Below are 57,671 nucleotides of genomic sequence, written 5' to 3'. Positions count from 1 at the left end.
GCCTTAATATCATTAATGGGTGAATTACTTGCTTTTAACTGTGCTTTAAATGCCATAAACGCTTTCCTGCGTTGCTGCAAAGCTTTGCTGAAGAGCTCTTTTTTGCCTCCCTTAAAAGTATTGTAAAAGCTACCACTTCCCATATCCATCGCTTTCAACAGGTCATCGAGCGACGTGGCTGCATATCCTTTCTGCCAAAATACCTGCTGGGCTTTCTCTACAACATTTTCCTGGTTAAAGGTGGATGGTCTGCCTTTCATATTTTTGTAATAATCATTACAAATGTATGAAAAATAACATTTCGGTGGTAAAAATCTAATGTGCTTACTTGCTACAACCTGGCGGAGTAAACTATTTTCAAAAAATCTGATCAAAGGGCCTGATCCCGCCAACACGGACCTTACATTTATAGAACCACTATCGCAAAAGAAGTATAGCCTGGATCCGGATGCATTTGATATCATACAAAAACCACCGTTTACAATAAGTTCGCTTCCACAAACTGTTCAATTGGTAATGACTTCCCTGCGATCTTTAGGATTACCAGATGGAACCTGTTACCGTGACATTTTTACTGCCGCCCAAAACGCCGGCTTGCATCTCTGCCCGCCAGAGATAGGACTTCAGCTACAACTGCATTATATGGACCAGCCTTTTGAAGAAACATTGGTGATCGGTATGCAGCCGCTGGAAGACAATGACGGCCTTCCCAGCGTCTTCACGGTTCATCATTGGGATTGGGCAGTGGCACTGGGTGCAGCATGTTGCGGTATGAGCAATGTTGAAGACGAATGGCATGCAGATAGTAACTGGGTTTTCATGATCGGATAAAAACATTATAATACACGATTTCAGCCTGTATTACTCTCTCCAGAAAACTGTTGAAGAAAAATCGCTTTTATCTATAAATCCTTTATACCTTGAGTCTAAGGCATTGTGCCTATTATCCCCCAACACAAAAAATGCATTCTCAGGCACTTTAACCGGTCCAAAATTATCGGAGTTCCAATCGTTATTGAAAATACTACTTATAGCTGAATCCTTATATGATTGCAAAATAACTTTTCGTTTTCCCTGTAAGTTGTGTTCTCTTGCGAAATCATCCGACAGGGGGATGCACAAAGAATCTGCTGACAATGTTATCACAAAATCTTTTGGCACGGTAACTAAAGTCTTTATATGTTCAAACTCTTTTTTTGTAAGAATGTAGTTGTGACTCAGTTTTAAATCCTTATCAAGGTTTTGGTTATTAACGAATAATATACCATTTCTTATTTCTACAATGTCACCGGGCAACCCACACAATCTATAAATATTAGGCTGTCTGCCGAAAGGCGATTCTCCCATAAACCAGATAAAATCCAATCTCTTTGGCGTGATAAACCTTGATCCCAGCATACCACCGTTTATTTTTATAGAAGGTTCATTTGCTATAGTCGGGGCTTTGTAGTATTGAAAAACATTGACCCATTTAACTGTTGTCCAAAGTCCGAAGACAATACATACAAATACTAAGATAAATTTTCTTTTGTTTTTCATTTAGCGATGTCTTTTAATTTGCATCCGGTTTAGATGCTATGTTTGTGAGGGATTATACGGACGAGATCAAATATATAGTAAAATATTATACAATTTAAAGGTATTCGCCGTATTTTTAGACGCTATGAAATGTAATTAGAATAGATTTGAAAAACAAAGTATGAATAACAAAATCTAACAAAGAGTTTGAAATACGTTTTCCCTAATATATTTACTCAGTTCTCACTATTTAGATACCGGCCATGAATGAAGCACGTAAACAATTTCAGGAAGTACTCGATGAACTCTATACACTTACAACACAAAAGAAAGTAAAGTTTCTGGAAGCCCTGATATTCTATTTTACAATTACCGCTCGTGGAATATGGTCGGATGATAAATCATCCGATGCTGAAAAGGTAGGAGCATTCAAATGGTTGAACGAGTTATCACATAGAATCTGGAATTTACGGTTTGAGCTCCAACGAGGTGAAGATAACGATAGTATCGTCCGACTGTATGAAAACATACAATTTTACGGCGAACAGTCTGGCCTATTGAGCAATCATTTGTTACCAGCAATTTTGGCTGCCTTCGAAAATTTTAAAGCCAATTCGTCTTTATGATCAATATTACCTCGTTCGAGATGCTTGACAATGCCATCAGGCTGGCTGGCGGAAAACCTGTTGTACTGGAAGCTTTGTGGGATGGAGATACCGCTGGATGGTATTTGTATTTGAACTTACATGTAAAAGTAAAAAAACTCTTTTCTACCAAAAAGGAAGTTAAGTATATAGGTACAATCCGCCTGGGGCAAGATATCAGGTTATTCAATGGCACAGTACCACCCTGGCCTGAGGCAGAGTTGGCAAAAGAATGGGGTAAGATAGCCAGTGAAAAATATGGATTGATTTTTTACTTTCCATCAGATAAAGAACCGGATAGTGATTGCCCGGGTTGGGATTCAAGGCATTTGGCCATTCAATGTGCTGATTGCGCGAAGATGATCATCCCTACCGACAGCCCTTACCTGCCAAAGGATATTTGTTATAGTTGTCATCTAAAGCGGGAGTTCAGGAATAACATAAAAAATGCCGAACCTTACGACGATGGCATCATTTTGTACATGGTAAAAGATAAAGCCTATCATCATTTAGGCTATAGTAGTTTTTTAGATGAATTTGCCATCGCCCCGTTCATTGCCGATACTGTGCAAGCCCGCCGTAAGGGAAAACAGGTAGATATCGTTACCCTTAACGAGCTGGATATCTCAATTATAAAAGGAAAAATTGAGCAGGTGCTTGATGAAAAAGTGGCAGTTTATAAATCGGCAGAATTTCCACCTAATTTCCCTGAAAATTTTAAAAGTAGGATCAAAAGATATACGGTCCAATACAAGGGAAATACATACGAATTGATAGAGCAGTTTGACAAAGAGCATGCGAAAATTGGCGGTTTAGTGCAGGCGCTCAAAATGGTTGATAAAGCCATTTCCGGGAATTACTGTTTCAAGATCTATTTCAGGAATGGGTTTACTTACCGGGATGATGCTGTATTACGGTTTGTGAACTTTGTTAGTAATGGCTCAACCTCCCTGGCGGCTATTGAGCAACAGTACAGCGGCACATTAACGAAAACGGAGGTGCAGGATACGGTTAAAAAGATGGAGAAGGCTGGTTGTTTGAAAATAGAGGGAGAAATTGTACAGGCTACAGATCTAACCGGGAAACTATTGTAGATTGATAAGATCTACGATGCAAGCGTTTACACCTAAGTTTAAGAGATAGCCATAAATCTGATTAATTCAATTATAATAGGCAATAAAACTACAACGCATGGAATCTGTATGGTTATTTAATGGAGAAACAGGACGATTTGCCTCCGCAGTTTTTACAGAATTAACTTTTGCTGAAGATTGGGTTAAAGCAAACCGATTGACAGGAACCCTGACAAGGTACCCAGTCAATATTGGGGTTTATGACTGGGCATTGAATGAAGGAATATTTAACATAAAAAAAGAAGAACATACAAGTCCGGTATTTATCGGCAATTTCACTTCTGCCGGTCAGGAGCACTATCATTATGAAAATGGAGATAGATCTTAATGGTAATCCGTTCGAATAGCTAAAATCTCATTGAAAAATGAACTATTCCACATTAATGCCATTGCAATAACGCATGCCCCCATAAATGCACCTTCTGGCATTCCAAAAAATATCGTCTGGTAATGAACTAAGCTTTATTTAACGCCCCCTTTTCAATCAATATTGCCACACATGTGATCTGGCAAAAGTGATTCAGGGATTACACCAATCGCAATACATAGGTGATTCACAGGTTTTTTGATGCGGATACCTGCGTTCCTCAGTATAATTGCATTTTTGACAACCAAAAACATGTGATAGTGTACTTTTCGTAGGCAATGAGCACAGTTCACACGGCAATCCTGCTACGACCTCAATTACATCGAAACCTGGTGTTTTACACTGAGGACATAAGCAGCGAATAGAACTAAGGAGCTTTAATGTAACTTCCTCAATGACCTTCATTCGTGTAGGATTAAACATAGCTCTCATATCTGTCTCAAGGAAGAATTGTTCCTGCGTATGTAGATACGTCAAAGCGACCTCTCTCAATTTCTCCCACGTATGTATTCCCTTTACGATACCATCTAGCGCATTTTTCTCCTTTCTCGCAATTATTGCGTGGGACGGGAAAAGCGCCGCATTCGCAAATTGCTCTACATCTTGCCACGATTTCATGACGGCCCCATAAAAATTAGTGTTAGTCGTTACAATCCTGGCTTTGAACTCGAGGCCGTTCTGCAAGTCTGATAGAACAACGATCTCATCGTCGGCAGACGCGAATAAAATACCTGGATGAGGCCCAAAAGAGCCCTCGCTGCTTATTGCGAGCGAACAGTCGTATTGTTCGCTCGCAGCTTTACATTTCAACCTGGCTGTCTGGAGTGGGTCGTTTAATCTTTCAATTTCTCCACTGAATGTGCCAAAGCGGTCTGTATCGAAATACTTCGGAATAACTGGGATCAACCCCAATTGTTTAAGCACCGGTACAATAACTTCTTCTTTTTTGTGCATAGTAGCAATCACTACTTTTCGCCCAGCAAAAAACTCCATTATCATGCATTTTGATAGTCAGGACAGAACTCAAGCGTAAGACTTGCACGAAGCGCAACATGCTTGTAGCTACCATTCTTCAGAAGCTGATTGATCCTCCTGTGCTCGCTTTCTAATTCTTTTATTCTTTTCTCACTATGCTTAATGTTCTCCTCAGACGAATTCACAGTATCAATTCTGGCAAGGTGAAAATCAATCTTAACCTTTAAAAGCCTGGACAAAAGCGTCTCTGCTTCAGCAGCAGTGTATCTGCCATCTACTAACAATGTATCCATATTATTTATTTCTGGTTTGACGATTACTGTCCCTGCGCTGCCGTGAACGCTGGCTTTCCGTCCATTAAATAGAGGTTTTCTGTTTTAATGACCGCTAGTTTGCAATGATGTACTTTTTGTAGCAGGTCTATTACCACCTGGTAACTCACTCCTTGTTGCGAGTCGCGGGTAAAGCGGCAACGCCAGTGATCCGTGCAGAATGTTTCCGGAAAACCGTTGGGCCAAACCTTAGTACCTCTGTTGGTGATCATTTTCAATTCCATACCACCTGACTCCAGTCCTTTTAGAATTTCTGCAAGATGCTCAGGGTTTCTATCCTTGTGGTGAAGGAAAATGTCCACGCCTACCAGTTCTTTCACTGCTTCATGTGTTGGTGACAATTGAATATCGAAATGTTTGTCGCCATTTGCGTAGCTCACTGTCGCGAATTTCAGGGGAAAGCTCCCCAACCGATCGACAACAGCATCCGCAAATTCCTGTGTCCCTACTTTTTTCCTAGAAATTGTCTCCTTGTAAATATCAGCAGTGTGAATACCGTCCTCTATCGTTCTAAGCCAGGCATTGTGTATTCTTTCAGCAACATCCGATTGTTTGATATGGACCAGCATCTGAACGGCCGCAAGGATCAGGCCGGATGGGTTAGCTGTATTCAAACCGGCAATCCCTGGTGCCGAACCGTGAATGGCTTCAAACATTGCAAATCCATCGCCGATGTTTGCACTTCCTGCTAGTCCGACCGATCCTGTAATTTGCGCAGCTACATCACTTAGAATATCTCCGTATAAGTTCGGCATTACAATGACATCGAATGCCTCAGGGGTTTCTGCAAGCCTGGCGGCACCTATATCTACTATCCAGTGTTCTTTTTCCAGGTCGGGGTACTCCTCTCCTATTTGATTGAAGGTCTTATGGAAAAGACCATCTGTCATTTTCATAATATTATCCTTGGTAAAGCAGGTCACCTTTTTTCGACCATAAGCGCGCGCATATTCAAAGGCATACCTGATGATCTTCTCTGTACCCGGCTTGGAGATCAGCTTCAGGCATTGTATCACTTCATCCGTTTGTTGATGTTCAATACCAGCATACAGGTCTTCCTCATTCTCTCTTACTATCACCACATCCATTATGGGGTGTTTAGTGTGTATGTAGGGGTGATAGGACACGCACGGACGAATATTTGCATAGAGTCCCAGGACTTTCCTTGTAGTTACATTAAGGCTTTTGAAGCCACCACCCTGGGGTGTTGTTATAGGGGCTTTAAGAAACACTTTTGTTTTCCTCAGGGAATTCCAGGCATCGTTACCTATTCCGGACGAATTTCCGTTGAGGTAGACTTTTTCGCCAATTTCTATTTCTTCGATTCGTATGCGGGCCCCTGCCGCTTTTAGTATTTTCAAACAGGCCTTCATTATTTCAGGGCCAATTCCATCCCCGTGTGCCACGGTAATAGACGTAAGATTTTGTGTCTGTTCAGTCACTACTGTTGATTGATCGTTGAGCGTGTTGGTCATAATATATTTGTCGATTAAAGTTTTGCCTGGTTCTACTTTTTCTGGTTGGAACTTTAAGTCCGTTAAGTCCCGCCGCCTATAATCCCGATTTTCAAGTCATCAAACATCATTGGCTTTTTTTGTTCTGTTCACAAGGCAAATGTCTATCTAATGTTCCATTAATTTCTATTTAACTTTAGTATGTATTTCATAAATAATATTTATGGATCACCTCCATCATTTCATTTATCTTTATTTAACTTTGAAACAGGAACCATAAGTATCATTTATGAATTACACGCTCAATCAGCTGAAAATTTTCCTTAAGGTTACGCAAACTGGTAGCATCACCAAGGCTGCAGAAGAGTTAAACCTCACGCAGCCAGCAGTTTCTATACAACTAAAAAATTTTCAGGATCAATTTGAAATTCCTCTCACAGAGGTCGTAGGCAGGCAATTATATGTCACGGATTTCGGTAAAGAGATAGCGGTTACAGCTGAGCAAATACTGGAAGGAGTCAACACGCTAAACTATAAAACGCACGCTCATAAAGGACAACTTACAGGCAGGTTAAAACTTTCAATAGTCTCTACAGGAAAGTATGTAATGCCATATTTTCTTTCGGACTTTTTAAAACTACACCCCGGAATTGAGCTTGCAATGGATGTTACTAATAAAGCCAAAGTCATAGAAAGTTTAGAAAATAACGAAGTTGACTTTTCCCTGGTTTCGGTTTTACCTGAATCACTTGCCATAGACTATGTAAAGCTTATGCAGAACAAGTTATTTTTAGTAACAAATCGTGCCATGGAGTTAAATAAAGGTAGTTATAACAATACTGTTTTTGAAAAATTAGCCATTATATACCGGGAACAGGGCTCTGCTACAAGGCTTGTTATGGAGCGTTTTATACAGGAAAACAAAATCCCCGTTCTCAAAAAAATGGAACTAACTTCAAATGAAGCGGTAAAGCAGGCAGTAATTGCAGGTTTAGGATCATCCATTATGCCCCTTATTGGTATTAAGAATGAATTAGAGACAGGAGAACTACAGATAATTCCGGTAAAAAAATTCCCAATCAAAACACATTGGCATTTGATCTGGCTAAAAAATAAAAAATTTTCTTCCGCGGCTAGTTCTTATTTAAATTATATCAGGCAGGAAAAGGACAATATTATACACAATAAGTTTCATTGGTTTGAAAATTACTAATTGAAGCTATTAGAATAATTTCCTCGGAAATAAACTGGCCAAAAATTTTTACGTTCGCATTTTTAAACTGAAGATGCAACGTCTACTCGATTTACCGATTGTTTATTTGCTTTTATTGTTATACATTTAACCACCTAAATGACCTCGTTAATTCCTATGACAAGCCCGAAAGCTGAATTTTTCTCCTGTGAAAATCTCTCTCAATCAGATGCCTGCGCAAAAGAGTATCTTTTCCGTGTATTGGACAATGGACATATTTATCCGGTTACCTCAAGAAGCAATGAAGGACCTACTTTCACTGATGAGCGTGATGTATGGGGCTTATTAAAGCCTGACGTGGCTACTTTGTTAATCAGAGAACAGCTGGTAAATATCCCAGGGGAGCCATCTTTTGTACTTTCCATTTGAGTATGCGTAATTCATACCAATAGGAACACCTCCTTTTAATTCAAAAATGCATCTATTGATACATTACTGCCTGGAGTATGTTAACTAATACGGATTCGCATTCAGGAAATCAGCATCAGGCATCCAATACTCTTTCAAAAAAGCATATACATTTATCATTACTTCTACTAGACGTCTATGACAAATAAAGAAAAAATAAAGGTTTTAAGACGGAAATTTGTATCAGCCACTGTTAATCTGGAACATGTCAATAATGCAATCAGATCGAAACAACCCATTCCATTGGAGCTGGTAGATGAAACCATTGCGGATGTAAATACAATGGGCGCTTTGTTTCCCATGCAGTTCGAAGACAGGTATGGAGATAAAGAGGAACCGACAGTATTTATCAATATGCGTGATCCGGAAGATGAGCCAACCCAGGCGACTGGCAGAATAAGGGGGTTGACAGCTTCTTATGCGCGTATTGTTATTGAAGACATTAAGTTCGATGTGCTGAATATTGTAATGGTATACGAACCGGAAGAAAACACAGTGGAAAAATACAAACCACTGTTTATGCAGCAAGCCACCTGGTGTTTTAACCATTTGCTGGAAAAGTCAACATTAAGTGCATGGGAAAAGGACAAGCTGATAATATATGCCAATCAGCTGGGATATTATATGTCCAGAGATGTACAGGATGTCGGTAAGCTGCAGCAGGCACTGGAAGTATTACAGGTAGGGTATCGTTACTCCGAATGGCACCAGCATGGTTACATAAAACATACTTTTGTGGATGTATTACTGAAACTGGGCCGTACAGAGGAGGCATATGCTATTATCATAGAAGGACTCGAATACAATGAAAACTTCGAGTATTTCAAGGAATATAAGAATGATGAAAAGTTCATACAGTGGCAACAGGAGTCGGACAACGAAAAGGCGGTCGCCATGAGGCACAACCGACAGGCGAAGCAGGAATTGTTGAACGCGATCATTGCAGAAGAACAGGATATCCGTCATTCATTTAAGCATCCCCATCATCCGCTGGTTGTACAACATACCGAGGCATTGATCGCGATAAAGCAATATATGTTAACGCTCCGCAAGCGCGCACTAGCAAAGATGAGTCTAAATAAACTGGAAAAATACAAAAAGAACTATATCCTGTCTACTGCCACAGTGCAGGAACTGGAAGCATTCGAAGCTACCCACGAGGTGTCATTACCAGGTGATTACAAAGCCTACCTGCTGGAGATCGGTACCGGTGGCGCTTACTTTATGGAAGGCGACGTGCCTGCTATTCAGGAATTAGGCGCAAATGAGATCGACAGACTTAAAAAGCCTTTCCCTATAACGAACGATAAAATACATGATGTACGAAATTTTTATGGTGTGAAGGCATGGGTATATTCAGATAGTAATGACTGGATAGAAAATGGTGTTTTGCCCGAAGGGACAGATATGGAAGCCATGTTTGGCCTACCAGAAAATGCCAGACTGGATGATGGATGTATTTCCCTCGGCTACTCCGGCGGAAGAAACCAATTATTGCTGGTAGCGAATGGAGAATTTGTAGGACAGGTATGGTCCGACAGACTGGGATACGGGGCAGAAGCGTTTGGTTGCTTTGGCGCCGCTTCTACTGAAAGGCTTACATTATTGCCATTCATTGCAGCTAGTTTGCGCGCGCAGGTAGAGAATGATGAGGATGAGAGCGGTGATTGGTTGTAAAAAGAGCAGCGTAGAATAGCTGGTACCAAATCCAAAGGTACAGCTGCTTCTAAGTAATTTTTACGCTAATAAGCTATTGAGGGAGGGACGCAGGTCTTTCCCTCTTTTTTTATATTGGCCACCTGTAATCTTAAACCTGTAATACTAATTCCATTGCTCTCTTGCAATCCCCCAAAAGATGAGGTACGGGCATACTAACAAGTTACCCTTCCAACTACGGCAGAATCAATGTTGTAAATATCAACGGGATAAAGGAAGAAGTATCCTGAATGCTTATTGTCTTAGTGGCTTATTCATCCTCCTTTGGGGTACCACCTGATTACCTTGAAATATTTTTCCTAAATTTATATCCAAAATTTCTATTTATCATTCGCGACGGGGACTAACGAACCCAGGATACCACCACAGCCCCAGGCCCTGATCGCAAACTATAATTTTTTATGAAGCACCCACTCCTAACAACATTTTTAACTAGCACACTGTTCTTCAGCTGTCATAGTAGACAGACAAAGAGCACCTATATTACTGAGACACAACCTAAAAGACTATGGAAAATTTTGAATATACCCTGGAATCCGCACATCCGAAAGCACAGGCATTAATGACGGATAAATTTTTCTGGAGTTCAATCGAAGAAACTGCACCATTCGGAAGTGACGATGGTTTCGATGCTGCATACGGCTTTAGAGAGTGGAGATTACTAAACAAAACTGCAAGCCCCGTAAACTATTTGAAAGACCTGATTGAAAGGTGGCATTATCCTTACTTCGACTACAACGAAATGGATACAACAAAAATCAAAGAGTACATTACCAGAAAAGGAAATCTTGACGAAACAGCAATTCAACAACAGATACAAACACTGAAGGACATAAATAAAAATACAGGTGACACTTCATCAATGATGATAGATGACAACCAGCTAAGAGAAGCGATAATTTCATCATCAAATAGAATAGGTGGCTCATTTTTATTGGGACAAGACAATGCAATAATTGGAATTGGCTTTGCACAATTTGTGTTAGAAGGACGTATTGACCAGGACATCAAAAATTTAACAATCACTGCTATTAACAGGCAATTACTTCCCGTGCTCATTAATCGTTATGACGACAACTATCGTGAAAAAAGAAAACAACAATTGACAAAAATGCTTGAAGTCATAAATAAAGCAAGTTCATAGTTTAATGTGACAAAAAGCTATGAGCATCACACAGAAAAAATGCAGCATGCATCGTTTTCACTCCGTGATCTTCAAGGGATTCAAACAATAGAGTTGGACTATCCACCGCAGAAAACTCCGGCAACGCCTTTTCGATAAATAACTCCAATGCTTTCCTGGAAGTGTCATATGGCATGCCACCAAAATCGACCTGCCAAAGTATTTCATCAATATGATACCACTCCTTTAACTGGTAAATGGTATCAATAACCAATGACGGATCGCCAAATGCAACAGCTTTGGTCTAAATAAACTTCAAAAGTATCGAATTCATAAGGAAGATGGGCCCGCGCAAATCCTACATCAAGCCGGCCATTGCTGATCGCATCCACCATAGCTGTCCATCCGCTATTTTTACAGGATGATGAAACGCAGGCAATACGCATCCCGTAATCAATCTGATATTTTGTGTAGCCACGGCTACTGCGGTCAGAAAAATGAGTGGACTGGCCGGATTGATGTTGTAAGTACGGATCATGCACCTCATCTAATAGGTAAAAAAATCAAACCTACACTCAATCCTCGGGCGGCGGTCCAATGGTGCAACATTCATTGGTGGCAATGCTTGAATTGACCTTGACAGGCCAGTTAACCCTTGAAAGAATAGCAGATGTAATGTGCCATAATTCTGCTGATTTATATAAAATAAAGAACCGGGGATATATCAAAGAGGGATACTTTGCAGACCTTGTTCTTGTTGACCTGAATGAGAGGTGGCAGGTGAATAAAAGCAATATTCTGTCCAAATGTGGATGGAGTTCTTTTGAAGGAAGGTTCTTTTCGTCGAAGATAAAATTTACGATTGTCAACGAGCATATTTGTTACACAAACGATAAAATTGCAGGTGAGCCCAAAGGTGTCAGGCTTGAACATTACGTCTAACAATGGATTTTACTGCTAATTCATCTGCTTATATCTCATTAAACACTAAAAAACAAATAATGGAAAATCAGAAAAATCAATTTAATCTTTTAAATGGTAATTTCAATGGGGAAGATGCAAAAGCAATTCTGGCAACATTGCTCAATGATAAGATGTAATATCACCGGCTTAGAAATTTAAGTCACGAAGAGCGATTCGGAAATCGCTGAACCACATGCGATAGAACGCATTGCCGAACTAAAGAAGACCTTTCAAGATGTCATGTCTTATCTTAAGCAGTATGAAGGCAACGCTGAGTTTGAAATACATGCTGATATCAGTATCAGGCTTGTTAACTGACAACTTATAACTGAATTCATTTTTTATTTTTAAAGGGCAGTGTCCCAAGGTTTTTAAAAAATTCGACCAGGGGGCATGAATAAATCGATACCGATTCACCTAAACTATAACTCCAAACACCAAAGGTTCGTAAAACCAGCGTTTTAAATGCCTGCTGAGATCCCTTGCTATGCGGGTATTATATAAGCTATTGCTTACGCAATAAGCATAAAAATATTTATAATACTCATTCTCGTGATAGCAGACCTAACTTTTTTTTCGAAGTTCTGTAACATTTTGTCCGGGTAGGTATCAAATGGCAAAACCAAATAAATGAAAAAATACCCGAGCTTAGCTATTTTTGCGCTATTTACAATGCTATATGCGCATGCATCCGGTCAAACTACAGCCGACAGGCCCTTTGAAGTGAAGAAAAGCGGACAGGGCAAACTGGCCATTATTTTTATACCCGGTTTAGGCTGTTCAGGTGAAGTATGGGATCAAACAGTAGCGCAATTAGAAAAAGATTACACTTGTTACACCTTAACCATGGCTGGCTTTTCAGGTACCCAACCACAACCTGAGCCAACCTTTGTTAACTGGGAAACGCAGATCGCCAGGTATATCAGGGAAAACAATATCCAAAAACCAATTATTATCGGACATAGCGTAGGTGGTGGTTTAGCTTTAGCGATTGCGGCCGATTTTCCGCAGCTTGTCAGTAAAATTATTGTAGTGGATGCCCTCCCCTGCTTATCGGCCCTGCAGTACCCTGCATTCAAATCAAGAGAAAACAATGATTGCACGCCTATGATCAACCAGTTTACTGCGATAAGCGACGACCAGTTCGAACAAATGCAGAAATCTACCGTTGCCGCACTTGTAGCTGACACCTCGGCTCAAAAGAAGGTGATTCGCTGGACTATACAATCGGACAGGAAAACATTTGCCGGCCTGTTTTGCGACTTCCTGAATACTGATCTGAGAGGAAAACTCAAATCCATCCAATGTCCCGCTTTGATTTTGCTTGAAAGCTCTTTTTCCCGTTTAAAACCCATTATTGAAGAGCAATATAAAGATCTAAAAGGCGCCCAATTACAATACTCATCAAAAGCGCTTCATTTTATCATGTTTGATGATGAGGAATGGTATCAGAATCAGTTAACCCGTTTTATAAAGCCGTAGAATGACATTTGACGAAATCTATAAAACATATTGGCAAAAGATCTTCCGATTGTGCTTGGGATACGTGAACGATTTCGATTGGGCAAAAGACATTGCACAGGAAACCTTTATCATTGTCTGGCAACAGCTGCCAAATTTCAGGAATGAATCAGCTATTGGCACCTGGATATTCAGAATAGCAACAAACAATTGTTTAAGGCAGATTAAGAAAGATAAACGTATATCCAAGGCAGCATTGCCCGTTGATCTTCAAGAAGAAAAACAGGTATCTATAGAACCACAGATCCGTTACCTGTATCAATGCATTGCTGAACTACCCGAAACAGATCGCATTATTATTTCTTTAGAACTGGAAGATGTAAGACAAGCTGAAATAGCCATCATTACAGGGCTAACAGAAGCTAACATCCGGGTAAAGATTCATAGGATCAAGGAAAAATTATCTCAAAAATTTAAAACTTATGAGCAGTAATATAAATTTCAAAACTTTATGGCAACAGCAGGCAGTGATTGAGCCCGATATGAAGGACCTGATGGAACGGTTGCAACAGTTTAAAAAATCAAATATCAACCTACTTATCAGGACCAATATCTCGCTGATTACAACAAGTTTATTGATCGGCATCATCTGGTATTATTACCAACCACAGTTCATCACGACTAAAATAGGCATCGTAACAATTATTCTGGCTATGGTTACTTTCCTGTTGGCTCAAAATAAGATGTTTGCGCAGTTCAAAAAAATAGACAATACAAGCGATAACCATCAGTATCTGCAAAACTTGTTGGTTATTGGAGATAAACAACGCTTTCTACAACATACCATGATGAATATATATTTCACGATGCTTCTGGCCGGCATTTGTTTATATATGTATGAATACACCTCCCGCATGACAATATTGGCGGGTATAATAACCTATACCGTGACCGGCGCATGGATTGCCTTCGTCTGGTTCTATTTAAGGCCCAGAACCATCAAAAAACAGCAGGCAAGGTTAGATGACCTGATCTCAAAATTTGAAGGGATTAACAGACAAATGCTTGATACTTGAAAAAACGACATAAACCCGTCAGATTATTATTATTTTTAACGTTCAGGCGCATTTAAACATAATAAATGACATCGAAAACCAATCTGCCAGTCTGGAAGACCGTATCTATCGGCATCAATCAAAAACTGGTAGAAGAGATCAAAGGACTTGCATCCGGAGCAACAGACCTTGCCTTCATAGCACCTATATCGCAAAAGAAATATACCCTTGATCCGGACGCATTCGATATCATACAAAAACCGGCTTTTAAAATCAGCAAGCTGCCCAAAACAATTCAATTGGCAATAACATCCCTGCGATCATTAGGGCTACCAGACGGCACCTGCTATAATGATATTTTTGCCGCCGCCCAAAGCGAAGGCTTACAGCTCTGTCCTGCGGAAACCGGATTTCAACTGCTTGTACAGTATATGGGCCAGCTTTACAAGGAAACCCTGGTGATTGCTATGTAGCCAATAGAAGACAATTACGGCCTTCCCAGTGTTTTCACTGTTCATTTATTGGAAAACATTAGATTTATAGTCTAACAACCATTTATGCTGTTTGTATTTAATATGTATTCAGCTCTTTTGCTACCTGCAGTGATCCAATGCCTTCTTTTTGCGTTTCTCTCAGCACTACGGTTGATCCGCGAAAAAAGAAAAAGCGACCTGTATCTCGCACTACTCTTGTTGGTAACAGGCATAAAACTTAGCTTCTGGATGCTGGGTTTTGCGGGCTGGTATGATAGCCATGATGGCTATACCACCTTTATGTTCTACTTTCCGTTTAGCATATATCTAACTGCCGGGCCCCTGGTTTATTTTTATTTTAAGAGCATCACAAACATTCATTTTCGGCTAACCAAAAAAGACTGGCCACACCTGGTGCTACCATTCCTGTTTATACTTTTAATCCTGGTAAAATATATCGTTGACTTCACTGCATTTTACCCTTTTCCCGCTACTGTCGATTACCAGTTCGGTACACGCGGCCCTTATGCGGAGTTGGACAAATCGCACCTGGTGACCTTGCTGGGCTTTGGCTCGTTCTTCTTTTACCTGCTGCTTACTTTAAAAAACATTCCAAAATACAAGCAGTATGTCAGCGAAAACTTTGCAAACAATGATCAGTTGAATTTAGGTTGGTTCCAATATATGTTATTGGCTATATTTTTGGGAGTTTTCATACTTTTCGGTTTCTGGCTTTGGGAATGGTGCTACGGTGAGATCACTTACAAAGTGGATTGGTACGGCTATATTGCTCTTGGAATCCTCTCGTATTACATTGTAAATAATGGTTATTACTTTCGCAGCAGGCAATTATACCAGCTTGATTTTGTACCGGCCGCTGCATTACCGGTTGCTGGCTCGGCAATAGTCTCGTCTGTGGAAGACCAGGATATATGGCGAGAAAAACTTGATCGGCTAATGGAAACAACAAAACCTTTCCTCCGACCGGAATTGTCGCTTACCGACCTGGCTACCCTGCTGGGCACAAACAAAACAGTGCTTTCAAAGGTGATTAATAGTAATTATAGAGAGAACTTTAATGACTATATCAACCGATATCGCGTAAACCAATTTATTGAAAAGGTAAATAAAGGGGCACATGATGAGCTTACCCTGTTAAGCATCGCATATGACTGTGGATTTAATTCAAAGGCAACATTTAATCGTGCTTTTAAAAAAATGACCGGCAAAACACCCAAAATGTTTATTAAAGGGCAGGAAACGCAAGAATAAGTTGTATCAAAAGATCATATGCAACGTTTCAAAATACTGATAATCTTAGTATTGCAAAAAAACATGCGTTATTTATTTTTTGGGGCCTTATTACTGTTGTCATTTACGCTATCTGCACAAAGAACACTTACAGCCACTGAAATGCAGGCAGATCTTTCAATTCTTCATGATGCCTGGATATCGCTGCACCCTGGATTATACCGGTTCAATACTTCGCAGGATATTGAACATAAATTCGAAGTGCTCAGGCAGCAGTGCACAATTGCTTCTCCGGAAAAAAGATTTTTCCTTTTGTTGTCTCAATTGGCCCAGCAGGTAAAATGTGGCCACACCTATCTGAATCCTTTAAACCTGGATTCGGAAATTTCAGCCCGGATAATGCCGGGTAAAGTTGTTCCTTTCTTTTTCAAAATAGTTGGACAGGAGCATTTAATTATTACCCATGTATTGCAGGAAACCCCGGCCTATCGAAGGGGCGACGAAGTGTTATCAATTAACGGAATTTCCGTTCGCCGTATTCTGGACAGTCTGTTATCTGTGAGCCGCAGTGATGGTAATAATTCACTTGGGAAGAAATATTTCAATATCAATGAAACGCCCGATGAGGCAGAGGAATATTCCCTATTTGATGTATATTTCCCTTTATTCTTTCCTTGTACTGACCGATGGAGTCTAAAGATAAGATCATTTGCAGGGAAAACAATCCGTACCTGTTCAGTGTCCCTACTTGATCTAAAATCGCGGTCAGAAATCTATCGCCAACGTTTTGGCAATGTTCCGGCGGGAGAACAGAGTTGGGACTATCATCTGATCAATGAAACGACTGCATATATGAAATTCGGTACATTTGCCTTCTGGAATAGTCGCTTTAATACCAGGAGGTATGTCGACAGCATATTTGCAGATGTGATGTCAAAAGCAAAAGTCAGCAACCTTATCATTGATATTCGTAATAATGAGGGAGGGGATAATACGGGTAATTATATACTTTCCTATATTACCCGCCAAAAATTAGGTTGTGATGATCCGGACCACCGCTGTTTCCGTTTTTTGACCGTACCAGATAGCTTACTACCTTACCTGTCTACCTGGGACAAGTCATTCAAAGCCCCCAAAGATCCCTCTCATTTCTTCATTAATAAACTGAATTTATACGAACAAAAGAAAGACCACGACGATTGTGCGTACATAACACCAAAAGAAAGAGTTTTCAAAGGGAAAGTATATTTGTTGATAAACGCAAAGAACAGTTCTGCGGGTTATGAAATGGCAAGAAATTTCAAAATGAACCAATTAGGGACTGTTGTTGGTGAAACAACCGGGGGCTCTCAACAAGGTATTAATGGAGGCCAGTTCTTCTTTCTAACCCTTCCCAATTCTCATTTTGAAATTGATTTGCCGCTTATTTATAACTATCATCCTGATAAGCCAGATTGCGGCATAACACCTGATTTTAGCGTACCAGACTCCCAAAGCGATATATACAAAAACAGGGATGCACAAATTGCCTTTTGCCTTGACCTTATTAACGCCCGGTGACGGATTCGACCAGTCAATTGAAATACCCTCTTCTCTGCCACGTTGAAGTTTTTCAACCATCACATTTTTCATTTTCAGAATATTTGTCTATTAACAATCAAATTCACTGTGCTAAGTATTGTTTAGCTCAATTTCACATAAGAGACAAGTATGAGTGTGCGGGGTAATTCTCCTTGTTTTGCTAATCAAGACACAATGGTAACAAATGTCTGGGGTAGAATCATACACCTGTATAAAAATTGAATAGGATTGTATTAAAATGATATGGATTATATGTTGATTGATGGAATAATTGCCTTCAATAGTCGTAATACTAAATTTGTACAGGTCGCTTAGATAAACAGAATTATAAAAGAAAATGAGGGTGTCTCATAAATAAATGAGGCGCGCTCTTTTGCTTTTATGAAATGTCGTATTTTAGGGATATGGCAAGAGGTAAAACATTATCTGTAGTATTTAAGGCTCACCATCAAAATCAGGGGATGCTGTTGCCTCCTGATCTGAATGAAATGATACCCGATAGTCATCCGGTGCGCGTAGTTGATACGATTTTAGATAAAATTGATATAACAGGCTTAATCGCTCAATATAAGCCAGGCGGAGCCAGCAGCTATCATCCCCGGATGTTGTTAAAGGTGGTAGTTTATGGCTATATCAATAATATTTACAGCAGTCGTAAAATAGAGGAGGCCGTATGCCAGAACATCAATTTTATGTGGCTGAGTGGGATGAGCAAGCCAGACCACAATACGATCAATCGTTTTAGGGGCAAACGCCTGCAAAAGACCTTGCAACCTATTTTTACCCAGGTAGTGCTTTTACTTTGTGAAGAGGGCTTGTTGAGTTTAAAAGAATTATATACGGATGGAACAAAGATAGAGGCTAATGCCAACCGATACACATTTGTATGGGGGAAGTCCATAAAGACGCACAAAGAGAAGATCCGCCAACAACTCAATGAGTTATGGCAATACGCCCAGTCAGTAGCGGCAGCAGAGCTGGAGGATACAGATCCATCTGGCTTTGATAAAATAGATAGTGAAAAAGTGACCAGGACAATCGAAAAGATAAATGAAGCCTTAAAAGAGAAGCCAGTTTCTAAAGAAATAAAGCAGCAACTGAATTATGCTAAAAAGAATTGGCCAGCAGCGCTTGATAAATATGAAAAGCAGGAAAAAGAATTAGGGCATCAAAGGAACAGTTTAAGCAAAACAGATACAGACGCTACGTTTATGCGTATGAAGGAAGATCATATGAAAAACGGGCAATTAAAACCGGCGTACAATGTGCAGATAAGTACCAATAACCAATATATCCTTTCTTATAGCCTTCATCAAAATGCAACGGATACCAATACGCTGATTCCCCATTTAAAGCAGCATATCAAAAGTTATGGGATAAAGCCCTCTAATATTACCGCAGATGCAGGTTATGGGAGCGAACAGAATTATCAGTGGCTTGAAAACAGGCGGATCACCGGCTATGTAAAACACAATCAATTTGACCGGAATCAGCACAAAAAAACACGAGGCAAAAAACCTTATTCTTCCGATAAACTACGCTACGACGCTGCCACAGATATTTATTATTGTCCGAAGGATAAACCCATGAGAAATGTGGGGACTTACACCCAAAAGACAAGCACTGGTTTTGAACAGACCATTACCAGATATGAGACTGAAAGTTGTAAATGGTGCAGATTACGGGAACAATGTCATAATAGTAAGGGAAATCGAATTATAACAATCAATCACAACCTGCAACGGCTAAAATCAAGAGCAGACAAACGATTAATAACCACGCGGGGAGTAGCAAAACGTAAACAACGTTGCTTTGACACCGAACCGGTGTTTGGTAATATTAAGCATAATCATAACTTCAAACGATTTATGCTTCGTGGGCTTGAAAAGGTCAGGGTTGAAACCGGATTACTGGCATTAGCGCATAATCTGAGAAAGAAAATAGCTTAAAAGAGGGGAGAAATCCCTTTTTTTAGTCATTCTTTTATCGCTACCCGTTCCATAAAAGCTAATAGGTTCGTAGCTTATTACAAAGACTTCTAAACATAAGGCCCATTACAGCGGCTGGTGTAAAATGAAAAAGGCGCCTCATTTATTTATGAGACGCCCTCACTCAGGAAATATTATTTTGCTTTTAATAGTTCAATTGGAAATGGATGTTCCTTCAATCTGCGCTTAGCCTGCCCTATCTTTTTTATTATAAAAGGGCTATTGCGCACTGCATCTTCCGGAATGCTCGATTTACCAACTACTGGCTTTTCCCTTTTTTCAAGGAATTTTGAAATTTTTGTAGACATAATTTCTTCCTTTTGTTCAAATTTAATCTTTTTTTCTTGTAACCAAAAATGCTTCATAGTTCTTTCCTGATTCAAACAGCTGCCGCTTTTCATCTATATATCCATAAATATTGAGAATCCCTTCTATTTCTTCTTTATTGATATTGATGGCCATCTGATACAGTCTTGTGCGTGCAGGTGTGCTACCCTCTGCATATATCGCTATTTCATTCATTACAGATACCATATCAATTACAGTACTTGCAACGGTTGCTAATATTTTATCCCGATCGTTATTATCTGTTCGGGACAGATCGTTGATCACATTATTTTTTTCATCCCAATCACCAAAAGCAAGGTTATATACTTGTGATCCATCTATCCAGGTACCAATTTTATAATAATCGACTGTTTTTTTGATTGTACCATTTGGCCCAGTACTCTCAAAGTCAAATCTGGCAGTCGTTTCATTTAATATATAAGGATACTTGTCTTTTTTCATGGCTATACAAATGTAGGTCGTAATGCAACTCAGATTCTATTCATTCTCGTTCATTTTCTGCTGTAACATCGCCATATCCATCGCCACCTTACTCTGCGTTACTTTCGCATAAATCATTGTCGTACTCAACTTCGTATGACCTAACATTTTACTGATCGATTCTATAGGCACACCATTCATTAAGGTAATTGTAGTTGCAAACGTATGTCTGGCAAGGTGAAATGTAAGGTGCTTTTTTATCTCACAGATTTCACTGATTATTTTAAGACCTCTATTTATATTTTGATTGGTAGTAACAGGGAAAATATACTCCGAGGATTGATTGTATATACTCAATATCGATATTGCCTGTTTGAGTAATGGTACGTATACAGGTGTACCAGTTTTTGCTCTGGATGTCCTAATCCACTTCATCCCATCATTTGCGGTAAATATATTCTCCGGTTTCAAACTCAATAAATCCGCAAATGCCAATCCTGTGTAACAACTAAAAAGAAACAGCTCCTTTACCTGTTTCAGCACCTCATTTTCAAACTCCTTATTCTCTATTGCCCTCAGCTCTTCCAAACTCAAAAAGTCCCTCTCCTTATGCTTAAATTTCAACTTATATAATTCAAACGGGTTTTTATCTACCCACTCATTATCCTTCGCCCATTTCATTATCTTCTTTAGTCGCTCCATATGCTTCATTGCCCCGTTATTGGTGCATTGATCATGCTCCTTCAATGGCTGGGTCCTAACATAATGCTCAAAACCAGTAATAAACTCAAAAGTCAGCTTCCTGAGTATCACATCATTTGTACCATAATGTTTTTTAATAAACAGCTGTAAATAGCTCTCAGTAGTGCGGTAGTTTTTCATAGTCCCCGGGGCCAGGACTGTTTTCATAATTTCATTATGATGGCCTATAAGCCACATCAAAGAATGCTGTTCTACAGGCTTATCGTAATTTAAAAATGCCTGCTTCACCATATCCGCATTTATTCCCTCATCTCCCAATCGTAACTGCTGGTAATGCCTGACCAACTTAGCCCTTACCTCTTCCAAATAGCTGTTAAACCGTCTTAACTCATCCGATTTACTCTTAGCACATCCCTTCGCCTCATTCCAATCAGAGGGATTGATTTGCTGTTTCATACCCAGCTCACACTTAGTCTTGTTCACCACGATCCGGGCATACACATAACATCTCCCGGTGGGCATACGGCGCAACACAAAGTGCACCCCAAAAGTGTCTTTTCTTTCCATTGAAATCATTTTTACGTGTTTAAAACCAATTCACCAATACTTCACTCACAAGCCACGAAAAATGAATTGAAATCACATCAATCAAGAACGACTCAACCCCTTCTTACGACATAAAGAACAACGAGTTATACATTAACCTGTGAATTACTAAGTTAATTCACTTTTCAATTCACTCTTTATGCTTCAGAAACATTGATATCGATTCACCTAAACTACACCCCCCAAAAACACAAAAGGCCCGTAAAACCTGCGTTCTACGTGCCTCCTGATATCCTTTGATATTAAATATGTCGGGACGACTGGATTCGAACCAGCGACCTCTTGCACCCCATGCAAGCGCGCTACCGGGCTGCGCTACGTCCCGTTTCCGGGTCCGCCACCTTTTAAATGACGGGATGCAAATGTAATATTTAATTTCTTTTTATAAAATTTTCTTCATAAGTTTTTAAAAATCACTCCCCTCCCCTTCAATTCCGCTATCTTCTCCGCCAACACCCGCTTCTCCGCAACTGACCGCGTCAGCCTCAACGCCTCCTCATAATGCCCCACCGCACGTTCCACATCCAATTCACTATGCAAAAACCCCATCAACCCCTGATAATAACTATTCTCCGTCAACTGCAACCTTTCCAGTTCCCCTATCGCCCGCTCATTACCATACACCTTCGCAAACGCAAATGCCCGGTTAATCGCCGTCACGGGAGAATACTCCAACATCACCAGCTGGTTGTACAACTGCAGTATAAAAGGCCACTTCTCTTCCCCAGGAGTGGTATGCCAGTACGCAATACCCGCTTCAAAATGGTAAGTAGACACCCCCTTTTCCGTAAACGCCCTGCGGAGATAATAGTTGCCCTTCTCTATCAGGAACTGATCCCATAACTCCCTGTCCTGGTCTTCATACAATACCGCTTCCCCCCTGCTGTTAATACGGGCATTCAACCGGGAACTTTGAAAACAGATCAGCGATAGTAGCGCATTCGCCGCCGGCGTATCCGTCAGGCTGTTCTCTACCAGTAACAAAGCCAATCTCATCGCCTCTGCGCACAAGTCTTTCCGGATAAACTCCTTTTCATTCTGCGAGAAATATCCTTCATTAAATAACAGGTAAATCGTCTTTAAAACAGTATCCAGTCTTTCATCCACCTCTTTCCGGCCCAATGCCCTCAGCTGAAAATTTTGCGCCCGCAAACTTACCCTCCCCCTATGAAGCCGTTTTTTTATCGTCTCCCTATTGGAAAGAAAAGCGCCCGCAATTTCCTCTACACTAAATCCACAAAGGATCTGCAATGCCAGGCATATCTGGGTAGAAAGCGTATTCACCGGGTCGCATACCACGAACAACATCGATAACAGGCTATCCGCTATCACCTCCTCACTGAATTCAAACACTGCTGCCGTCGTTATCTCCTCTGTTCTGATCTGCGTCTTTACACTGGTTTCAAAAAGCTGGTGTCGCTTTAGATAATCTCTGGCCTTATTTTTAGCCACCGTATACAGCCATGCAGCCGGCGACGCAGGCACACCATGTACAGCCCAGTACTCCGCAGCCTTTAAGAAGGTTTCACTCGCAATGTCTTCCGCTGCCTCCATGTGCTGCAATCCAAAATACCGGCTTAGAACCGCCGTTATTTTGGCATACTCCTGCCGGAACAGGTGCGGAATCAAAGCATCTATATGGTTATTGCTCGTGCACATAAAGTCGGGAACAGTTTGTTTTTACCCTAAAAGGTGTCTCAGGAGTATTTAAAAGCTTTGCGCATCAGTCCATAAAATCCACTCCTGACACACACTTTTAGGGTAGGTGTAAAGTACTTAACTTTGATCGTCCGGACTCACCACTTTTCTCACCTCTACATGTCCGCCGATATGGAGTATCGGGCACTCCCTGGCAATGGCCACCGCCTCCTCGATCGTAGCCGTTCTGACAATGATAAAACCATTGATAAATTCCTTGACCTCCGTGTAAGGCCCATCAGTTACCACATCTCCAGCTTTTACGGTTTTGCCCTCTGACATGGATAGGCGATGGCCTTTATCAGCCAGTTTATCCTGCGCAGCAATTCCTCCCATCCAGTTCATCCAGTCTGTAAGTAATTGCTGCATCTGCTCGGGGGACGGCTTATCGCCTTCAGGTACACTGTTTCTGAAGATCAAAACAAACTCTTTCATGATTTATATTTTTTGGTTCATAGTCATAACGATCGAAAAAATATAGAGGGGACATCTTTTTCATTTTATTTTCCCTCTACCAATTCCCCACTAAAAATGGTCATACTGTTTTCAAACGTTCCAGCGCCAGGGACGGCAAACCAGTATCGCCGCCCTGTCTTTCAAAATTAAACTTCATGGCCATACCTTCCATTCATCATTAAACAGGCCCAGTTTCACATCATAGCTTCCTTCCACGATCCAGCACCTGCTATCTATCCAATGAGAAGCCACACCCTGCACATGAACCGTGGCCCTATCCGCCTGTTCATCCACCGAAAAACCTGATAATTGATGGTGGGTTTTATCAAATCCAGTTAAGAAAGCCGCCCACATACCTGTTATTTGCGCCGGCCGCAGTTCTTCGGCAGGACTTCCATTCATGGATGAATAATCAAGTAAGACGGTGTCATGCATAGTAGCGGCCACTTTCTGCCAATCGCGTTCATCCGCGCCGGCAAATAGGCTTTGTACCTTCTCTGTAATGTCTGTATTCATATTTAATGATTTTAGCTGTATTCCCTGGCAATGCGCGCTCCACGCGACAGATGCCGGTACCCGAAAAAGACAATCGTACCAATCCCCCATATGGTAATCAGCATCCCCATATAATTTATGATCTGCTGATCTGCAAAATCAGCCAGGAAAGCGATGTCCACCGTAGAATGAAAAATGGCACATATTAATATGCTTGCTTTGGAAGAATTATATAACCATGTCAGTAAGATACTACCGGTGAGTAAACTAAATAACCAACCCAGGGCACCTGCGACCCCCATCTGGGTAAAACCAGGCCGGTACAGGAAAAGTGGCCAATGCCAGACCGCCCAGAAGAGGGTCAGTATCACGCTCGCCCACAAAGCATTATACCTGGCTTGCAACCTTGGCAAAGCAAACCCTCGCCAGCCCACCTCTTCGCCGAAGCCAAAAAAGAAAAGATTATACACGAAGAAGCTGATAAAATTAAACCCCGGAAATTCATGGGCCTGGAAGAGCCCCCCTAATTCAATGGGGCGATGGTTGATGCCCCGGTTCATGACAGCCGCGATCACTGCCAGCAGGAATGGACTGAGCAAAGCTATCAGGACATATAGCAATGGTTTGACTTTTACCATCTGCCACAGTAATATCTTTACACCCTTCTGCTTTTCAAAGATCCAGGTAGTAATGAATGCAGCGATCATTGGACCTAATCCGCCAATTCCATGCTGAAAAGGTAGAACAGGCAGTTGCTTGACACCTAAAGCAGGGCTATATAATGGAAACCAAATTATCCAGCTAAGGCTATAGGCAAGGGTAAAATAAACAATCAAAGGGGCTGTGGTGGCTGAACTTATTTTCATCAGACAAGGGTTTATTGCCGTACACTACGATAAATTTAAAACCTTCCTGCCAATGCAAAAAATCAAAATTCCCCTTCCTGAATTAACTATTTGCTTACACCTTCATACCTGCCAAATAGTTTATCCGGGTAGATGCGACACCTGTTAGATAAAAAAGATAATTTATCCCCTGATTCAAACATAAAAAAACGAGGATGGCTCATAAGTAAAAATAGGCGCTGAGAATTATTTAAACGGATACCCGACGCCATCAGGGATACGAATAAAAAAAGGCTGTATCGTACTTATGATACAGCCTCTCCAATTCAATTAATGATTATTATTCAATATCATCGCACATCCTTCAGATTCACATCCACCTTGTCTCCATCCTTCTTCACCGTTACCTTCATTTCTATCTCCGCCGTAGCCCCCGTAGACGCATTGGCAGATTTATAGACATCATTAGACGACAATACCGCGCCACTCGGATGCATCAGGTAAGAGGTACCCGCATAGTAGCTATAAGTATACTGATGCGTATACCCAAACGATGTAATCAGTATGTACTCTCCCGGCATTAAATTAGTAAACTCAAAATGCCCCCTGTCATCATACACCGTCGTTTTCTTTATACATGCCGCCACATCAGGATCAATCGGCACCTGCGGTATCTTGTTTTTCTTTGCCAATTTCTTATTCACCGCCTTCCACTCTTCAAGGTAATCTGAATTAGGAATAATTGACACCACCGTTCCTTTGGGCGCAAATTGTGCCTTATTGATGTTGACCACCGCTATCCCCTTTCTGCTACTATGATCTCTTGCAAACGCAGTGCCTACTATCACGCTATTCCCCTTTTCCAGCTTCGCTAATGCCTCCGCTTTATTGAACTTTGCAGCTATCGGCTGGTAGTCCAGCTCTTCATTCACGCAGACTTCCGTCGTACCACCACCTACCGGCATTTCACGCTGCCAGAGCCGATGATCTTTCTTGTCTATGATATAAGTATACACCGCACCAGAGGATTCCTCCAGTACATTCACTAACCAGGTTTCATGATTACCCGTTTTGGGCGATCGGTGTATATAGCTTTTTACATCTTTGATAATGTAATTTGAAAGTATACTATCTGGATGATCTGTATAGTAAAACTCCCTGATACTTGCCTTGTAACCTACATCCAGTGGCAAGGTTGTAAACATGAATTCTGCCACATTAAAATCAACATATTTTTCAGCCGGCTTAAATAAAACCTGCTTATCCTTCCCGCCACCGTTCAAATAACGGTAAGTACCCGTAATGGTGTTTCCAAATTGCAGGTCGATGGAATTCTTCAGCCCCTTTGACTGGTAACTGATAGGGCTCAGCGTTTTCGCATCTGCCACCGAGGTTCTTTTCCTATACCACTCGCCTTTTTCATCTTTGTAGTCAACTACGAATCGCATCTCATTGCCAGATACAGAGATCTCATTTGTATAAGTTCCTTTATTCGTCCAGGTGGTACCATTCACATAATAAATGGTGAAGAGAGACTTTCCAGGTGTAAGGCGGGAAGTATTGATGTCCGGACTGCCGGGTAATACTGGTTTCTGTCCGAAACTGGCTAATGGCAGTAACAGCAGATAGATAGGTCTCAATAATGTTCGCATGGGTCCTTGTTTACGTACAATTAATCTGATGGTATTTTTCAATAAAAGACAAAAATAACCACTTTTGTTCCAGTTTTAAATAAATAGGGGAATTATTATGTCTGTTGAAATGCTGCCTGGGTCGGAATAACATCTTCGCTTTGACTTTCAATTGTTTATCTCCTATAAAAATTCAAAACAAGCCAGCTGGCAACCTTCATTTAAAAACGTAAACAATAGAAAATATTCAATGATGACCCATCATGATTGCTGCAATTTTTCCACTATGTGTAATCTCCATTTTCTCCAACACCCTTTGTACCCGCTTTTCAAATTGATCCTGTTCCAGTCTGATCAGCGCCAGTTCCGCCACCAATTCACTTCTTGAAACAGTCACCAATATTGAAAGACCTGTAGTGCGTTCATGCTCCGTATAATCTGAGAACTCCACCATCTCTCCCTGCACCCTGTAATACACCCACGGATGCCCTATCCATAGTTGTTTCCACTCGCCCGTGGCTGTCCTGGTAATCGCCTCCCATCCCGCCAGATCTCCCATATCCCCGCAACAGTTAGGTGAGATATAGATCTTGTCGCCCAGCGATAATACCACACCCCCACTGATCCTGCCCACCTGCTCACCATACTTCATTAAATCGACGTCTTCGAGTTCATTCTTCAGGATCTCGGCCAGTTCTGCATCATTGATAGTATTCACATCTACCAGGTAACTCCCGCTGCTGACCGGCTTTAACCGGCCCAGTCCACGATGCGAGATACAAGCCCGCCAGAATTCAATCCCATCCTCAGGTAAGTGATTAAGCTCCGGGTCATCCGAATCCATGAAATCGTAAGGATTGATCTCAATTGTGTTAATTAATTCCACCCGTTGTAGTGTTGTTTGATTACTATTTTGATGTCCCGAATGCTACTGTTATAGAAGATTAGACAAATCTAATATTTTATTCGCTTTCGCCAATCAAATATGCCACCCCACTATTCACCGGATCACACAAATCCGCAATCCGCTTATTATTGAACAATTCCGCTATCAGCCCCCTTGCCTTCATATACTCGTGATGTATAGGGCAGGGTCGCGTAGCAGAACACTTACTTAATCCCAGCCCGCAGGACGTAAACACCTGCTCTCCGTCTATCGCTTCCACAATCTTCATGACCGGTTGCTGCATCTGTGCTGCTGATATGTTAAAACCACCAGCCGGCCCTTTCATACTCCTGATCACGCCCTGCTTTACCAATACCTGCAGTAACTTGCCCACCGTATGTTCACTGGCGGCTATAGATGCGGCTATCTCCTTAACCCCTGCATTTTCCGCGCTCCGATGTACCGCACACAGGTAAATCACCGCTCTTATCGCTGTCTTACATGTAAGGCTAAGCATGAGATTACCTTTTTAAAATTTCCTGTCCTGCTGCTGAAATCATCTCTACACTCCATGCAGGCTCGAAGGTGACCTTTATCACTATCTCATAATCCGGATAAGACATCGCTAACCTACCTTTTACACTGTCTACGATAGACTGCCCCATCGGACAATGCGGTGTACTCAATGTCATCAATACATCCATCTTCTTTGTTGCTTCATCTGCACACAGTTCATAGATCAACCCCATATCCACCACATTCAGGCCTGTCTCCGGATCAAATACCCATCGCAACGCTGCAAGCGCTTCCACAGCTATTTCCGTTAGCACGATCATAACATCACATCTTTATGAAGTAGTAACTTGAATACATTTACATTATACAGCACCGCACACCCAAGTAATAACAATGCGCCGATCCTGGTTGCCATACCATTTGTGGCCACAATACCACCTGCAAAGCCGATAAATCCAATGATGAAACAGATCGCCATAAAATGAAAAACTTTACCACTGAACAATTCCTTTGGACTGGGCGTCCCCCCTGTGCCCGCCCTTGCATGATATACTTTGTTCCAGATAATGAACGGCAATGTCTTAAATGTCATCCCGAGAATAATGGCAGTCAGCCACCCGAAGAAGATAGTGAAGCCGTACGCAAGTACCATCTTTACGTCTGCCGACAATGAAAGGAGCGTGATGATCAGCCCAATCAAAAACAGTAGCGGCAATACCATCATCACCACAGCCAGCAGTGACAGCTTCATTTCGTCATCCAGCTGTCTGCGGATCCTGACCCGGTATGCCTGGCGGCAATAAATACCAAACAGCACGATAGCAGAGGCAATACAGATCAGGGGTATACCATAGAGCACCGGCCACACGGTGTTAAGAAATATAAAGATGAACACGATCAGCCCTCCATTGATCAATCCATAAATACTCCACAGGAGCCCGGGGTGCTCGTACTTAGCGATCAGGAACATCGGGATTAGCCGGGAACCCACTCCTATCACCAATAACAGGAACCATCCTACTATCCCTATATGTGCATGCAGGGAAAGGTAATGTAAGGACCCTTCCGGCAACAGGTTCTCTGTGAAATTACAAATCAGCAGACCGCCTGCTATCGTTGTAAACAACAACCATCCCGCAGCTGTGAGCATAAAGACTGCCTGGATATTCTCCCGCTTACTTTTGACGATGCTCATCAATACATTCACAAAAAAAACAATCACCCCCGCATTGATCAACAAGGCCGCATATATCGCCGGCCATCCCATATCAAATATATAGAACGCCCATACCAACAGCGCTATACCAACTGCGGTGAACAGGTAGGAGATATAAGCCAGTTTTATACTATACAGTTCCCCTTCGATCAGTACCGGTATTAACTGGTGTCCTGCACCTAATATGATCATGGTCCCCCATCCCAACGCCATTGTATGCGTGATGGCTAAGATATGCGGCTGAAAATAATGCCCTGAAAATTCACCCGCTCCACTGAACAACAGGACTGTAGCTACCAGAAAAGCCAACCCGGCATACACATAAAATGGCACTACCGCCCTGTGGGTCGTCGTGTACATGACATTATTCATTAGTTCCTTAAAATTAAAAGGTGTACCTCATCATTTGCTACTTCCTTTACCCGGTAATCTAAGTGCCGCAGGGCGAGTTCGGGCAACAGGAATACCGGTATCCGCTTATGATATACGAACAATGCCTTTCCCTCCGGCAAATCATCCAGCGCCGCCAGGATCGTATGCATCGGTAATGGCATTTCTAATCCACGTACATCAATGGTCTGCAGGTTATCTTTGTATCTTGCAAGCATTTCATCCCAACTCCCTGTCTGCACCCGCTGGTTTGTTACTACAGTATCTGCCAACCGATAAAACCATGTCTCCACCAGTTGATCATCCAACTGCACAGCATAAGCACCAAACCCTTGTTTCTTCAACAACAACATTAACGGCGTGGGCTCAAATGTATTCACTATCTTCAATACCTGCCCGCTTTGTAAAGTCTTTATCTTCTGCAGGATCAGACTCAGGGGATCTTCACCAGCTGCGATGACAGGACGCACATCCAGCACAACCAGTTGTTCATCGCTCAGAGATTTTATCAGGGCAGGTAATTCCTGTAATTCTTTAGTTTCAGCCGCAGTTGTTTCAGCACCTTTCGTGAATCCTAATGGCGCTAGTCTGGTATAAAAATCTTCCATACTACAGCCTCCTATCTTACTGGCCATAGCAAGGGTCGCCCTGCCTGCCAGCAATTTCCTTAACACAGGATTGCGCAATTTCTCAAATTGAGGTGAGATGCTTACAATCGCTTCCAGGGAAGCCGGGTTATGCTTTAATATGGCAGCAATCTTTGTATGCTGATGAATGATCATGTTCTGTTATTTCTGCTGGTGGTGTGTAATAATAACTGCGCCTGTTCCTCCGGGCTCATTTGCTCCTGCAGATGATTAAAAAGCGTTCTTTCCTCGAAACGGATATGTGCTTCCAACAGGTCGCCAAACTGGCGTAATAAAGCCGTATCAGCGTTGTTGCGACGAATCGATGCAACCAGGTTACAGATCGCTCTGTGCTCGCCTTCTGCCTGCTCTCGTAACAGATCTGTAGCTGGTAGTTTGCTGAACAGATAGTCTTCTTCCTCTTTGAAATGTTGCTTCAGGTCATTGTTAAAAAAATCAATAACATAACTGCTGATCTCCTTTCCATTAGTCCCCTTCATGAGGTCCTGCCTGACTCTCCACACCAGCAGTAAACCCAGGTGATGGTCTTTGGAAAGCTGCACAAATGCCTGGCTTCTTTTAATAGGTTTCGGATGTTCCATGAATCGCCCGTTTTAAATCCTCCAATATTATATTCGCCTGTTCTCTGTCAAAATCTTCCTGTTGTCTTTTAGCTCCCTGACCGGGATAGATCCATCGCGAGATCTGCCTGTAAAGAATGAATCTCAATGCAGGCTTTCGTACATACCAGCGGACACCCGTCTATGGCAATGATTGGCCTGCCGGAGCGTGCTGTCCTTCCCAGCTTCTTTATTCTTCCACCCACAACATCTCAGCAATTCCAGGTCCGTCTGACATGGCAGGGTCGTTGGCCATTTGTGCTGCAACTGAGCCACCGGTGCAGGAGTAAACAAGCGGTATCTTTTTCATAATCGCACGATGTAATGGCATAAAAGTACTGCTATACTTTTATTGCCCTTATGACGATGGTCAATGATGAATCTGATCCGGGTTAGTCACCGGTAAGTATTCTTGTAAGGCCATGTATTCAAAAAAATAACACAGCCACTTACAGAACTGATCGCATCCATTTTCAAGCAGGTATAATGTAGCTTAACTGTACATCCATCAGTACATCAAAAGTCTACCATAAGTACACCAAAAGAGCACCTCAATATCCAATCGATATACAAGTGCCCTTTTGGTGATGTACTAGTACTCATCTGGTGTCGGGTTAGTGGTACATTCAACCTATCGTTCAGATGTATCTCCCGGGGAGTTGATGCCAACCTGGTACCGGCTTTTTCTACCTGTAAATGCGGGAAGTTGCAGCGCAAATGATATGCTGTCATTCTTTGAACAGTTGCCTGTTTCGAACAATAAATTTTAACGTACATTCATACGATGATACAATTGCGTAAAACAGTCCTTTCCGACCTCGACTATTTCTTTACTTTTCAGCTGGATAATGAAGCCTGTTTTTTAGCGGCTTTTACGCCAAAAGATCCACATGACAAAGATGCTTATATCCGGAAATACGCTAACTTTCTCGATGACCCGACTATCAATATGTGTACGATCATCGTGGATGATGTAATTGTGGGCAGTATTGCCAAATTTGTGATGCACGGTGATGCGGAGATCACCTATTGGATCGATAAGGCTTTCTGGGGACAGGGTATTGCAACAAAAGCACTGACGCAGCTTTTAACAATCGAAAAAACCAGGCCTGTTTTTGGCAGAACTGCATTTGACAATACCGGTTCGCAAAGGGTATTGGAGAAATGTGGGTTTGTTAAAATTGGTACGGACAGGGGCTTTGCCAATGCACGACAGGCGGAGATTGAAGAATATATTTACAAATTGGATGAAGAAAAAAAGGAGCTTCCAGCAACCTGAAAGCCCCCTTTTCATACTATCTTATCGCTACGCTACCGGCGTAAACTCCTCCGCCTTCCACGTCGCCATATTCTCATAACTCTTATACCTCAGATCTACCAGTTCCTGCGCCAATCCCATCAAGCGCTTCGCCTCTGCCGGGTTTGCCGCTGCCAATGCCTTATACCTCGTTTCATTATAAGCATAATCCGCAAATTTCACTACCGGTCTTGGAGAATCCAATACAAAAGGATTCTTACCCGCCTCTCTTAATGCCGGGTTATACCTGACCAATGGCCAGTAACCACTGGACACCGCCAGCTGCTGCTGCGTCAACCCCTTCTCCATATCTATACCATGCGCAATACAGTGGCTATATGCCAGGATCAGTGATGGCCCCTTGTAAGCTTCCGCCTCTCTCAATGCCAGTAATGTCTGCTGTGGATTGGCTCCCATTGCCACCTGTGCTACATACACATTACCATAAGAGATCGCCTGCATCGCCAGGTCCTTTTTACCTACCTTCTTACCCGCCGCTGCAAATTTGGCGATAGCTGCCGTTGGCGTCGCTTTCGACATCTGTCCGCCCGTATTGGAATACACCTCTGTATCCAGCACCAGTACATTTACATTACGACCTGTAGACAATACGTGATCAAGGCCTGCAGAGCCAATATCATATGCCCATCCATCGCCACCCAACAACCACACACTTCTCTTCACCAGGTGATCTGCGACTGCCAGCAATTGTGCGGCCAGCATATTGCCCCGCATTGCCTGCAACTTATCTTTCAATACCCCTACCCGCTCCCGCTGGCTGGCAATTTGTGATTCTAATTGCTGAGGCGCATTCAGTATATTTTCCACCAGCGCATCATCATGTAATGCAGGTTGTATGGATGTCAGCAATGCCTGTGCAATGGCCAGTTGTTTATCAGCGGCAACACGCATACCCAATCCGAATTCCGCGTTATCTTCAAACAGGGAGTTGGACCACGCAGGTCCCCTGTTGTCCTTATTCACAGACCAGGGTGTAGTAGGCAGGTTACCTCCATAAATAGAAGAACAACCCGTTGCATTTGCCACCAGCAACCGATCACCGAATAACTGCGTGAGCAATTTCACATAAGGCGTTTCTCCACAACCAGCGCACGCACCGGAAAACTCGAACAAAGGTTCCAGGAACTGTGCCCCTCTCACGGTGGAGAAATCCAATTCTGCCCGGTTGTTCACCGGCATGCTTTCAAAGAAACGGATCTGCTCCCGTCCGGCTACCAGTGAAGGCTTGGGTGCCATGTTGATGGCCTTACGCCCGGGATCTTTGATATCCGCAGCAGGACAGGCCTGTACACACAATTTACACCCGGTACAATCCTCCAGGTACACCTGCAGGGTATACCGTGTTTCAGGAAAACCACGGGCATTGATCGGTGCTGAAGGAAATCCTTCCGGCGCTTTCTCCAGGTAACTTTCGTGATAGAATTTTGATCGGATCACACTATGCGGACAAACAAAGCTACAGTTACCACACTGTATGCAGCTGTCTGCCTCCCACACAGGTACCTCATCCGCAATATTCCGCTTCTCCCACTTAGTCGTACCACTTGGATAGGTGCCATCTACCGGCATTTTGCTCACCGGTATCAGGTCTCCCTTTCCGTCCAGCAGCATAGCAGTTACATCCTGTACAAAAGCAGGTGCCTCTGCGGGAACGCCGGCGTCCATGGGCAAGGTACTGGTTGCACTGGCGGGTAGTTCTACACGTACCAGGTGTGCCAGCGTATCATCTACCGCGCGGTAGTTTTTCTGTACGATGGCGTCCCCTTTAGATTTATATGATTTATAAATGAATTTCTTGATCAGTTCAATCGCTCTGTCTGCCGGCAATACATTGGATAAGGCAAAAAAGCAGGTCTGCATAATTGTATTGATGCGCTGTCCCATACCAGCCGCCATTGCCACTTTAGTTGCATCGATCACATACAGTTTCATCTGTTTTTCAATCAGCTGTTCCTGTACGTGCCGTGGCAGATGATCCCATACTTCATGCGCCGGATGCGGGCTATTCAACAGGAATGTAGCACCGGGTCTTGCGCACTGCAACATATCGGTCTTACTGACAAAATTGTATTTATGACAGGCAATGAAGTCTGCTTTGTCTACCAGCCAGGGGGCCAGGATAGGGTCCTTCCCAAATCTTAAGTGTGAAACAGTTTGTGTACCTGACTTACGGGAGTCGTACACAAAATACCCCTGTGCATACAAATCCGTTTCTTCACCAATGATCTTGATACTATTCTTGTTCGCACCCACGGTACCATCTGCACCTAATCCATAAAATAACGCACATACCCTGTCGGTTGGTTCCAGGTGAAAGGAGGGGTCGTACGTTAAACTGGTATGTGTAACGTCGTCGTAAATCCCGATAGTAAAGCCGTGTTTAGGCGTTGGTTGCTTCAGTTCATCCAGTACAGCCTTTGCCATTGCCGGCGTAAATTCTTTGGAAGATAAGCCATACCTGCCTCCGATAATGCGGGGCAGTTTGTCGAGACGACCTGCTGAATAAGCCTGGCACAGGTAAGTTACAACATCCTGGTACAAAGGTTCACCTGCTGCACCGGGTTCCTTGGTACGATCCAGCACGACTATTTTTTCAACAGTAGCCGGCAGTGCTGCCAATAGATGTTCAGCAGAGAAGGGGCGGAATAATCTCACCAGTATCACGCCTACTTTCTCTCCCGCTTCCAGCAATACCCTCACTGTTTCTTTCAGCACCTCGCCACCGGAGCCCATTACCACAGCTACCCGTTCAGCTTCGTCATGACCATAATATTCAAACAGCTGGTAGTGACGGCCGGTTAATTGCCCGAACTGCTGCATTGCCTCTTCCACAATACCCGGTGCTGCTGCATAAAACGGGTTCACTGTTTCCCTGCCCTGGAAATATACATCCGGGTTTTGGGCCGTCCCCCTGATAAACGGACGATCTGGGTTCAGACTCCTGTAACGGTGTTCGTTTACGAGTGTATCATTGATCATACACCTGATCTGCTCATCGGGGATCAGCCTGATCTTATTTATTTCATGCGAAGTGCGGAACCCGTCGAAAAAGTGCATGAAAGGAATACGTGCTTTGAGTGTGGCGGCCTGGCTAATCAGGGCCATATCATGTGCTTCCTGTACAGAAGCAGAAGAGAGCATGGCAAAGCCGGTGGTACGGGCGGCCATCACGTCGCTGTGATCACCAAAGATAGAGAGCGCCTGTGCAGCCAGTGACCTGGCGGCCACATGGAATACGGCACAGGTCAGTTCACCCGCTATCTTGTACATATTCGGTAACATCAGCATCAAACCCTGTGATGCTGTAAAAGTAGTAGTCAGTGCGCCTGACTGCAAAGCGCCGTGTACCACACCTGCGGCACCACCTTCACTTTGCATCTCTATTACATCCGGCACCTGTCCCCAGATATTTTTCAATCCCTGTGCAGCCCATTCATCGGCCAGTTCTGACATGGTGGAGGAAGGTGTGATGGGATAAATTGCGCAGACTTCATTAACGCGGTAGGCGATGTAAGCCACGGCTTCATTGCCGTCCAGCGTCGCTATAACAGGTGTTATCTCTTGTGTCATAGTAGTGGTTGATTTACCGTTCGGGCACCATTTCAATAGCGTGGCAGGAACACTGCTCACTACATACTGCGCAACCGGTGCAGATATCATAATTGAAGGAATAGCCATTGCCGGGGCCTAATTTGGTGATGGCCTTTTGCGGACAGGCGCCAAAGCAACCGTCGCATTCAAAGCAATTACCACAGGATAGACATCTTCGGGCTTCAAACAGTACTTCTTTTTCCTGCAGGCCGTATCTTACTTCGTCGAATCCACTGATGCGCTCTGCGGCAGGGCGTAATGCCTCCGTTTCCTGCGGCGCATACGTACGATACCAGCGATGCAGTTTTTCGTATCCTATTACCGGGGGTTTCGCTGCAGGTACATACATTTGATCATTCAGGTAAGCATCTATATAACGGGCAGTTTTCTTGCCATGACCTATAGCAGTGGTCACATTTCTTTCACCAGGCACCATGTCACCACCCGCAAAGATGCCTGCGTAGCCAGTCATCATACTGCTGTCTACACATACATTATCATCCGGGGTGAAGGTGATGCCGGGAATATTTTTCAGGAAACCGGTGTCTGCTTCCTGGCCTAATGCCATGATCAGGCAATCTGCTTCCAGTGTTTCAAAACGACCGGTGGGATAAGGTTTGCCGTCTTTCAGCTCCATTACTTCCACAGTCATGGCCATGCCTTCCACTGATTTTATAGACCGCAACCAGTGTATATTAACACCTTCTTCCAGTGCTTCCTGTGCTTCAAAATCATGGGCACTCATATTGGCCCTGTCACGACGATAGATGATCATGGTATCTTCTACACCCAGTCGTTTGGCAGTGCGTGCGGCATCCATAGCAGTATTACCACCGCCATAGATGGCCACGCGGCGACCAAGTTTAGGCACGGTACCATCTTCAACCTGCTTTAAAAAAGCAAGAGCATCCATCATTTTAAAGGCATCTTTGGTGGGGAGGTCTACTTTTTTAGAAAGGTTGGAACCGATTGCAAGAAAGACGGCATCAAATTTACCCTGCTCTTTTTCGAGCAGCAGGTTTTCGACTTTATGGTGATACCTGACAGTCACACCCATGTTACAGATGCGGGCTACTTCCTGATCCAGTTCATGCCGGGGCAGGCGATACGCGGGGATCCCAAAGTGCATCATACCACCGGCTATAGGGCCTGCTTCGTGTATTTCTACTGCATGTCCTTTTCGCGCCAGGTGATAGGCTGCTGAGAGACCGGCAGGTCCTGCACCCACAATTAACACACGTTTCCCTGTAGGCGGTGCAGTATCGATCGTCCAACCTTGTTGAAGGGCTTCATCTCCGAGAAATCTTTCTACAGCGTGGATATTGACAGCACTGTCAATTTGCGCGCGATTACATTGTACTTCGCAGGTGTGATAGCATACCCTGCCCATGACGGCAGGAAATGGATTGTCTTCCATGATCGTGCGCCAGGCGGCTTCATAATGGCCGGCCTGAGCCAGCGAGAGCCATCCTTGAATGTTTTCACCTGCGGGGCAGGTTTGGTTGCAGGGCGGCAACAGGTTGGCATACACAGGGTGTTGTGTCCTTGTAGGTCCGGTGCCGGCACTGTGGCTTTGCAGATCAGGCGATAAAGTAATATCCTGATTTGTTTTCATAATATGTGAAGGTATTATCCCCGTAAAGGATAAAATGTGCTTTTGATCATGCCGAATGGTGATAATAATCAACAGGCACTCCCACGTATATTACTTTTAACCGGGAGCTACTTTTTTCTTTTGCGCCAGCACATTTTCAGAGAACGAAAACAACAGGCTTCCGCCAGAAGTATAATAGCAAGGTGTCGACCCACAGGAGTAATAACTACATTCACTAACTAATATACTGCTGACAAGACCAATTTGAGCCCAATAACTGCCGGCCGGAAATAGCGGGTCCACCCCTGTGCATAAAAAAACAGGTAGCCCTGTATCAGCAAGACTACCTGTTCACAAATATTTTAACCCCAAAACGCTGCTATCAGATCTTGATCAGATAAGCCCTGATCTGGATCGCTTCGATCCTTTTGGACTGACCTGTAATACCTGCTACATCATTTTCACTCACCCAGGATTCCCAACCAAAACTATCCTGGTGTACCCTGTAGTAGATATATGGTCTTGCCTGCGTAGAAGGAGCCGGATCATTAAATGTCAGGGTAAAGTTAGGATCTACGTAGCGGGGGCCATAGATCTGAATACCTTCTAATCTTTTAGACTGCCCCACAGTACCTGCTACGCCTCCGGGAGAGGTCACATAATTCTGCCAGCCGATATTTTCTACATGCCCCTTGTAGGTAAACCCAAAGGAGCCTGTAAAGTAAGTGGTACCCAGATCATCTGCAGCACCAAACTGGATGTAAGGCAATTTAAAAGCCTCCAGTCTCCTGGACTGACCGGTGGTTCCCATAATCTGGGTGGCGGCAGGAACTGCATTATTAAAAGCGTCAGGTGCTGTACTGTTCATAATATTAAAGTTATAATCCGTCCAGCCAATGTTCTGCAGATTGGCAGATGTAGTTCCATTGGTCTGGTACCAGTTGCCATTCAATACCACACCTACGCCGGTTACACCATGGGTAGGCAGATTGGCAGCCGCAATATCAGCGGTTCTGGCAGTTTCGGAACGGATACCTTTCAGCAGGTCTTTGTTACCGTCTTTCCTGGCAGATAAGGTAGCATAATACTCCTTACTCAGCTGGTCTGCCTGATCGAATAATTTGTCTTTTACAAGGTCCTTATACAGCAAGGGAACTATTTCATTAGGGATCTGGTCAACACCCAGATAGGCAACTTTAATGTCAGATTTTGTTGTATTTGTGGCAGCAGGTTGCACATTCTCTTTTGCGCATGATGCAAATAGGAACACCACTGCAGACAGGTGCAGAATAATTGTTTTCATAACAATATTTAAATTGATGAATGAATAATGGAGTCGTTAAGGGTTAGGGTTTCAACGTCAATTTTGAGGGTTAAAGGATAATTGTGTCTACATCCAAGGTAGAACAATATCACTAAATAAAAAATTAATTTATCGTTATGTGATCTCTCACTCAACGCTCATTCCGGCTCGCCATGACGCCGAAAAAGTAAGTGGGCTACTGTAAAATAAAAAGTCTATAATTGTTAAGCCGGCGCCTGCAAACAACCTTTAAAGAAAGCGCAGCATGCCAGCTTTCAACTCGTACCTGACGCCCGTTGTTTTTTGCAGGTTATCTAAAAAGTCCGCAACTCCCTCCTGCTTGGTGAGGATACCAGTAATGTCTACACGTTCGGCTGACTTGTTCTCGAATACCACCTCGATATCAAACCATCTGTTGATGACCTCTCCTATATCTTTGAGTGTCGCATTTCTAAAGTAATATTTTCCTTCCATCCAACCCAGGGTATTGCGCCTGTCAAAAGCATCCACACTAAAAGTCTGCTGGTTGTATACTGCTTCGTACCCGGGAGACAGCTGTACCACCTGTTCACTGTTATTGCTTTTGAGTGCCACTCTGCCCGAAGCAAGTGCAACTCTGGGACTTGCGCTGGTGTAGGTGTTTACGTTGAACGCCGTGCCCAGTACATCCACCGATACGTCTCCTGCATGAACAATAAACGGATGTGAAGGATCCTGCTTTATTGAAAAGTAAGCTTCGCCACTTACCGTTACCTCTCTCGTCTTTCCATTGAATGTCATCGGGAAGCGGATTTCAGATTTTGCATTCATCCATACCTCGGTACCATCCGCCAGCTCCAGTTTATAATCTTTACCCGCTGGTACACGCAATACATTTATCGCCATATCTGCACTAGCATTTGCGGCATCGTATTTCGCACTTTTAGACGACAAATGGATCTCGGTCGTACCTACTTTCAGCACACCTGCTTTTGTCGTATCTGATAAATCAATCTGCTGCCCGTTGGCCAACTGAAGGACAATGCCCGTCGGTACGGTAGCCTGGGCAATCCGCGCCGGCTTCTGCAGGAAATAAATGCTACTCCCCGCTAACAATAATACGCTGGCCGCCGCCGCATACATCCACCTGCCGGAACTTCGTTTGGTAAACTTATGTTTATGTTGCCGCCACAATGCCTCTTCATCCAGATGAACCAGGTATTGCTGCGCAACTGGCTCTTTCATTCTTTGCTCCAACTCCTCAAATACTGTTTTTAATTCAGGATGTTGTTCCATTACCAGGTTCAAATGCACATCATCTTCCTCCGAAATACATCCTGACAGCTTCTCCAACATTAATTGTTCTATTTGTGGTATCATTTTTACTAGTCTTAAATCATTCAGAAAATGGCAAATCCAGCTTACTCCGCAGTGTTTTCACTGCAAGTTTCAGGTGGGTCTTTAACGAATTCACACTGATCCCCATGTTGTCGGCCACCTCGTTATACTTCTTGTGCTCCATATATACCAGGTTAAACGCCCGCTGACGCTGCGTGGGAAATTCACTCAGCAGCGCATGCAGCTGCTGTTGAAAATGTTCATTCGGTACAACCCCACCTTGTCTCGAATCTTCAAAACAGGATTGGTCTACTGTTTCTGCATACTTCTCAATACGTTTTTGCCTTCTCGACTTTATCTTATGATAGTCATTAACCTGGTTGCGCACAGACATGAGCAGGTAAGTGCGGAGATTACCGTTGATATTACGATACAACTGCTTTTCCCAGATGCTGCAAAGCACCGACTGGACCAGGTCGTCCGCCTCACTCGGGTCTCCTGTACCCAAATAAGCCTTGGTCCACATTAACCTGTAGTATTTCTTAAAAATTAGCTCGAATGCATCGCCAGCGCCCCCATTTTTTAATAAGAGAAGTACAATATCATCTCCCGGATATTCAGGCATAAAAAAAAATTAAGTGGTTGATTGTATAACGCGGATACTAAATTGCTACTAAGGGATATTGTCTGGAATAAATATAAATGTTATTTTGACATTTATAAAATATTTTGTCTTTTTTTCCTGCGCGTTCACCCATTCTTAAAACTTGTCGTCTTATATCAAGAAGCATCTTTTAATTCTATGTAGTAAATTTTCTTAATTCAGTAAGGAACATGAACAGACATTCCCCGTTAATGAAAACGGCCAGGGTTACCTATGCCTGGCAACGAACTACTATTGCCTTTCTGTTGCTCTTTCTGCATTCCCACCTGAGGGGGCAGACGATCACCACACCTACTGTCACAATAAAAGGGAATAATATGACCCTGGAGGCGGTATTTAAATCGATTGAAAAGCAAACGGACATTACATTCTTTTACAGTGGCAACATTCCAAAGAATGACGTTATTGGCCAGGTAAATTATACTGACGCCAGGGTAACCACCGTTCTGGACGATTTATTGAAAGGCCGCAACCTGGCCTATGAAATAAAGAAGAACGTGATCCTGATCCGGCGGGAAGAAAAGCCCACTACCGCAGCCAACACGGAAAAAACAAATCCCCCGGCTACCCAGGAACCCGTCATTTCCGGTCAGGTCATTGCGGATGATACCCAAACACCACTGCCGATGGCTACCGTGATGCTGAAAGGCACAAACGTCGGTGCCACTGCCGATCAGAACGGTTACTTCAAACTGAAGCTGAGTGGTAACAGTAAGGTACTGGTGGTGCAATACGTAGGGTATGTGACCCGGGAAATCAACCTGAATGGCAAGAGCGAGTTCGAAATCAAGCTCTCTCCCAAAGACAACACCATTAAGGACGTAGTAGTGGTGGCCTATGGTACACAGAAGAAAACCAGTATGGTGAGCTCCATTACCTCCATTAACCCGAAAGAACTGAAAGGGCCTACCAGCAACCTGACCACTATGCTGGCAGGTAAAATCGCCGGTGTGATCTCTTACCAGCGTAGTGGAGAACCCGGCGCTGACAATGCGCAGTTCTTTATCAGGGGGGTAGGTACTTTTGGCGCGGGAAAGGTAGATCCACTGATCCTGATTGACAACATTGAATCTTCTTCCAGGGACCTGGCCCGCTTACAACCCGACGATATCGCCGGATTTTCTGTGCTGAAAGATGCCACCGCATCTGCCCTGTATGGTGCCAGAGGTGCGAATGGTGTGATATTAATCACCACCAAAACGGGTAACATCGGGAAGATGAGGTTCAATGCGCGTCTTGAAAACTCTACTTCTTCCAATACGCGGAACTTCAAACTGGCAGACAATATTACTTATATGAAGCTGGCCAACGAAGCCACCCTTACAAGGAATCCTCTCAGTGCACTCCCCTACTCCCAGAATAAAATTGACCATACGGCTGCGGGTGATGATCCGTTACTATATCCAAACAACAACTGGATTAAACAGTTAATTAAGAACTATACAAATAACCAACGTTATAATATTAATGCCAGTGGTGGTAATGACAAAGCGAAGTACTACCTGGCCATGACTTACAATATAGACAACGGTATTCTGAAAGAAAACGAACTGAACAACTTCAGTAACAATATCAAGTTGCGGTCTTATTCATTGTTGTCCAACGTAACCCTGAGCCTGACCAAGACGACAGAAGCACTGGTAAGCCTGAAAGGCCAGTTCGATGACTACAATGGTCCAATCGGCGGTGGTGCAGGCGTATTCTATAATGCGATCTGGAGCAACCCGGTGGCTTTCCCGGCTGTTTATCCTTCCAGTCTGCTCCCCTATGTCAAACACCCGCTTTTTGGTAATGCCATCATTCCGGGCGGCGGCGGATTATATGTAAATCCTTATGCGCAGTCTATCTCAGGATTCCAGGCAACCAATACCAGTACGCTCACTGCACAGCTTAGCCTCAAGCAAAACCTGGATGCCATTACCCCCGGCCTCTCTGCCAGAGTAATGGCGTATACATCCCGGTATGCTTACTTTGCTGTTTCCCGCCAGTACAGTCCTTATTATTATACTGCCAACACAATGGAAGGAAAGTTTTCCGGGCTTACGCTGATCAACGACGGTAGCCAGGGAAGTGTAGGGAACACCCCTACTGAATACCTGACCTATTCACCCGGCGATAAAATAGTGAACAGTACCACCTATGCAGAGACAGCGTTGAACTATTCCAGGACCTTCAGCGAGAAACACAGCGTGGGCGGTATGCTCATCGGGACTATCCGCAACTATGTAACCGGGAATGCTTCTACCCTGCAATTATCATTGCCTAACCGGAACCTTGGATTATCCGGCAGGTTCACTTACGGATATGACAACCGTTACCTGTTCGAATATAACTTTGGTTTTAACGGTTCTGAACGTTTCGCAGCCAACCACAGGTTTGGTTTCTTCCCGTCTATCGGTGGTGGCTGGATTGTATCTAATGAAAAGTTCTTTGCGCCCCTCGCGGACAAAGTACAGCAGCTGAAGTTCAGGTTTACTTATGGCCTGGTAGGTAATGATCAGATCGGTAATTCTACTGACCGTTTCTTCTACCTGTCAGATGTAAATCTGAATGGAGGTGCAGCTGGTTACTTTGGTACACAGTTCAATTATACCCGTCCTACTGTTGCGATCAATCGTTATGAGAACAGGGATATTACCTGGGAATTGTCCAGACAAACCAACCTGGGTATGGACCTGACTGTCTTCAAAGATCTCACACTCACAGTAGATGCCTACAGACAGGTACGTAGCAATATCCTGATGGTGAGAAGTACGATCCCTACTTCTATGGGATTGCAGGCGAATATCTCTGCGAACTCCGGCAAGGCCAGCAGTGAGGGCATAGACCTGATGCTGAATTATTCCAAGACGTTTGAACACACCTTGTGGTTGCAGACACGCGGTACGCTCACTTTTGCAAGAAGCAAACTGCTGGTGAACGAAGAACCACACTATGCGCCGAATAACCAGCATCTCTCCAGGGTAGGCAACTCACTGGGCCAGATATATGGTTTGGTGGCGGAAAAACTGTTTGTAGACGATGCAGAGGTAAGTAACTCTCCTATTCAATACGGCCGTATCATGGCAGGTGATATCAAGTACAGGGATGTGAATGGAGATGGCACGATCTCCAATGCAGACTATGTACCGATTGGTTACCCCACTACACCAGAAGTGATCTATGGAATGCTCTTTTCTGTAGGGTACAAGAACTTTGATATCAGTGCGGCTTTTCAGGGGTCTGCCCGTTCATCCTTTATCATCAATTCTGCCAACACGACTCCTTTCTACATCAACGGAGGCAACCAGAATGGTCTGCTGCAGGCAATTGCAGACGACCACTGGTCAGAAGATAACAGGAACTCCTACGCATTCTGGCCAAGGTTGAACAATATTATTTCTGAGAATAATTCCCAGACCTCTTCCTGGTGGTTGCGTAATGGTTCATTCCTGCGGTTGAAGTCAGCCGAAATTGGTTACAACTTTACCGATCGGATATTAAAGAAGTTCCGTCTCAGCACAGGTCGCCTGTATGTAAATGGTCTGAATCTGCTTACCATCAGCGCCTTTAAAATATGGGATCCGGAAATGGGTGATTCTGGCCTGGGCTACCCTATTCAAAGGGTGTTCAATACTGGCTTGAGCATTGGGTTTTAAGTCTTAATAAAAGAACCGAATTGTATGAAAAATATCCGCTTGTTCATATTGGCAGCCTCCTTGCTGACTACGTCCTGCAAGAAGAATTTCCTGGACGTGGTGCCTGATAACGTGGCTACTATTGATAATGCTTTTACTTCCAAAACGGAAGCCGAGAAATATTTATTTACCTGCTACTCCTATCTTCCAACTAATTTCGATCCTACTTATAATGTAGGACTATCGGCCAGTGATGAGGTCTTTGTATTGGACCCTACCAGCGCCATCAGGTCTACTAACGTGCTTCGCATGCCATATGGAGATCAAAATATTTCCAATCCTATTGCCAATTTCATGACCGGCGACAGGGATGGAGTAGCCAGTTATAAGGCGATCAGGGATTGTAACATTTTCCTTGAAAACGTCAGTGATCAAAGTAAGGTGCCTGACCTGGACATCGATACCCGTGAACGATGGATTTCAGAAGTACAGTTCCTGAAAGCCTATTATCACTTTTTGATGTTCAGGGCATATGGTCCCATTCCTATTATTGACAAGAACCTGCCCATCAGTGCAGCGATTGAAGAGACGTATGTAAAACGTCAGCCGGTAGACAGCGTGGTGAACTATATTGCCAACCTGCTGGACCAGGCCGCGACGCACCTGCCGAACAGTATTAATAATATTTCCTCAGAACTGGGCCGCATTACCAAGCCGGCAGCATTGGGACTGAAGGGAATGTTGCTGGTTACGGCTGCCAGTCCGCTGTTCAACGGTAATTCTGATTATGCTTCGTTCAGGAATAAAGATGGTGAGGCACTTTTTAATTCCACCTACAGCGTAGAAAAATGGCAGCGGGCAGCCACAGCCTGTAAGGCGGCAATAGATCTCGCAGAAGCACAGGGCGTGAAGTTATATATCTTCCCTGCACAGACCATTCCCCTGAGCGAGACCACGATGACACAAATGAACATTCGCAACTCCATGAGTGAGCCGTGGAACTCAGAACTGATCTGGGGGAGTACCACCAATATTAACTGGGCATGTACTTTCCTGCAACGCTGCGGTATTGGTCAGTTTGACTTTGATAATGCAGTAGCTTCCAAAACGGCCGGCCACCCGCTCATGGGGCCGACGATAAAGATGGCGAAGTTATTCTATACCAAGAATGGCGTTCCTATTGACGAAGACAAAACACTGGACTTCTCTAACATCGCCACACTACGTGTCGCCAACCATGATGAAAGGTTTAATATCAAGGAAGGTGAAACAACGGCGCGACTGAATTTCGACAGGGAGCCCAGGTACTATGCTGATCTGGGTTTTGACAGGGGTATCTGGTATATGGCAAACAGTCCGTCAAAAAGCGATGAAAATACTTTCTGGCTCATGGCGAGAGGTAGTGAGAAGAGTCAGTCATCCCCAGTGCCTATTTGCGGTTTTTACATGAAAAAGACAGTCAACTGGCATATGGACTGGAATACGCTCACGTATCCTTCCTACCCTTACCCTGAGATGCGACTGGCAGATCTGTATCTTTTATATGCAGAGGCATTAAATGAAGCACAGGGACCAGGTGGTGATGTGTATGAATACATCAACCGGGTAAGGGCAAGAGCCGGTTTACAAACAGTACAGAGCTCCTGGCAAACGTACAGTAAGAATCCAACCAGGTTTACGACAAAAGAAGGCATGCGTGCCATCATACAAAGAGAACGTGCTATAGAACTCTGTTTTGAGGGGCATCGCTACTGGGACCTGTTGCGCTGGAAAACGGCGGCACAGGAGCTGAGTGGCAACGTTACCGGATGGGTCGTAAGCGGACAGACAGCAGAATTGTACTATAGGGAAGTATCGTTCCTGGCCAGGCATTTCGTAGCTCCACGTGATTACCTGTGGCCAATCAGGGAGGATGATATGCTGAAAAATCCCAACCTGGTTCAAAATCCTAACTGGTAAAACCGAAGTATCATGAAGTTATCATATATCCTACTCTTATTAATATTTATAACAGCTTGTATGAAGGATAGCCTGCACAGGCCTGTTACCAAAAACGGGGGAGCACCCGGTGCGATCTCGAACGTGAAGATCGAGAACCAGAACGGTAAGGCGGTATTGACCTATACCCTTCCCGGCGACGATGACCTGTCTTACGTAAAAGCAGTCTATGAAACCTCATCGGGGCATTCAAGAGAAGTAAAGGCCTCCTATTATGTCAACACCCTGACGGTAGATGGCTTTGGTGATACGTTGCCACATGTCGTGAAACTATATGCAATGAGTGCAAGTGAAAAAGCATCTGAGCCGGTGACGGTGACTGTCAATCCGCTGACACCGCCTATTGATATTGCACTGAGATCATTGAAGGTGGTAGCCACCTTCGGTGGTTTTAACCTGACCTGTAGTAATCCAACCGAAGATAACCTGGCCATCATTCCACTGGTAGATACCTCCGGGAACGGAGTATGGGTACAGAGCGCAGGAATGGACAATATTTATAGTAACAGTCCGGTCATCACCAGCGCAGTGAGAGAGCAACCCGCAGTAGAAAGACATTATGCATTCGTGGTAAGAGACCGGTGGTTGAATTATTCCGATACAATGTATACAACGCTGACACCCATCTTTGAACAGTTGCTGCCAAAATCAGACTGGAGCAATTTCGTACTGCCAGGTGATGCGGAAATCCTGAATAACGGTGGACGTACGGATGTGAAGTATATCTATGATGGTAATGCGCATCCTGGCTGGCCACAATGTCTGTTTACCGTAGAGCAGGCCAGTTCCTCCCAGATGGTGACGCTGGACCTGGGTAAACCACATATTTTCAGCCGTATGCAGGTGAATCCTTACAAAGAAGTGGGCGGTTTGTACTACGTGAGAGGTAATGTGAAAGACTTTGAAATCTGGGGGTCTAATGCACCTAACTTAAGTGGTGCGCTGGATCAGACATGGACGAAACTGACAACGTGCCACGTGACCAAACCATCCAATTCTGCTTATGGTACAGAGACAACCGCTGATCAAACGCTTGCTTACAATGGCTGGCAATTTGATTTTCCTGCATCGCAAACGGCATACCGGTATATAAGGATCAGGAGTCTTTCCAACTGGCAGGGTTCATATTTTATAAACATAGCGGAGTTTACGCTGTGGGGTAATTAACAACTAATAATCTGTTACGATGCAAAGAGCGTTTATCATATCAGCATTGCTTACTTTATTGGTGGCTTGCTCCAAGATGGATGAATACAGGGATAAGTATATGGCGAATGGGTCGATCGTGTATCCCGGTAAAATGGATTCCGTAAAAGCATATTCGGGTAAAAACCGGGCGGAGGTGACGGGATTGTTTACATCAGACCCTAAAATTACGAAATACAAGGTGTTCTGGAATAGCAGGCAGGATTCCATTGAGGTACCGGTACAAAGGACAACCGGTGTGGATACGGCGTCCGTGATCATACCGAACTTACCGGAGGGATTGATGAGTTTTGAAATAAGAACGTATGATGCCCGTGGCAACATCTCTATTCCGGTCACTACCTCTGCGAATATCTTCGGTGATCTGTACCAGAGTGCACTGATCAACAGGGGGATTGCGAATGCGGAAATACAGAATGACGGATCAGCGCTGATCACCTGGGCAGATGTGACCAGTGATGCGGGTACGGTGAGTATGCGGATCAAATATACCGATAAGACAGATGTAGCACATGATACGTTGGTTTCCTCTTCGCTGAAGGGTATGACGACCAGTTTACCGGCTTTTAAAGCAGGATCAGTGATCAGTTATCAAACTGCTTACCTGCCGAATTCTACGTCGATAGATACGTTTTATTCAGCTTTTGAGACACATAACGTGAAGGCCGATGTGACCAGTCTGTATTTAAAGAATACCGGGCCATTTACAAGAGCGACCTACGATGGTAACAGGTGGGGTACACTGGCGGCTCCCTGGGTGACCACTCCGAATGTGATTAATCACTCGGGGTATGGAGGATATGCATCTGAGTCCTGGTTGAATGCAGGTGGATTTTTAGTGATGGAAGCCGGTTGGAGCGGAACTGCAAATATTGTGAATGGAAAGATTTCACAGACGACAACCTTACCTGCCGGGAATTATATTTTCCAGACAGCATTGTATACAGAAGCGTTGGATCCGGTATATATAGTGGCCGCTGCCGGCAGCACATTACCGGATGTGAGTGGAGTGGGTACAGCATTGGGGTATGGCACTTTCCCGTCAGCCAGGAGTGTAAGTGCAACGGTAGAGTTCAAGTTTACATTGACACAGGAGGAGCAGGTGACGCTGGGCTTTGTGACGTCGATGGTTTCGGGAAATCAATATTGGAGAGTAGGAAGTGTCAGGTTGATAAAGAATTGATGATTGGTTATAATCTACACACCGCAAGCATTCTTGTTTGCGGTTTTTTTTATTTTATATAGGAGGCAGCGCTTTGAGACAGGGGGTTATGATTCTTATGTATCCTCTCCTACTTCGAACGTAGGATAGCCGAGATTTCCTGTATAGTATATGTCGGCTTTAAGTCTTCGCAAACTGTTTTCTGACCATACCCATAGGCAGCCCAGGCAGAGGGAATACCACAGTTATGGGCAAAGAGGATGTCCGCATGGGTATCACCGGTCATCAGTACTTCCTGCTTGTCTTTGATGTTATAGTGACGGCTGATGAGGGTATTGTAGATCATGGGATCTGGTTTGGCCTGTAAGGCCAGGTCCGGGAAGGCACCTTCTGCGATAACGAGGTCGGTAAGATCAAATAAGTGGAGTGCTCTTAAAGATCTCTCGACAGCACCGATCCCCTTATTGCTGAGCACAACAATGGTCTTGCCGGCTGCTTTTAATTGTTCGAATACATGGGCGGCACCATCGAAGAGTACGGTCAGTCTTTCATCGCATTCCTGGTACTGCTGGCGGTAGACCTGGGCAATCACTTCAACATCATCGAAACTCAGGCTTGCAGCGGCCGGGTGCAGATGTCTGATGGTATCATGGAGGCCGCCACCTTTACTGACAACCGCAAGCATGTCGGCTTCTGCAATAGCTGGCAAGCCGCTTTTGATGAAAGTCTGGCTCATGGCAAAGTGGATAGTTGGGAAGGTATTGCAGATGGTGCCGTCGTAGTCGAAGAGGTAGTAATTGAAGTTGTTCATGATACTGGTACACGTTGATTTCCGGGGCAAAGGTCGGAATTATTTTATTTTTAGCAGCAGGTTCCGATATTCGGGATAAGTGGTCTTTAAAACAAGTAGTAGTACAAGATCAGAAAAAATCGCCATTCTCTGTTTTCTACAGAGAATGGCGATGGTTACAGCGGGGCTGCTTTATATTTACGTGTTATTTACTTTGAATTATTCCTGATTGCCGCCATTTCTTCTTCCAGCTTCTTTATCCGTTCCTGGTTTTCCAGGTTATTCTTATGTTCTTCAATCAGGTATAGTGTCAGTTCTTCCACTTTTTTCACCAGTATTTTATTCATTTCACCGATATCCAGCCCGTTTGCCGTTACTTCTTTTTCCGATGGCACCTCCGGTAGGTGCTTATGTTGCTTTACATAGCTTTCTATTTCCAGCAGGGAAGGCAAATGATAATTGCTGTCAAATACATAATCAGCCCAGCCGGTCTGTAAGATCTGCAGTTTTTTTGCCGCGATTGTACCTGCTACCGCGAGTTTATAGGAGCCTGTTGGAATGGTACCTATACCGAGATTTCCGTTGGCATCGAGGCGCATTTGTTCGGTACCATTGTTTACGAGAAAGGTGAGATAACCGCCGGTTCTGGAGGCACCTGTGTTAAAGATCAACCCACTGTTAATATTGCCAAAGTATTTCTGCAGGATGCCGAACATCGGTCCGTTAGGCGTTGTGTTATAAGCATGCACACCCAGGAAGGTGCCATCCAGGGTGGTACTGCCTATTGAAAGGCGGCTGAGAATAGCGGTGGTCGTGTCGGGTATCATGGTACCCACATCCAGTGTTGCCCTGGGATTCAGGGTTCCGACTCCCAGCTTTCCGTCTGAAGTGGCTATAGAACTATCCGGTAAGTATACACTTCCTGCGAATCTATTGATGTATGGCACATCATAGACGTTGGTGGCGCTGGGAATAAAGGCTGAATCGACTACGGACCAGCCGGTGAACATAGCTGGCGTCTCACTCATACCCTGTGCGAAGGCCCGCACGTGAAAACGGGTATAGTAGCCTTTGTAGTCAATTAAAATGGAAATTTTACCATTTTCGTTTGCCACCTTTACCGGTGGTGTAAGTCCTCCGTAGGAAGATATGGCGGTACGACCGAAAGAGCTGTTGAAGACATAGCATGCCAGGGACAGGTTCATGGGGGTACCGGTGGTAATGTCATATCCTTCTATGAGGATATTGGGCATGGCGAAGCCATTTGCCCAGTTGATGTTTGTTTTGATTTTAAATCCGTAGGTAGCGGTCTTGTTTAAATTATAAGATACTATATCATTATAATATTGGCCTTTAACTGTCAGGGCCAGGAATAGGGATACGAACAAAAAAAATGTTTTCATGAATTATTACAATTTATATGACGGGTTATAATTTCGAATACAGGTCGATTCAGTCGCGGTGCGAATGTAGAAAATTTCCAACTTTATGGAAGACTAATTTATAGTGATAAGTAATTGAGACTGTAAAATTTTATGTGTTATAGGGGCTATTGTAGCGCCATGTCTTGATAGGCTCCAAAACCGGGGAAGTTGTTTACACAAAAAATTTTACACTCTCTAATCAGGATATACAGTTTACACAGTTATCTTAACACTCTCAATTTATTGTGCATATTGGGTATTCTGGCACATCGCATTGCAACCGCACCTATTCTACTGGTTCCTCAAAAGCATTATATACTGCTTTGATACGCCTGATTCTTTTGACCCACAACCTCACCAACAATACCAGCATGCCTATAAACAAGATCACTACGATTGTACCTCCTTTGAAGAACACCACCACACTCAGCATCATCAGTGCTCTGGCCAGAACGGCAACTACTGCATAGGTTTGCAATTTCGCCAGATGTCTTTCCAATAATTCCCGTACATTTTCTCCCGGTACTCCCTGCTTTGTAAATACATACCCGATGATATTGACAGCTATTACGGTCAGCATTGCCGATACTAACAGTATATTGGCATATAAGGGCTTCCGCGCGCCATCGAAGAAGTCGTAATATGCTGTTAGAAACAATATAAACCCTACAAGCTCTATAATCATTTGCTTCCGGATCTGTTTTAAAACCGGATGCTGACGTTCATGCAATAGACCCGCATGTATTGATGAGGTTTTATTCACGCTATGCCAGGCGGCAAAAAGATCTTCCATAATTCATTATTTAAATAGTGGTCAAATGTATTCTTCGATTAGTTTATAGTATTGTATTTCACACTTAGCAATAAAATAGTTCCTCATTTTTTAAATAGCTACTGTCCCCGACTACTCACCCTGCTTATCACTAAAATCAGCACCAATTCTCCACCACTCATTTCTTAAATAGCTGCTGCATCCTCACCTTCACCCTATTCAGCTTTACGCCCACATGGTTCTCTGTAATACCTAATACCTCTGCGGTCTACTCATTTCTTAAATAGCTGCTGCATCCTCGCCTTCACCCTATTCAGCTTTACGCCCACATGATTCTCCGTAATCCCTAATACCTCCGCGATCTCCTTATAACTCATTTCTTAAATAACTGCTGCATCCTTGCCTTCACCCTATTCAGCTTTACGCCCACATGGTTCTCTGTAATCCCTAATACCTCTGCGATCTACTCATTTCTCAAATAGCTGCTGCATCCTTGCCTTCACCCTATTCAGCTTTACGCCCACATGGTTCTCCGTAATCCCTAATATCTCTGCGATCTCCTTATTTCTTAAATAGCTGCTGCATCCTCACCTTCACCCTATTCAGCTTTACGCCCACATGGTTCTCCGTAATACCTAATATCTCCGCGATCTCCTTATAACTCAGTTCTTCCAGGTACAATGTAATAATCGCCTTCTCGTCATCTTTCAATTTTCGCAATACGTCAAACAACTCCTCTCCCGCCTCATTCAACATCTCTGCCCTGTCCGGCAATACATCAGTATACACAATCTTTGGCACCCGCTTACGATACCCTACTATCGCCGTACTCAGCGCTACCTTATACATCCAGGTGCTAAAGGACGCCTTCCCGCCATAGGAGCCGATTGACTTCCATAATTGAAAGACAATTTCCTGAAACAGATCCTCCCGATCCTCCCTCGAATCGCGATATAACCTGCATATTTTATGAATGATTCCCTGATGCTGCCCCATCAGTTGCAAAAATTGTGTTTCATCCATAACTTTTTATATTTGCCGTTTCCATATTAGTTGCAAAACTTTTCGAAAACTTACAAGGAACAAAAAAAATATGAAACAACGACCACATACCATTTGCTTAATGATGACCACCCTCGATGGCAAAATCCTGGGACATAAATGGGGCAACTCTCCCCAGATGGAAAAACTGAGAGGAAAATTTGAAGAAGTGCACAATATCATTGGCAACAATGCATGGATTGTGGGCCGTACCACGATGGAAAAAGATTTTACGAATGGAGCAAAGCCGATCTATAAAGCAGGTACACATGCTATTTCCCGTACTGACTTTGTAGCAAATCCCGATGCCACATCTTTTGCCATTGCTATTGATGCACATGCAAAGTTAGGCTGGGAAAAGCCCTACATGCAGGGGGATCATGTCATCACCGTCCTGACTGAAGGTGTATCCGATGCCTACCTGGCCCACCTGCAGGAGATCGGCGTTTCTTATATCTTTGGGGGCGCCACCACGATCGATTTACACGTGACACTGGAAAAACTGCGCACCCTGTTCGATATCAGGATATTGATGGTAGAAGGTGGCGGCCATCTGAATGGGAGTTTTCTGAATGCAGGATTGATTGATGAATATCATCAGCTGTTACTGCCGGTTATTGATGGCAATCCGGAAAATTCGGGCGTGTTTGAGATTGAACCCGGGAATAAGAAATTTGATGCGGCGCTGCTGAAATTGCAGGAAGTAAAGCGAATAGAGGATGATGTGTTGTGGTTGACATATCAATTGTAATCTTCCTGTAAAAAAGAGTGTCTCAGAGCAAGCTGAAAGCTGCGATATCGCTTGTTCAGTTATGAGCCAGGTAAATTTTCCGCTGGCGTAAACGCTCCTATATTTAACCGTAATTAAAAAAGCCCCCGCAAAGTGTCCAACTTTTTGGGGGCTTGCCAAAAGAATGCGGCTTTTTTAATTTTAATCTATCAGGGCAGGATGTTCGAATCCATCACAACTTTTCCCAGATGCCTGTCCAGGATGGTGACCTCACCGCCCGCACCTGCTGGTGCAGACACAAAAATCTCCCACTGCCCTTCTGTATTGACCGTTTCAGGAAAATCTACTGATAATGATATCATTGCCAGCCGACCATTTTCATCCAGGCTTTCTTCATGGTCCAATAAAAAATTAAGATTGTAAATCACCCCCTCTTCATCTGTGCTGATTTCCAGTGTATCCGGCAGTGTTACTCCCAGGTTACCGGGCAGTGGCAATAAGACCGTGATATAACCTGCCTGTTCCTTTATCTGATTGTAGGTAGCAGGTTGCAGCTCCTGGGCATCAAATGGCTGTATAGGATAGTTCTGCGGCAATGCAAAATATTCACAGGAAAAGTTAGTGAAGGGGACTTCAAAAGTTGACATTGTACTCATAATGGGGTTTAAAATATAATTCAAAAAAGGGTTAACGTAAACATGTATCCGGATAAGGTTTAATCAACCATCTATACAAAAGTACCGCTTTTCTCCCTATAGAAGAAAAGCGGTTTCAATGATTACTTCAGTCTTTTAACGTCATGGATGTGTGTATATTGTATACACCAGTGTACCAGATGGAGGTACGCCATAACCGCCACCAGTCCAGCCATAAGCAACAGCTGTACCATTAGCAGGGTTGAGATCTCCATCGCTTACTACCAGGGCATTCGCCAGTGTGCTCCATGCGATAAAAGTACCATTTGGTGAGTACCATGCATAGTTCACAATCTTAGCTTCAGGTTGTTTCACTGCCTTAGCCACAGGCGTAAAAGTGCTAAACAACAAGAACATCGTGAAAAGAGAAAGGGACAAGAGGGCTTTCGTGTGTCTCATGTGGGTTGTCATTAATGATTAACAAATAGAGGGTTATATCCTATTAAAAATACAAAAAATATAAGATTGATGATATTAAAATCAGCTTAAGTTTTCAAGGAAATTTCAGATAGGGAAAAGAATAGTTTCCCGGTACTGGTGACCGGAGAAACTATTCTTTTAAATCCTTTATTTACATGAAGTCACGGATTGCTGTTCAGCAGGAACAGTCGATCCCATTGCCTTTGACAACTTAAACAGGTTGCTGCTGGGGGTATCAACCGGTAATCCATTGGCCTCCCGGATCAACTGGAAAATATGATCTGGTCTTACCACCACATAATTCGCATTCAATGCATTCGCCGCATTCTTAAAGCTGGTAGGTGTTACTCCCTGCCATGGCTGTGCCTGAATGATGATAAACCTTGGAGAGGTGCCATTCCAGCCAGCAGCGGCGGAAGCAATATTATCCTTAATGGTTTGCTCGGTCGTACAATAATTGCAATTCAGCGCCATTCCCGGCAATGTATTGTTGTAAATGGTCAGGCCTCCGTTTGTATTCTGAGCCGTCATTCCTAATAAGGAAGGAGCATAGGTAGCATACGTCTGACCTACATTCTGGTTGATCCCACCTGTGATGGTATTCCAGACTGTGACCACTCTGAAACCAGCGCGCTTATTGTAATCTTCTGTTTTCGCTACGAATTGATTCAGCTTTGCCTGATCCCAGCTGTTAGGATAAGTATATCCATAGCCGGAAGGTCCGCTGATCAGGTTATCATTATCTGTTGATGACTGCCAGTAGTAATTCAGTGCTCCTGGCATGGCATCCAGCATAGCTGGTGACAAGGTCCAGCCCATTGGTACCTGGCCACGTCCCGGATCATTCCAGAGTTTACGCATCAGGTGTTCTACATATTGCAGGTTGTCTCCATCGCTCAATATGAAAGCCACATAGATCTTATTTTGCAATGCAGGCTTCTGTGGCATGGGTTTCAGGTTGACTGTTCTCGGCATTCCGCTATGTACAGTCAGGTTTGAACACCAGTCACTCGCAATCGTCGTAATGCCATAGGTAGAGGTGCGCTGTACCCCCGGGCCTTCATTCGGCCACCAACCCATGAAGTTTGCACCCGCCGGCATGGAGGCTAAGAAACTATTCAGCAACGTGCTTTCCGCGGCGATGTCAGGATCCAGCCAGATCGTAGCCGCACCGATAGCTACCGCATATTCACGCAATGCAGCCTTGTGTACATCCGGGTTTAAACCGATCAACACGCGCTTGTCAGCGCCCGGCCAGTAATTGTTGAACATGGCCTGGTATACGGCCAACTTACTGGTGTATACACCACGCAGGTCCATAAGGATCGGCAGGTTGTAAGGAGCTGCCTGCAATTTAGACAGGAGCGAAGGCGAAGCGATCAACGCATTCCTGCTTTTGGCAAGCATGGTAGCCAGGTTAACGGTATGGATCTGCGCAGGATCATACACGATCAGTCCCGAAATTTCACTACGATACTTCGTGATAAGGCTATACTTATCAGATACATCATTGTAGCTTAATCCAAGAGAATTCAACCAGGTGTACTGCCCTTCGGCAAAAGCATCTCCTTCATAAGAGAAGATACGTGGCTGTGTCTTGTTGACAATACCTTTTAACGAGGAGAATAAATACATTTCTGCAGAAGAGTTATTCTGCTGAACAGCTACGTAATCCACCTTTGTGTAAGCCGACCCACGCCAGAACACGCGCAGTTCGATCGACTGGTTGTCGGCCGGCATGGTAAACGGCAAAGTGAATGATACGTAATCACCTGCAATGGAGAACATCGTGCGGGTGATTGTTTGGGACGCCAGAACGACACCGGTCGTTGCGTTTCGGACATCGATGTCCACGACAGGGTCATTGTTAGCCGTGTTGTTGTCCGTCTTCATCCGGAACTCTGCTACATTGGGGCCCGCGGGAATGGTATTGTCATAAGGACCATATATCATATGGTCATTGGCGGCGTCAATACCTACCTGGCAAAGCCATCCATCGGTTTCCAGGCGGCCGGTCTTGTGACTGAGAGCGGAACCTTCGCCCTCCCATCTCGTGGAAGTTTCGCGAAGAATGATCAGATCCTGCGTTTGTGCCGTGGCAGGAAATGATGGAAGAAGCTGGCCCTGTGGCCAGGTGGTTTGGGCCATTGAGGGCATGGCGCAAAACGGCATGAGTAGCAACGACAGTGCTGCTGCGATCTTTACAGATGGGTTACCGGGTTTGATCATAGGTAAACTATTAAATATGAATGATAACGTGTCCCTTCCAGGTGAAGGGTCTTTAATGGACACTAAGTATTCTCTGAGTCAATTTCAACGTGAACGAAATAAAAGTACGTATTAAAATGGAAATGCAAAATATGATTGAAAATGGCTAACAGCTAAAAGGATTTAACAGACTGATAATCAATTGGATTATTCAGTTAAATTACAACAATGAAATAACACCTGCGCAACAGCAAAATGGCTTTTCACCGGCTGACCTGGATGTAGAAGAAATTTGGTTGGCGGCAGCGAGGGTTTGCCGGTGTGACACTTTTAAAAATATCGGAAACTACTTATTAAAGTTCAGGAATACGATTGCCTGGATCTGACCGGGGATAAACGCGTCTTTGTCTTAAACAATTTACTAATTCGGGAAAACGATTGCCTGAACGTCACCGAAGATAAGCGCGTTTTTGTCTTAAACAATTTACTAGTTCAGGAAAACGATTGTCTGAACTTCACGGGAGATAAACTCGTCTTTGTCTTAAACAATTTACTAGTTCAGGAAAACGATTGCCTGAATTCAACCGAAGATAAACGCGTCTTTGTCTTAAACAATTTACTAATTCGGGAAAACGATTGCCTGAACGTCAGCGAAGATAAGCGCGTCTTTGT

General features: G+C 43.7%; 54 protein-coding genes and 1 tRNA gene (1 of these 55 running past the window's edge). 22 read left to right on the top strand and 33 right to left on the bottom strand.

The window, feature by feature from the left end; all coding sequences use genetic code 11:
- Positions 1-260: the beginning of a TetR/AcrR family transcriptional regulator gene (locus tag ABDW33_RS17225; protein WP_343691322.1), read on the bottom strand. The gene continues 322 nt to the left of window position 1, outside the view; 260 of the gene's 582 nt are visible here — the first part of the coding sequence; it begins with the start codon at positions 258-260; its stop codon lies beyond the left edge, outside the window.
- Between the two features lie 58 nt (positions 261-318).
- Here ABDW33_RS17225 and ABDW33_RS17220 point away from each other — a divergent pair, with 58 nt between their 5' ends.
- Positions 319-831, top strand: coding sequence for a hypothetical protein (locus ABDW33_RS17220; protein WP_343691321.1), 513 nt, complete (start codon positions 319-321; stop codon positions 829-831).
- A gap of 30 nt (positions 832-861) precedes the next feature.
- Here ABDW33_RS17220 and ABDW33_RS17215 read toward each other — a convergent pair whose 3' ends face one another.
- Complete coding sequence (locus ABDW33_RS17215) at positions 862-1,539, bottom strand: S26 family signal peptidase (protein ID WP_343691320.1); 678 nt, start codon at positions 1,537-1,539, stop codon at positions 862-864.
- A 242-nt stretch (positions 1,540-1,781) separates the two neighbouring features.
- Between ABDW33_RS17215 and ABDW33_RS17210 the strand changes: the two genes are divergently transcribed.
- The 3 genes from ABDW33_RS17210 to ABDW33_RS17200 all read left to right on the top strand — a co-directional run bounded on the left by ABDW33_RS17210 (position 1,782) and on the right by ABDW33_RS17200 (position 3,623).
- Positions 1,782-2,144: a hypothetical protein gene (locus ABDW33_RS17210; protein WP_343691319.1), complete on the top strand. Its 363-nt coding sequence runs from the start codon at positions 1,782-1,784 to the stop codon at positions 2,142-2,144.
- A complete protein-coding gene (locus ABDW33_RS17205) occupies positions 2,141-3,256 on the top strand; it encodes a hypothetical protein (protein WP_343691318.1) in 1,116 nt (371 codons plus the stop codon). The genes ABDW33_RS17210 and ABDW33_RS17205 overlap by 4 nt, the downstream gene beginning before the upstream one ends.
- Positions 3,257-3,353: 97 nt before the next feature.
- Positions 3,354-3,623, top strand: coding sequence for a hypothetical protein (locus ABDW33_RS17200; protein ID WP_343691317.1), 270 nt, complete (start codon positions 3,354-3,356; stop codon positions 3,621-3,623).
- Between the two features lie 192 nt (positions 3,624-3,815).
- On the opposite strand, the gene ABDW33_RS17195 is transcribed toward ABDW33_RS17200, so the two are convergent.
- Genes ABDW33_RS17195 through ABDW33_RS17185 form a run of 3 tightly spaced genes read right to left on the bottom strand, consistent with a single transcriptional unit; the run spans position 3,816 to position 6,444 of the window.
- A complete protein-coding gene (locus ABDW33_RS17195) occupies positions 3,816-4,655 on the bottom strand; it encodes a DUF6671 family protein (protein ID WP_343691316.1) in 840 nt (279 codons plus the stop codon).
- Positions 4,656-4,657: 2 nt separating this feature from the next.
- Entirely contained in the window at positions 4,658-4,930 is a 273-nt protein-coding gene (locus ABDW33_RS17190; protein WP_343691315.1) for a hypothetical protein, read from the bottom strand.
- Positions 4,931-4,953: 23 nt separating this feature from the next.
- Positions 4,954-6,444 carry an NADP-dependent isocitrate dehydrogenase gene (locus ABDW33_RS17185; RefSeq protein WP_343691314.1) on the bottom strand — a complete coding sequence of 497 codons (1,491 nt, stop codon included), beginning with the start codon at positions 6,442-6,444 and terminating at the stop codon, positions 4,954-4,956.
- Positions 6,445-6,712: 268 nt separating this feature from the next.
- On the opposite strand from ABDW33_RS17185, the gene ABDW33_RS17180 reads away from it, so the two are divergent.
- The 4 genes from ABDW33_RS17180 to ABDW33_RS17165 all read left to right on the top strand — a co-directional run bounded on the left by ABDW33_RS17180 (position 6,713) and on the right by ABDW33_RS17165 (position 10,943).
- Positions 6,713-7,636, top strand: a complete 924-nt coding sequence (locus ABDW33_RS17180; RefSeq protein WP_343691313.1) for a LysR family transcriptional regulator — start codon at positions 6,713-6,715, stop codon at positions 7,634-7,636.
- Positions 7,637-7,774: 138 nt separating this feature from the next.
- On the top strand, positions 7,775-8,044 hold the full coding sequence (locus ABDW33_RS17175; protein ID WP_343691312.1) for a hypothetical protein: 270 nt from the start codon (positions 7,775-7,777) through the stop codon (positions 8,042-8,044).
- 177 nt (positions 8,045-8,221) lie between these two features.
- On the top strand, positions 8,222-9,760 hold the full coding sequence (locus ABDW33_RS17170; RefSeq protein WP_343691311.1) for a hypothetical protein: 1,539 nt from the start codon (positions 8,222-8,224) through the stop codon (positions 9,758-9,760).
- Between the two features lie 547 nt (positions 9,761-10,307).
- A complete protein-coding gene (locus ABDW33_RS17165; RefSeq protein WP_343691310.1) occupies positions 10,308-10,943 on the top strand; it encodes a hypothetical protein in 636 nt (211 codons plus the stop codon).
- A gap of 337 nt (positions 10,944-11,280) precedes the next feature.
- On the opposite strand, the gene ABDW33_RS17160 is transcribed toward ABDW33_RS17165, so the two are convergent.
- Complete coding sequence (locus ABDW33_RS17160; RefSeq protein ID WP_343691309.1) at positions 11,281-11,460, bottom strand: hypothetical protein; 180 nt, start codon at positions 11,458-11,460, stop codon at positions 11,281-11,283.
- A gap of 83 nt (positions 11,461-11,543) precedes the next feature.
- On the opposite strand from ABDW33_RS17160, the gene ABDW33_RS17155 reads away from it, so the two are divergent.
- The 8 genes from ABDW33_RS17155 (at position 11,544) to ABDW33_RS17120 (ending at position 19,655) form a co-directional block, all read left to right on the top strand.
- Positions 11,544-11,864, top strand: coding sequence for an amidohydrolase family protein (locus ABDW33_RS17155; protein ID WP_343691308.1), 321 nt, complete (start codon positions 11,544-11,546; stop codon positions 11,862-11,864).
- A 651-nt stretch (positions 11,865-12,515) separates the two neighbouring features.
- On the top strand, positions 12,516-13,367 hold the full coding sequence (locus ABDW33_RS17150) for an alpha/beta hydrolase (RefSeq protein ID WP_343691307.1): 852 nt from the start codon (positions 12,516-12,518) through the stop codon (positions 13,365-13,367).
- A gap of 1 nt (position 13,368) precedes the next feature.
- Positions 13,369-13,839 carry an RNA polymerase sigma factor gene (locus ABDW33_RS17145; RefSeq protein WP_343691306.1) on the top strand — a complete coding sequence of 157 codons (471 nt, stop codon included), beginning with the start codon at positions 13,369-13,371 and terminating at the stop codon, positions 13,837-13,839.
- The gene (locus ABDW33_RS17140) at positions 13,829-14,422 is read left to right on the top strand and encodes a hypothetical protein (RefSeq protein WP_343691305.1); all 594 of its coding nucleotides are present in this window, start codon (positions 13,829-13,831) and stop codon (positions 14,420-14,422) included. Before ABDW33_RS17145 ends, ABDW33_RS17140 begins: the two co-directional genes overlap by 11 nt.
- Before the next feature lie 65 nt (positions 14,423-14,487).
- Entirely contained in the window at positions 14,488-14,874 is a 387-nt protein-coding gene (locus ABDW33_RS17135; RefSeq protein ID WP_343691304.1) for a hypothetical protein, read from the top strand.
- Between the two features lie 84 nt (positions 14,875-14,958).
- The gene (locus ABDW33_RS17130; protein WP_343691303.1) at positions 14,959-16,146 is read left to right on the top strand and encodes an AraC family transcriptional regulator; all 1,188 of its coding nucleotides are present in this window, start codon (positions 14,959-14,961) and stop codon (positions 16,144-16,146) included.
- A gap of 63 nt (positions 16,147-16,209) precedes the next feature.
- Positions 16,210-17,685: a S41 family peptidase gene (locus tag ABDW33_RS17125; RefSeq protein WP_343691302.1), complete on the top strand. Its 1,476-nt coding sequence runs from the start codon at positions 16,210-16,212 to the stop codon at positions 17,683-17,685.
- A gap of 425 nt (positions 17,686-18,110) precedes the next feature.
- A complete protein-coding gene (locus ABDW33_RS17120; protein WP_343691301.1) occupies positions 18,111-19,655 on the top strand; it encodes an IS1182 family transposase in 1,545 nt (514 codons plus the stop codon).
- A 173-nt stretch (positions 19,656-19,828) separates the two neighbouring features.
- On the opposite strand, the gene ABDW33_RS17115 is transcribed toward ABDW33_RS17120, so the two are convergent.
- From ABDW33_RS17115 to ABDW33_RS17045, 15 genes are all read right to left on the bottom strand, one after another.
- The gene (locus tag ABDW33_RS17115; protein ID WP_343691300.1) at positions 19,829-20,002 is read right to left on the bottom strand and encodes a hypothetical protein; all 174 of its coding nucleotides are present in this window, start codon (positions 20,000-20,002) and stop codon (positions 19,829-19,831) included.
- Positions 20,003-20,024: 22 nt separating this feature from the next.
- Positions 20,025-20,483 carry a hypothetical protein gene (locus ABDW33_RS17110; RefSeq protein WP_343691299.1) on the bottom strand — a complete coding sequence of 153 codons (459 nt, stop codon included), beginning with the start codon at positions 20,481-20,483 and terminating at the stop codon, positions 20,025-20,027.
- Positions 20,484-20,519: 36 nt separating this feature from the next.
- Positions 20,520-21,731: a site-specific integrase gene (locus ABDW33_RS17105; protein ID WP_343691298.1), complete on the bottom strand. Its 1,212-nt coding sequence runs from the start codon at positions 21,729-21,731 to the stop codon at positions 20,520-20,522.
- 290 nt (positions 21,732-22,021) lie between these two features.
- Positions 22,022-22,095, bottom strand: a tRNA-Pro gene (locus ABDW33_RS17100).
- Between the two features lie 71 nt (positions 22,096-22,166).
- The gene (locus tag ABDW33_RS17095; protein ID WP_343691297.1) at positions 22,167-23,429 is read right to left on the bottom strand and encodes a DUF6596 domain-containing protein; all 1,263 of its coding nucleotides are present in this window, start codon (positions 23,427-23,429) and stop codon (positions 22,167-22,169) included.
- A 117-nt stretch (positions 23,430-23,546) separates the two neighbouring features.
- On the bottom strand, positions 23,547-23,903 hold the full coding sequence (locus ABDW33_RS17090) for a YciI family protein (protein ID WP_343691296.1): 357 nt from the start codon (positions 23,901-23,903) through the stop codon (positions 23,547-23,549).
- Positions 23,904-24,077: 174 nt separating this feature from the next.
- On the bottom strand, positions 24,078-24,440 hold the full coding sequence (locus tag ABDW33_RS17085; RefSeq protein WP_343691295.1) for a nuclear transport factor 2 family protein: 363 nt from the start codon (positions 24,438-24,440) through the stop codon (positions 24,078-24,080).
- An 11-nt stretch (positions 24,441-24,451) separates the two neighbouring features.
- Positions 24,452-25,285, bottom strand: a complete 834-nt coding sequence (locus tag ABDW33_RS17080) for a type II CAAX endopeptidase family protein (protein WP_343691294.1) — start codon at positions 25,283-25,285, stop codon at positions 24,452-24,454.
- 329 nt (positions 25,286-25,614) lie between these two features.
- The gene (locus ABDW33_RS17075; RefSeq protein WP_343691293.1) at positions 25,615-26,916 is read right to left on the bottom strand and encodes a hypothetical protein; all 1,302 of its coding nucleotides are present in this window, start codon (positions 26,914-26,916) and stop codon (positions 25,615-25,617) included.
- A 226-nt stretch (positions 26,917-27,142) separates the two neighbouring features.
- Positions 27,143-27,781 carry a hypothetical protein gene (locus ABDW33_RS17070; RefSeq protein ID WP_343691292.1) on the bottom strand — a complete coding sequence of 213 codons (639 nt, stop codon included), beginning with the start codon at positions 27,779-27,781 and terminating at the stop codon, positions 27,143-27,145.
- Between the two features lie 76 nt (positions 27,782-27,857).
- The gene (locus ABDW33_RS17065) at positions 27,858-28,298 is read right to left on the bottom strand and encodes an Rrf2 family transcriptional regulator (RefSeq protein ID WP_343691291.1); all 441 of its coding nucleotides are present in this window, start codon (positions 28,296-28,298) and stop codon (positions 27,858-27,860) included.
- Between the two features lie 4 nt (positions 28,299-28,302).
- Positions 28,303-28,617 (bottom strand): metal-sulfur cluster assembly factor, encoded by a 315-nt coding sequence (locus ABDW33_RS17060; protein WP_343691290.1) that lies wholly within the window; start codon positions 28,615-28,617, stop codon positions 28,303-28,305.
- Positions 28,614-29,885, bottom strand: coding sequence for a cytochrome C oxidase subunit I (locus tag ABDW33_RS17055; protein ID WP_343691289.1), 1,272 nt, complete (start codon positions 29,883-29,885; stop codon positions 28,614-28,616). The genes ABDW33_RS17060 and ABDW33_RS17055 overlap by 4 nt, the downstream gene beginning before the upstream one ends.
- Entirely contained in the window at positions 29,885-30,685 is an 801-nt protein-coding gene (locus ABDW33_RS17050; protein ID WP_343691288.1) for a DUF2249 domain-containing protein, read from the bottom strand. Before ABDW33_RS17050 ends, ABDW33_RS17055 begins: the two co-directional genes overlap by 1 nt.
- Positions 30,682-31,131, bottom strand: coding sequence for a hemerythrin domain-containing protein (locus ABDW33_RS17045; RefSeq protein WP_343691287.1), 450 nt, complete (start codon positions 31,129-31,131; stop codon positions 30,682-30,684). Before ABDW33_RS17045 ends, ABDW33_RS17050 begins: the two co-directional genes overlap by 4 nt.
- Before the next feature lie 802 nt (positions 31,132-31,933).
- Between ABDW33_RS17045 and ABDW33_RS17040 the strand changes: the two genes are divergently transcribed.
- Positions 31,934-32,428, top strand: a complete 495-nt coding sequence (locus ABDW33_RS17040) for a GNAT family N-acetyltransferase (RefSeq protein WP_343691286.1) — start codon at positions 31,934-31,936, stop codon at positions 32,426-32,428.
- 27 nt (positions 32,429-32,455) lie between these two features.
- On the opposite strand, the gene nifJ is transcribed toward ABDW33_RS17040, so the two are convergent.
- The 5 genes from nifJ to ABDW33_RS17015 form a co-directional block, all read right to left on the bottom strand.
- On the bottom strand, positions 32,456-36,037 hold the full coding sequence (gene nifJ, locus ABDW33_RS17035; protein WP_343691285.1) for a pyruvate:ferredoxin (flavodoxin) oxidoreductase: 3,582 nt from the start codon (positions 36,035-36,037) through the stop codon (positions 32,456-32,458).
- A 13-nt stretch (positions 36,038-36,050) separates the two neighbouring features.
- Entirely contained in the window at positions 36,051-37,673 is a 1,623-nt protein-coding gene (locus ABDW33_RS17030; RefSeq protein WP_343691284.1) for an NAD(P)-binding protein, read from the bottom strand.
- Positions 37,674-38,034: 361 nt separating this feature from the next.
- Positions 38,035-38,955 carry a hypothetical protein gene (locus ABDW33_RS17025; RefSeq protein WP_343691283.1) on the bottom strand — a complete coding sequence of 307 codons (921 nt, stop codon included), beginning with the start codon at positions 38,953-38,955 and terminating at the stop codon, positions 38,035-38,037.
- 249 nt (positions 38,956-39,204) lie between these two features.
- Positions 39,205-40,314: a FecR domain-containing protein gene (locus tag ABDW33_RS17020; protein WP_343691282.1), complete on the bottom strand. Its 1,110-nt coding sequence runs from the start codon at positions 40,312-40,314 to the stop codon at positions 39,205-39,207.
- Positions 40,315-40,330: 16 nt separating this feature from the next.
- Positions 40,331-40,897, bottom strand: coding sequence for a sigma-70 family RNA polymerase sigma factor (locus tag ABDW33_RS17015; protein ID WP_343691281.1), 567 nt, complete (start codon positions 40,895-40,897; stop codon positions 40,331-40,333).
- A 209-nt stretch (positions 40,898-41,106) separates the two neighbouring features.
- Here ABDW33_RS17015 and ABDW33_RS17010 point away from each other — a divergent pair, with 209 nt between their 5' ends.
- The 4 genes from ABDW33_RS17010 to ABDW33_RS16995 are packed head-to-tail and all read left to right on the top strand — an operon-like array spanning position 41,107 to position 48,940.
- On the top strand, positions 41,107-44,574 hold the full coding sequence (locus tag ABDW33_RS17010) for a TonB-dependent receptor (protein WP_343691280.1): 3,468 nt from the start codon (positions 41,107-41,109) through the stop codon (positions 44,572-44,574).
- Between the two features lie 24 nt (positions 44,575-44,598).
- Positions 44,599-46,512, top strand: a complete 1,914-nt coding sequence (locus ABDW33_RS17005) for a RagB/SusD family nutrient uptake outer membrane protein (RefSeq protein ID WP_343691279.1) — start codon at positions 44,599-44,601, stop codon at positions 46,510-46,512.
- Between the two features lie 12 nt (positions 46,513-46,524).
- Positions 46,525-47,718: a DUF5000 domain-containing lipoprotein gene (locus ABDW33_RS17000; RefSeq protein WP_343691278.1), complete on the top strand. Its 1,194-nt coding sequence runs from the start codon at positions 46,525-46,527 to the stop codon at positions 47,716-47,718.
- Positions 47,719-47,737: 19 nt separating this feature from the next.
- Positions 47,738-48,940, top strand: coding sequence for a DUF4998 domain-containing protein (locus tag ABDW33_RS16995; protein ID WP_343691277.1), 1,203 nt, complete (start codon positions 47,738-47,740; stop codon positions 48,938-48,940).
- 109 nt (positions 48,941-49,049) lie between these two features.
- Here ABDW33_RS16995 and ABDW33_RS16990 read toward each other — a convergent pair whose 3' ends face one another.
- The 4 genes from ABDW33_RS16990 to ABDW33_RS16975 form a co-directional block, all read right to left on the bottom strand.
- Positions 49,050-49,730, bottom strand: a complete 681-nt coding sequence (locus ABDW33_RS16990) for an HAD family hydrolase (protein ID WP_343691276.1) — start codon at positions 49,728-49,730, stop codon at positions 49,050-49,052.
- Between the two features lie 188 nt (positions 49,731-49,918).
- Positions 49,919-51,112: a hypothetical protein gene (locus ABDW33_RS16985; protein WP_343691275.1), complete on the bottom strand. Its 1,194-nt coding sequence runs from the start codon at positions 51,110-51,112 to the stop codon at positions 49,919-49,921.
- Between the two features lie 307 nt (positions 51,113-51,419).
- Positions 51,420-51,926: a hypothetical protein gene (locus ABDW33_RS16980; protein WP_343691274.1), complete on the bottom strand. Its 507-nt coding sequence runs from the start codon at positions 51,924-51,926 to the stop codon at positions 51,420-51,422.
- 540 nt (positions 51,927-52,466) lie between these two features.
- Positions 52,467-52,928 (bottom strand): sigma-70 family RNA polymerase sigma factor, encoded by a 462-nt coding sequence (locus ABDW33_RS16975; protein ID WP_343691273.1) that lies wholly within the window; start codon positions 52,926-52,928, stop codon positions 52,467-52,469.
- Positions 52,929-52,998: 70 nt separating this feature from the next.
- On the opposite strand from ABDW33_RS16975, the gene ABDW33_RS16970 reads away from it, so the two are divergent.
- Positions 52,999-53,697 (top strand): RibD family protein, encoded by a 699-nt coding sequence (locus ABDW33_RS16970; protein WP_343691272.1) that lies wholly within the window; start codon positions 52,999-53,001, stop codon positions 53,695-53,697.
- Positions 53,698-53,885: 188 nt separating this feature from the next.
- On the opposite strand, the gene ABDW33_RS16965 is transcribed toward ABDW33_RS16970, so the two are convergent.
- From ABDW33_RS16965 to ABDW33_RS16955, 3 genes are all read right to left on the bottom strand, one after another.
- Entirely contained in the window at positions 53,886-54,332 is a 447-nt protein-coding gene (locus tag ABDW33_RS16965) for a hypothetical protein (protein ID WP_343691271.1), read from the bottom strand.
- 141 nt (positions 54,333-54,473) lie between these two features.
- The gene (locus tag ABDW33_RS16960; protein ID WP_343691270.1) at positions 54,474-54,770 is read right to left on the bottom strand and encodes a hypothetical protein; all 297 of its coding nucleotides are present in this window, start codon (positions 54,768-54,770) and stop codon (positions 54,474-54,476) included.
- Between the two features lie 168 nt (positions 54,771-54,938).
- Entirely contained in the window at positions 54,939-57,020 is a 2,082-nt protein-coding gene (locus ABDW33_RS16955; protein WP_343691269.1) for a GxGYxYP domain-containing protein, read from the bottom strand.
- Positions 57,021-57,671 lie beyond the last annotated feature (651 nt).

It is taken from the genome of Chitinophaga sp. (assembly GCF_039596155.1).
Classification (GTDB): domain Bacteria; phylum Bacteroidota; class Bacteroidia; order Chitinophagales; family Chitinophagaceae; genus Chitinophaga.
This window is presented reverse-complemented; position numbering and strand designations above follow the sequence as displayed.

Coding starts and splice junctions, on each gene's coding strand:
- ABDW33_RS17220 (WP_343691321.1), top strand. CDS start 319: ATGTGCTTACTTGCTACAACCTGGCGGAGTAAACTATTTTCAAAAAAT.
- ABDW33_RS17215 (WP_343691320.1), bottom strand. CDS start 1,539: ATGAAAAACAAAAGAAAATTTATCTTAGTATTTGTATGTATTGTCTTC.
- ABDW33_RS17210 (WP_343691319.1), top strand. CDS start 1,782: ATGAATGAAGCACGTAAACAATTTCAGGAAGTACTCGATGAACTCTAT.
- ABDW33_RS17205 (WP_343691318.1), top strand. CDS start 2,141: ATGATCAATATTACCTCGTTCGAGATGCTTGACAATGCCATCAGGCTG.
- ABDW33_RS17200 (WP_343691317.1), top strand. CDS start 3,354: ATGGAATCTGTATGGTTATTTAATGGAGAAACAGGACGATTTGCCTCC.
- ABDW33_RS17195 (WP_343691316.1), bottom strand. CDS start 4,655: ATGGAGTTTTTTGCTGGGCGAAAAGTAGTGATTGCTACTATGCACAAA.
- ABDW33_RS17190 (WP_343691315.1), bottom strand. CDS start 4,930: ATGGATACATTGTTAGTAGATGGCAGATACACTGCTGCTGAAGCAGAG.
- ABDW33_RS17185 (WP_343691314.1), bottom strand. CDS start 6,444: ATGACCAACACGCTCAACGATCAATCAACAGTAGTGACTGAACAGACA.
- ABDW33_RS17180 (WP_343691313.1), top strand. CDS start 6,713: ATGAATTACACGCTCAATCAGCTGAAAATTTTCCTTAAGGTTACGCAA.
- ABDW33_RS17175 (WP_343691312.1), top strand. CDS start 7,775: ATGACCTCGTTAATTCCTATGACAAGCCCGAAAGCTGAATTTTTCTCC.
- ABDW33_RS17170 (WP_343691311.1), top strand. CDS start 8,222: ATGACAAATAAAGAAAAAATAAAGGTTTTAAGACGGAAATTTGTATCA.
- ABDW33_RS17165 (WP_343691310.1), top strand. CDS start 10,308: ATGGAAAATTTTGAATATACCCTGGAATCCGCACATCCGAAAGCACAG.
- ABDW33_RS17160 (WP_343691309.1), bottom strand. CDS start 11,460: ATGATCCGTACTTACAACATCAATCCGGCCAGTCCACTCATTTTTCTG.
- ABDW33_RS17155 (WP_343691308.1), top strand. CDS start 11,544: ATGCTTGAATTGACCTTGACAGGCCAGTTAACCCTTGAAAGAATAGCA.
- ABDW33_RS17150 (WP_343691307.1), top strand. CDS start 12,516: ATGAAAAAATACCCGAGCTTAGCTATTTTTGCGCTATTTACAATGCTA.
- ABDW33_RS17145 (WP_343691306.1), top strand. CDS start 13,369: ATGACATTTGACGAAATCTATAAAACATATTGGCAAAAGATCTTCCGA.
- ABDW33_RS17140 (WP_343691305.1), top strand. CDS start 13,829: ATGAGCAGTAATATAAATTTCAAAACTTTATGGCAACAGCAGGCAGTG.
- ABDW33_RS17135 (WP_343691304.1), top strand. CDS start 14,488: ATGACATCGAAAACCAATCTGCCAGTCTGGAAGACCGTATCTATCGGC.
- ABDW33_RS17130 (WP_343691303.1), top strand. CDS start 14,959: ATGCTGTTTGTATTTAATATGTATTCAGCTCTTTTGCTACCTGCAGTG.
- ABDW33_RS17125 (WP_343691302.1), top strand. CDS start 16,210: ATGCGTTATTTATTTTTTGGGGCCTTATTACTGTTGTCATTTACGCTA.
- ABDW33_RS17120 (WP_343691301.1), top strand. CDS start 18,111: ATGGCAAGAGGTAAAACATTATCTGTAGTATTTAAGGCTCACCATCAA.
- ABDW33_RS17115 (WP_343691300.1), bottom strand. CDS start 20,002: ATGTCTACAAAAATTTCAAAATTCCTTGAAAAAAGGGAAAAGCCAGTA.
- ABDW33_RS17110 (WP_343691299.1), bottom strand. CDS start 20,483: ATGAAAAAAGACAAGTATCCTTATATATTAAATGAAACGACTGCCAGA.
- ABDW33_RS17105 (WP_343691298.1), bottom strand. CDS start 21,731: ATGGAAAGAAAAGACACTTTTGGGGTGCACTTTGTGTTGCGCCGTATG.
- ABDW33_RS17095 (WP_343691297.1), bottom strand. CDS start 23,429: ATGTGCACGAGCAATAACCATATAGATGCTTTGATTCCGCACCTGTTC.
- ABDW33_RS17090 (WP_343691296.1), bottom strand. CDS start 23,903: ATGAAAGAGTTTGTTTTGATCTTCAGAAACAGTGTACCTGAAGGCGAT.
- ABDW33_RS17085 (WP_343691295.1), bottom strand. CDS start 24,440: ATGAATACAGACATTACAGAGAAGGTACAAAGCCTATTTGCCGGCGCG.
- ABDW33_RS17080 (WP_343691294.1), bottom strand. CDS start 25,285: ATGAAAATAAGTTCAGCCACCACAGCCCCTTTGATTGTTTATTTTACC.
- ABDW33_RS17075 (WP_343691293.1), bottom strand. CDS start 26,916: ATGCGAACATTATTGAGACCTATCTATCTGCTGTTACTGCCATTAGCC.
- ABDW33_RS17065 (WP_343691291.1), bottom strand. CDS start 28,298: ATGCTTAGCCTTACATGTAAGACAGCGATAAGAGCGGTGATTTACCTG.
- ABDW33_RS17060 (WP_343691290.1), bottom strand. CDS start 28,617: ATGATCGTGCTAACGGAAATAGCTGTGGAAGCGCTTGCAGCGTTGCGA.
- ABDW33_RS17055 (WP_343691289.1), bottom strand. CDS start 29,885: ATGAATAATGTCATGTACACGACGACCCACAGGGCGGTAGTGCCATTT.
- ABDW33_RS17050 (WP_343691288.1), bottom strand. CDS start 30,685: ATGATCATTCATCAGCATACAAAGATTGCTGCCATATTAAAGCATAAC.
- ABDW33_RS17045 (WP_343691287.1), bottom strand. CDS start 31,131: ATGGAACATCCGAAACCTATTAAAAGAAGCCAGGCATTTGTGCAGCTT.
- ABDW33_RS17040 (WP_343691286.1), top strand. CDS start 31,934: ATGATACAATTGCGTAAAACAGTCCTTTCCGACCTCGACTATTTCTTT.
- nifJ (WP_343691285.1), bottom strand. CDS start 36,037: ATGACACAAGAGATAACACCTGTTATAGCGACGCTGGACGGCAATGAA.
- ABDW33_RS17030 (WP_343691284.1), bottom strand. CDS start 37,673: ATGAAAACAAATCAGGATATTACTTTATCGCCTGATCTGCAAAGCCAC.
- ABDW33_RS17025 (WP_343691283.1), bottom strand. CDS start 38,955: ATGAAAACAATTATTCTGCACCTGTCTGCAGTGGTGTTCCTATTTGCA.
- ABDW33_RS17020 (WP_343691282.1), bottom strand. CDS start 40,314: ATGATACCACAAATAGAACAATTAATGTTGGAGAAGCTGTCAGGATGT.
- ABDW33_RS17015 (WP_343691281.1), bottom strand. CDS start 40,897: ATGCCTGAATATCCGGGAGATGATATTGTACTTCTCTTATTAAAAAAT.
- ABDW33_RS17010 (WP_343691280.1), top strand. CDS start 41,107: ATGAACAGACATTCCCCGTTAATGAAAACGGCCAGGGTTACCTATGCC.
- ABDW33_RS17005 (WP_343691279.1), top strand. CDS start 44,599: ATGAAAAATATCCGCTTGTTCATATTGGCAGCCTCCTTGCTGACTACG.
- ABDW33_RS17000 (WP_343691278.1), top strand. CDS start 46,525: ATGAAGTTATCATATATCCTACTCTTATTAATATTTATAACAGCTTGT.
- ABDW33_RS16995 (WP_343691277.1), top strand. CDS start 47,738: ATGCAAAGAGCGTTTATCATATCAGCATTGCTTACTTTATTGGTGGCT.
- ABDW33_RS16990 (WP_343691276.1), bottom strand. CDS start 49,730: ATGAACAACTTCAATTACTACCTCTTCGACTACGACGGCACCATCTGC.
- ABDW33_RS16985 (WP_343691275.1), bottom strand. CDS start 51,112: ATGAAAACATTTTTTTTGTTCGTATCCCTATTCCTGGCCCTGACAGTT.
- ABDW33_RS16980 (WP_343691274.1), bottom strand. CDS start 51,926: ATGGAAGATCTTTTTGCCGCCTGGCATAGCGTGAATAAAACCTCATCA.
- ABDW33_RS16975 (WP_343691273.1), bottom strand. CDS start 52,928: ATGGATGAAACACAATTTTTGCAACTGATGGGGCAGCATCAGGGAATC.
- ABDW33_RS16970 (WP_343691272.1), top strand. CDS start 52,999: ATGAAACAACGACCACATACCATTTGCTTAATGATGACCACCCTCGAT.
- ABDW33_RS16965 (WP_343691271.1), bottom strand. CDS start 54,332: ATGAGTACAATGTCAACTTTTGAAGTCCCCTTCACTAACTTTTCCTGT.
- ABDW33_RS16960 (WP_343691270.1), bottom strand. CDS start 54,770: ATGAGACACACGAAAGCCCTCTTGTCCCTTTCTCTTTTCACGATGTTC.
- ABDW33_RS16955 (WP_343691269.1), bottom strand. CDS start 57,020: ATGATCAAACCCGGTAACCCATCTGTAAAGATCGCAGCAGCACTGTCG.